The following is a 57,671-nucleotide window of genomic DNA, read 5'->3' as shown; positions in this document are numbered from 1 at the left end:
GTAAGAAGATACAAAGCAGCATTGAGCGGAGGACAAAAGCACAAGCAATATTTAATTAAATTAGGAATGCCAAATGATGCTATATTTTTAGGATATGACGTAGTAGATAACGATTTATTCTCACCCAATAAAATTAAAACACTGCCAAATCCTTGCACTAAACCCTATTTCTTAGCCATCAATCGTTTTCTACCTAAAAAGAACCTTTTTACTCTGCTCTCCTCCTATGGAGAGTATCGGCAAAAAGTAGGCGCTCGCTCATGGAATTTAGTTTTATGTGGCAATGGTGAACTTCAAGAAAAAATTGAACAATACATAACTGAATTAGATTTAAAAGATTCAGTTTACCTACCTGGGTTTCTGAAGCCAGATGAACTCCTACCCTACTTTGCCCATGCCAGTTGCTTTGTCCATGCTAGCACTCAAGAACAATGGGGATTAGTTGTCAACGAAGCAATGGCTGCTGGTTTACCTGTCATAGTATCTAATCGTTGTGGCTGCTTTGAAGATTTAATTATTGAAGGTGTCAACGGTTTTGGTTTTAATCCAGAGAATAGTCAACAACTGACAGATTTAATGCTGAGAATCAGTTTAAAAGAAGAGAATCTTCACTTAATGGGGCAAGCAGCTTGGGAACACATTCAAAAGTTTTCTCCAAACTACTTTGCCCAAAATTTAATTCAAGCAGTTGAGTATGCTTTAGCGCATCGCTGATTATCTATGAATATTCTAATAGTTATTCCTGCTTTAGGAAATGTTTATGGTGGTCCTTCTAAAAGTACAGTTGAGCTAGCTCAAACAATTGGTAGTCGAGGGGTTAGTGTTGACATTGTAGCTACAAATGCAAATGGCGATCGCACCCTAGATGTTCCTTTACATACTTGGATTCAAGAAAAATATTATCGAATTCAGTATTTTCACTATTGGAATATACTTGATTATAAGCTAACTTTTTCTTTGACTACCTGGCTATTTCAAAATGTTTCTAATTACGACTTAGTGCATACAAACGCAATCTTTTCCTATCCTGTCCTCCCAGCTTATTGGGCTTGTAAACTCCGAAAAGTTCCATACATTATAACTCCCCACGGAATGCTGGAACCTTGGGCTTTAGCTTACAAATCTTGGAAAAAGAAACTATATTTTAACTTGCTAGAAAAGCCTGCATTACAAAATGCTAGTGCGGTACAAATGCTAGCTTATACTGAAGCAGAGCGTATCCAAGGACTAAATCTTAAAACCCCTTTAGTCATTGTTTCTAATGGGATTCACTGTAGTAATTTTGAAAAATTACCGGATGTAGAGCTTTTTTACCAACATTTTCCTCAAACTCGAAACAAAAAACTAATTCTGTTTTTGGGACGAATCGATCCGAAAAAAGGACTAGATTTACTAGCAAATGCTTTTGCCAAAGTACGCGAGCAGTTTCCTCATACTCATCTAATTATTGCAGGACCAGATAACATCGGGTTTCTCTCCACAGCAAAAAGTTACTTTGTCTATTCTAATTGTTATGAAGCTGTCACTTTTACTGGAATGCTGACAGGTTCGATAAAATATGCAGCTTTGGCTGCTGCTAACATCTATGTTGCTCCTTCTTATTCTGAGGGCTTTAGTATATCTGTGCTAGAAGGTATGGCGGCGGGACTACCTTGTGTGATGACAGTTGCTTGCAATTTTCCGGAAGCAGCTTTAGCTCAAGCAGCGCGTGTAGTTAATATTGATGCTAACGAAATTGCTAATGCCTTGATTCAGTATTTGACAAATCCTCAACAAGCACTAGAGATAGGAAACCGCGCCCGTCAATTCATATTCAATCATTACACCTGGGAGCAAATTGCTACAAAAATGATTGAGGTTTATACCAAGATTATTAATCAAGAGACTGTTAATTGCGTGTAGTTAGGAGTGGAGAAAATGACATCATATTTAACAAAGTACGAGTATCAATACCAAGATAGTAATCTGGCTCATACTGATTCTTATTTGACAGTTCCATTACTATCAATGTTGTCGGAAAAAGCTAAATCTGGAGCCAGGGTTTTAGATTTAGGATGCGGTAATGGAAGTCTTAGCAATGCGATCGCTCAACAGGGTTATGAAGTAGTTGGTGTGGAAGAGTCTGCCTCAGGCATCGCAATTGCTCGTCAAAAATTTCCTGACTGTCAGTTCATTCAGGCTAGCATCTATGATTCACCCAGAGTTGAACTTTTAAATACTTTTGATGTTGTCATAACAGTAGAGGTTATTGAGCATTTATTTTATCCCAGAGAATTAGTAAAATTAGCCCAAAAATGTTTAAAACCAGGAGGGCATTTAATTATTACAACACCCTATCATGGCTATTTAAAAAATATCATTGTTGCTATATCGGGAAAAATGGATAGTCATTTTTCCGCTCTTTGGGATGGAGGACATATTAAATTCTTTTCCGTAAAAACTCTCACTCATCTTTTAGAAACAGAGGGTTACACAGACGTTAATTTTAAATTTGCTGGTAGATTACCATACCTTTGGAAATCTATGTTATGTTCTGCGTCTGTTACTGTGTTATAATTATTGCGCTAATGAGAGAAATAACACCTCTTCTGCTCACATACAACGAAGCACCCAACATTGAACGTACCCTCGATCGCCTCACTTGGGCTGATAGAATTGTTGTTGTTGACAGCTACAGTACTGATGCAACTTTAGAAATTATCAAATCCTATCCCCAAGTAGAATTATTCCAAAGGAAATTTGACTCTTTTGCCAGTCAATGTAATTTTGGGTTATCAAAAATTGAATCTACATGGGTGCTGTCCTTGGACGCAGATTATATCCTTAATGAAGAATTGATTGCTGAAATCAAAGCTTTACCAGAAGAACCTGACGTTGATAGCTACATCGTTACGTTTAAATACTGTGTATTTGGCAAACCTCTACGCGGTACATTACTACCACCGCGTAAAGTTCTATATAGAAGAGAATCGGCAGTCTATAAAGATGATGGTCACGCTCATCAAGTTATTGTAGAGGGAACTTCTCAACTGCTTTGTGCTAGCATTTACCATGACGATCGCAAATCTCTAAGTCGCTGGCTGTGGGCACAAGATCGCTACATGGTTTCAGAGGTAACAAAGCTACTGAAAACTCCAATTGCACAACTGAGTTGGGGCGATCGCCTTCGCAAGCAAAAAATCCTCGCCCCATTCATCATCCTGTTCTATTGTCTCATCCTTAAAGGTGGTATTCTGGATGGTTGGCACGGCTGGTACTATGCATTTCAGCGTTTCTTAGCAGAAATTCTGCTCTCGATTCGCTTAATTGAACATGAAAAACTACAAAAGTCAGGCGTTGATAATTTAACCGATTGCGTCTCGGCAAAGTAAGTATGTTAATTCCCAAATTTCGTCATGTATTTAAAAAACAGAAGATTTTCCTGGTGGGTTTGTTTGCTATCCTGCTAGTTAGCATCATTCCCATTCGACTATTGGTTGCATCTTACCAAGCTCCATTACCTCAAGCCATTCTCACTCTTGGTGGAAGTTCAGACAGAGAAGTATTCACAGCTCAGTTTGCGCAAAACTATCCCGCTTTGGATATTTGGGTTTCTACTGGCTCATATCCTCAAGAAGCCTACCCCATCTTCCAAGCCGCAGGTATCCAAAATTACCGCGTTCATCTCGACTACCGTGCTGTGGACACCGTTACCAACTTCACTACCCTCGTTCCAGATTTCAAAACACGTCGGATTCAGCACTTATACCTGATTACCTCCGATTTTCACATGCCTAGAGCAAAGGCGATCGCCACATTTGTCCTTGGTAGCCAGGGCATTACTTTTACTCCCATTTCTGTACCCTCCGCTAGAGACAAAGAATCCCTTGGACACATTCTGCGCGACACTTGTCGTTGTATCCTATGGATTTTTACACGTCGCACTGGAGCTAGTCTCAATCCTCGTTTTATAAAAATAGCATTTGGTTAATGATTACGGTACGGTAGTCTCCACTCCCAGATTGTACGAATTTGTTAGACTGATGTCATGCTTGATAGAGATACACACAGAATATTCGATAATAATTAACTAATTATACACCAAAACATTCGGTGTCAAAGTTTTCTGTAGAATGAAAACCGCACTTCCCCCCTGCTCAACCTAACTTTCCCCAACTACTCATGGTTACAAGCACTCTAATTTCTCAACAACTGCCCAGCCTGCAATACTCAAACACAACAGAGCGATTCGACGAAAGTTGGGAAGCTCCCTTGTCTACTCTTCTGGGATTAGGACGCGCTGCTGGGGCTGATTTTATCGAATTCTTTTTAGAGCGTGTCAACTATATTAGTTGCCTTGCAGAAGAAGATACCATCACCAGCATTACACCGCGTCTTTCCACAGGTGCAGGCGTGAGAGTGTTTCGCGGTAAAGCTGACTGCTACGTTAGCACCAATGACTTAACTTTTTCTGGTTTGAAAGCAGCTTTAGAAAAAGGACTTTCTATTTTAGGATTGCAACTTCCCGCTCCCAACGCTTTCGTTCCGGAAATTAACCTAGAACTGCTGAGAGATTACGCCACTAAAAGAGGTAAAGATAAATGGCTACCTCTTTGTAGCTCCATCCGAGAAATGGGAGAAGTCCTCCTTGATGGTACTGGGCAGCTAAAACAAAAAGCCAGCCATGTGCGATCGCGCCGTGCCACCTATTTCCGTGACTGGCAAGAAGTCCTAGTCGCCGCCAGTGATGGTACATTTGCTCGCGACATTCGCCTTACCCAATCAGTAGGATTTAACCTTCTGTGTGCTGACGGTGCCAATCGTGCCTCTATGGCTGAACGTGCAGGTAACACCAGCGATCCCAACTTCTTAAAAACATGGGATTATCAACAAGCCGCCGAGGAAATTGCCGAATCAGCAGGCAAAATGCTTTACGCCGATTATGTCGAATCAGGCACTTACCCCATCATCATGGCAAATCACTTTGGTGGAGTAATTTTCCACGAAGCCTGCGGACACTTGCTAGAAACCACCCAAATCGAACGCAACACCACTCCCTTTGCTGACAAAAAAGGTGAAAAAATTGCCCACGAAAGCTTAACAGCATGGGATGAAGGACGCACTGAAAACGCTTTCGGCACCATTGACATGGATGACGAAGGTATGCCAGCCCAAAAAACACTATTAATTGAAAAAGGCGTTTTAAAGAACTTCCTAGCAGATAGAGCGGGTTCAGTACGTACAGGGCATCCCAGAACTGGTAGTGGAAGACGCCAAGGTTTCACCTTTGCCGCTGCCAGCCGGATGCGTAATACTTACATTGATTCTGGTGAATACAGCACTAACGATTTATTTGCCTCAATTGATAAAGGTATTTACTGTAAAAAAATGGGAGGCGGTAGCGTTGGTGCTACAGGACAATTTAACTTTGGTGTAGACGAAGCTTACATGATTGAAAACGGCAAAATCACCAAGCCACTCAAGGGAGCAATTTTAATTGGTGAAGCCAAAGAAATTATGAACAAAATTTCCATGTGTTCCCAAGATTTGTCACTTGCAGCAGGTTTCTGTGGCTCTGTTAGTGGCAGTATCTACACCACCGTAGGACAACCCCACATCAAAGTTGATTCGATCACTGTCGGTGGACGATAGGGAATTTTCTACTCTGGAATGAGAAAAACCACAGATAAACACAGATAAACACAGATGTAATTTATCTGTGTACATTTGTGTACATCTGTGGTTTAAAATCCAAAATCCAAAATCTATGGCTCCAAAATCGACTATGCCTAACATCAAAGATATTGCAACTTACGCTCAAGAAAGCGCTCACAAACTTGGCATTAAAAAATTTGACATTTTTGGCTCATCTTCCGACCAAACCAGTGTACAAGTAGACCAAGGAGAGCCTAAGCAAGTTAAAGCCTCAAACCTTTCTGGTGTCACCGTGCGTGTTTGGAATGAAGATAACACAATGGGTGTCACCAGCACAACAGATGTAGATCCCAAGGGACTTGAATTAGCTTTAAAAACAGCACACGAAGCTAGTTACTTTGGTGTGAAAGAAAATGTCCCAGATTTTAGTCCAGAGGCTACTGTTCCCATACCTGAAACACCGCAGGAAAAAGTACCTCAAGCGCCTGTTTCCCAACTGATAGAAAGTCTAATAGCAGCTGAAAAAGAAGTGATTGCTGCACATCCAGCTATTCAGGGAGTACCTTATAACAGTTTGGCACAAAGAGATCTTGACAAGTTCTATCTCAATAGCGACGGTGCGATGAGAACTGAATCTCACTCCATCGCATCAATTTATCTTTACAGCAAAACTGAGGAAGATGGAAAAAAACCTCGCAGTGCTGGCGCTTTTAGAATCAGCAAAGGTGTCTCTAAACTAGACATCAATGGTTGTATCAAAGAAACGGCAGAGAAAACCATCAGTCACTTGAACTATGAAAAAATTCAGTCGGGGAAATATCGAGTTGTTTTCTCTGCAGATGCTTTCCTCAGTCTGCTAGGTGCTTTTTCCAACTTATACAATGCGCAAAGTATTTTGGATCAGCAAAGTCTATCTACCCCTGATGATATAGGCAAACAAATTGCTTCTCCCTTGCTTTGTGTTTGTGATGATGCACTCCATCCTGCTAATATTGGCGCAGAAACTTTTGATGGTGAAGGAACTCCCACTCGTCGAGTTTCGTTGATTGAAAACGGCGTTTTGACAAACTTTCTCCACAGTGCAGGTACTGCGAAAAGGTTGAATGCCAAGCCTACAGGTAATGCCAATATTGGTGCAAAAGTCACTGTCAGCCCTAACTTTTATCATGTCTATGCTGGCGCACCTGCTGAACAAGAATTAAGCTTGGAAACTGCTGAGAATGTAATTTTTATTGATGATTTACAAGCTCTTCATGCAGGTGTGAAAGCTCTACAAGGTTCCTTTTCTCTGCCATTCGATGGTTGGCTTGTTAACAAAGGTGTGAAAACAAGCATCGAATCGGCAACAGTTGCTGGAGATTTCTTGGAAGTCCTCAAATCAATTATTTTTGTTGAGAAGGAACCAGAGTTGACTCCCGGTGGGGTATGTCCCAGAATTTGGGTAGATGAATTGTCAATTACTGGAGAAAGTTAGGATTTTTTGTCCCTGAAGGGGGTTTCGTGCCCCCCTTTCTTAAGGGGGCTTGGGGGGAGCAAATTACCTATTTCTCGCGCCAGTGTTAGCAATATATGAACCGTTGAATTTGACACCAGCTAATACAGCGCCTTTTAGTTCAGTGCTATCTAAATTAGCGTTTCTTAAATCAGCATTAGTGAGATTAGCATTATTTAAACTAGCACTGTTTACAAAAGCTTCTTTCATATTGGCTTCTTTCAAGTTTGCGCCAGTTAAATCTGCGCCTTCTAAGTTGGCGTCTTGTAAGTTAGCACCCTTTAAATTAGCATTTCTTAAGTCAGCACCTATGAGGTGAGCGCCTTTCAAATTAGCACCTGTTAAATCGCAACCAGCACAGGCTCCGTTTTCTCTTAACTTTTGCACATGAGCGGGATTTGCAGCTTGCACAGATACGGGAGCGGCAAGAGATATTGTGCTTAGTAAAGCTACTGTTGTTAAAAATTTCATTTTCATATCTATTTCCCTCCCAAACTATTAGAAGCTGTAGTATTCCTGAATGATTTGTGAACAAAAATATGACTGCTGATTGCTAATAGCTAATTGTTTTAGTCATTAGCCATTAGCCATTAGCTTCTACATTTACATTCTCGCAAATTCCAGAAATTTGTCCTCTTGCTATGGGGGTAATAAAAGTTGTAGATTAATTAAGTACTTCTACCTTGTTCAGAGCGTAAGAATACCAAATCAGGTAGATAAAAAACTCTGTTTAGGCTGATGACGTTTGAATTAAAACTTAATTTATAACAGTCTAGAGATACATATTTTTATTATTTATTAAAATAAAAATACCTTTATGAGATGTTTGCCGTTTCCTTTGAGGATTTGTTGGAGGTCGAGGATTGAGCCGAGCGAGCTAGTGAAAGATTCTTCACTAGCTCGCTCGGATGCCTTCTTCAATCGACAATTTGCCCGTCAGCACCAACTAGGAGTGTAAGCTCGTCCTCATAGACACGGCGCTCTGTGTTGAGTAAGTTGTAATTCCCATCAAGAATTGGGAAGCTATGCACTGGAGTGAGGGTAATCTTTGCATAAACACCATTCTCGTTATCGAGTCGCTCTATGTTCACTTCCAGATGACCGTAGTGTTTGCCACCACTTACTAACTGTGGGACACCATCAACTTCCTGCCATAACTCACCTTCGTTTTGGTCGGCTGTCCACTGGCTAAATGGATTATAGTTGAGCAGTGGCGCATCAAAACCAGCACCTTCACGACGCTCACCCCGTAGTCCATCACCCGACACACCAACTTCATAGTAATGCACGCCAATGCCATCACCATTCTCATCAACGAAACTGCGCTCGAACATCTCACTATGTCCCACAAGCACTGCCGCTACTTTATATTTCTCAAACAGGGTGTGATATTGGCGCATTGGTGTACCGCCTTGGCCACTGCTGTCTTGATGATTCATGGGTAGCCCGTGTTCGCCATCGCTGTATGGTGTGTGATGGAACTGCACGAAGATGATTTGACCTTTAGTACGAGCATCCTGCAATTGCGCCTGCGCCCAGTTCCACTGAATGCTACCAGGGTTGAAGTCAGCAAGGTCTGTACCGCCTGCAGCTTCGTACTGTTCGCGTGTGTAGTTTTCCTGAGTGTCAGTACCCTCAAGAGTATAATCTCGCCCACTTACTTGAGGAGGCTGACCTTCACCACCGTAGTTACTGCGGCGATCGTCTGGTTCACCATTGGAACTATCAAGTGTGATAATAGTGATTGGACCGTAGTCAACGCGGTAGTAATTATCTTGGTGTTCTGGTGTACCATTATCTGGTGCGTCAACATATACGTGATACTTATCACGACCAAACTTTGGACCAAAACGACCGTCAGTGTCCGTACCATAACCACCATTGAGCGCACCGAAGTTCTCCCAGTTGCCAAGGGCGCTCAGGATTGGATACCGTGAAAGTCCACTGTCAAACTCTCCTGCGTTATGGCGGAAGAACTCATCCCAACCTGGTTGGTAGCCACCACCCTGCACAAGGTCACCAGGCATTAGCAGAAAGTCAGGGGTACGGCTATTGACAATTGTGAGGTTGCGCTTGTAACCCTCAGTTTCTGTCATGGCATAGCGCAATGTCTGTGAAATACCCGCACCGGATGTTCCAAAGACGTTTGCCCACTGACTACCGCTCAAAGTAGGGCGTACTAAAGATCCCTCTGCCAAAGCACCCGGTTGCCATTCGCGATAGGTGACACGTCCTAGAGGTTCGGTTTCACTATCCGACATCGCAATAAAGCGGATGTGACTCCAATTATCCTTACTAGGAGCAGTTTTGAAGGTTGAATGAAAAACGCTCGACCCTTGAGTGACTGTATAATAGTAGGTAGTTCCTGGTTGCAAACCACGTACATCAATTGTGTGTTTGTAGTTATTATCTCCTTTGAGCCAAGAGCCTTGGGTCAACCCCGAAATGTTCTGATTTTTCTCAGCGCTTGTATAGGTAAGCACTGGCTCAAATAAGGGTTGAGTTGTAAACGTCAGCGGATTGCTCAAACCAGGTCCTGTGATCGTGAGTTTACCTGCTACGTTTTGCTCGGTAAACCAGGTAAAATACATACCATCTGTGGATGGTTGCTGTAGATACGGATTGATCCGGAACTCTGCCATAGCAACTTTTGCAGCTGTAGTAACACCCAGTCCGACTGTGAAGATTGTGGCAATTACGGTAAATGGTGGGCGGAGTTTGTGTAGGAAATGCATGGGTATGAGTTTTGATTGCTTGTGCATCCTACAATATGAACGTGAAAACTAGGTTAACCTCGTAATATCTTGGGTTTAACCGTTTTAATTAAGTCAGAGATCTTCGCATTCGTTGTTCCAAAGCAACCACATCTACCCCAAGATTTTGCAGAACTCTAATTGCTGCTCCCCCTCCTTCACGGAGGATACCTAACAGTAGATGCTCTGTGTTAATGTAGTCATGCCCAAGCTGTCGAGACTCTTCTACTGATAGTTCTAGTACCTGCTTTGCTCTGGGTGTAAAAGGAATATCTCTAGCTGTATATCCCATACCTCTGCCAATAACTTTTTCTACCTCAATCTGAGCATTTTCCAAGTTCACCCCCACAGAGGTAAGAAACTGAGATGCCATACCACTACCTTCGCCAATCAATCCCAGCAAAATTTGTTCTGTTCCGACAAAGTTATGCCCCAAACGGCGAGATTCGCCTTGGGCAAAGGTGATGGCTATAATGGCTTTCTCCGTAAATCTCTCAAAACCCCTCAGGCTGAATTTCTCCGACATAAACCCAAAAAGTTTTTCAAAGATAGACTCAAAAAATTTTTCAAACATAAACCCTTCCTGTGTAAATGTATTGTTTGTCTGTTCAGGGATGTGTTCGTTGTTGACACGAGTCAGGCGATCGCGTCTTGTTTTCCCTGTGGATAAAAAAGCAAGCAAATCCTCCATCGTCTCAGCATTTGCTGAGTACCACAAAAATTGCTTCTCTTTTCGATAATTCACCAAACCCTCAATCCGCAGCTTCTCCAAATGGTGCGACAAAGTTGAGTTCGGAATTTTCAGCTTTTCCTGAATTTCACCCACAGTCATCCCTTCTGGATAAGCTGCAAACAGCAGCCGCATAATTTCCAGTCGTGGCTCTGAACCCAGTGCAGCAAAAATATCTGCATACCGAGCCGTTTCTTCATTAACCATATTTCTAGAATAACCGAAATAATATAAATGTCAACACTAATATTCTGCCTGCTGTGTTGTAGAGACGTTACATGTAACGTCTCTACAGGAATTTCCTAAACCTTACCGCTACCCATTAAGTACAATAGCGCCATCCGCACGGCAACACCGCTGGTAACTTGGGTTTGAATCAAACTAAATTCTGGATCGTCCATCAATTCAGAGCTAATTTCAACGCCACGGTTTACTGGTCCTGGGTGTAAAACTTTAACATTTGGCTTACACAATTGCAACTGAGAGCGTGTAATTCCAAACCTCTGATGGTATTCTCGCAATGAAGGTAATAAATGAGCAGTCATGCGTTCTTTTTGCAAGCGCAATGTCATCACAAAATCAGCATCTTGCAAAGCAGGTTCTAATTCCCAATGGAGAAACAATTTACGATTTTGGATTTTGGATTCTTTTTCTATCTTCCCATCTTCTGTACAGACGTTCCGCCGGAACGTCTCTACCCCATCATCGCTGACATAATCGGCAAATAACTTGGGTAAAAGGGTGGGTGGTGCGGCTAGATGCACTTCGGCACCAGTTGCTGTTAAACTCCAGATATTAGACCGTGCTACTCGCGAGTGTAGAATATCCCCAACAATAGCGATTTTTTTATCTTTTAACAGTTCAATGTGGGGATTGTTTGGCTCAAGTAGTGTACAAATAGTAAATAAGTCTAGTAGTGCTTGGGAAGGATGTTCATGTTGACCATCACCAGCATTGAGGACTCCGACTCTAACACCCAGACGTTCCATTTCTTGAGCGATCGCATCAGGTACTCCTGCTTCACGATGACGCACAACCATAATATCAGTTCCCATCGCCAAATAAGTTTTCGCCGTATCTAAAATAGTTTCTCCTTTTGTCATCGAAGAACTTGCTGAGGCAAAGTTCAACGTATCTGCTGACAAACGCTTTGCCGCTAGTTCAAAACTGCTCCGAGTGCGAGTGGATGGCTCAAAAAATAAGTTTGCCACCACTTGTCCTTGTAAAGTTGGTACTTTTTTTGTCCGCCGTGAGAGTACCTCCTGAAAACTGGCTGCAGTTTGTAACACAACATCGTATTCAGCAGCAGTGAAGTCAGCAAGAGAAAGAACGTGGTGACGATTCCAAGTGGCAGTAGGCATAAATAGCTATTGAGTTTTTGGCGTAGAGATGTGATGTCTACAGTTTTTTAATATACACATGCAGTGGAAATGATAACATCACATCTGGCTCAACGGAGTTAGTAAAGATTACAACAAGTTTAGGCAATCACCCTGTCAACGAAAAATTTTAAGTTATAACTGTAATACAGACGCAATACAGCCGCTCGGAGACATTATGTTAAGAGACAGTTGGTTAAAAAACTCCTTTCGTCAAGAGTTTTTTAGCGTGTTTGTGCTTTTAATAGCCTGGATTTTTGTTCATATATCTTCGATTCAATGGCTTTTACAGTCTTTCCGGCAAGCATCTAGTTTCAATTTAGTGGCGATCGCTCTTGCCATTTCGTTTTTGCTAGTGCAAACTATACGATATCGCCATCACTTGCAAATCACTCCACTCACGCTGCAACCGTATCCACTTTTACTAATGCTTGGAGTGGCTGTTAGTGCGATCGCCTCAAGATGGCTACTCGACATCAAACAAATAGAAGTAATTTTGTTTGCACTCTCAACCTATGGTTTGTGCGGGTTGTTTTTCTCACCTATATTATGGCGTAAAGGTTTACCAGTAGCAATTGCGATCGCTTGTTTTCTCCCTTTTAGCGCTCAATTCGAGACTGGACTTGGCTTCCCTGTACGCATACTAACAGCACATATTGTAGAACAATTACTAACCCCTTTTCAAGTCACTGCCATTTCCTCACAAGACATCATCGTTTTAGAAAATGGCATTGCTCATGTAGATATACCATGTAGCGGGTTAAAAAGCCTATGGACAGGGATGCTATTCTTACTTGCCGCTACTTGGCTAGAACGTCGTCAACTAGGTATACGCTGGTGGTTAGTATGTTGTGCAAATCTGTTTTCTCTAGTGAGCGCCAACATGCTGCGAGTGCTGCTATTAGTCGTAATTACCCAAATTTGGCATCAACCAACAATCGCGCAGGTACTACATGTACCTCTTGGTTTAATCGGTTGGGTTGTATCCTGTGCTTTAACATGGAAGCTCCTGCAAACTGTACCACGTTATCAGGATGGATTTACAAAGAAAGGCAGAGGGCAGAGGGCAGAGGGCAGAAGGGAAGAAATACTAATAAAAGTGGAAAGTCAACCCGCATTCCCAGGCATAAGGAAATCGGCACGAGCAACACTGCTGACAACCGTAATTGCACTAGCACTGATTGGGCAACTACACCCAAAACAAATAGAACTTACTATTGCTTCCCTAAATTTACCCAAACAAATCATCTCCGAGCAACTGCCATTAACAGCAGTTGAACAAAGTTTTTTTCAAAAAAAGCCTAATACAATCGCACAGAAGCAACGCTTCGTTTCAGGACAACTTACTGGTTCCATGTTGCTAGTAGGCAGTACCTCTTGGCAAGCCTTCCATCCGCCAGAATTGTGTTTTGTCGGCAGTGGGATGAAAGTAGACACAATGGAGAGAAAACAGCTAACACCAGATATTATGGCGCGGTGGTTATCTCTACAAAATGGCAAACTTTCCGCTACCTACTGGTTTCAATCACCGCAATCTACCACTGATGATTTCTTAGCTCGGATTTGGGAATACGTTATCCACCGCCAAAAGCCTTGGTTGATGATTTCCATCTTATTTGATCGTACCTCTAGCCCAGAAGATTCAGAAATTCAAGCTTTCGTTACCAATATTCACAAGACGATCGCTCATACCCTTAATCCCAATAAACTATGAAGTGGTTTTTACATACTCTTTTTCACGCTATCTTTTGGATTTGGAATCTTGCCTTTTTGTCGGTGGTGTATGTCGGCATCTTACCCTGGATTGCACCCGTAATCATTATCGCCACATTTGAAGGTTTGATTCCACTGGAATTTTTCGTCAGTCTTGTAGCGCTAATCACAGTACCTACTATCTGCACGATAGTGGGAGTGCGGCATTTTAGCCAACAACCTGTAAATTTAATGCGTCTATTTTATGGCGTAGAAGCACCACTGTTTGCTTTATGCCTGATGCGCTTGTTCCTATTTCGAGAAGTTCCCCCAGCCAGTGGTTGGGTTCTCGGTACTCTGTGCCTTTGTATCGGAGCATTTTTTCTCAACTTATCATCTGGCTATGCTAACAGAAATCGTATCTTAGCTTGGACTCAAGCTTTTGCCCACAGCTTAATGGTACTCATTGGTTTATATGTTGGTGCTGTGCTAATGTTTTATGCCATACCAACAGCAGTAGCTATTATCCGTGAGTTTTTCTCATTCAACTGGGTAAGCATTTTCATCCACACCATAACATATGCCCCCTATGCCATTATCTGGTGGGTATTCATCTTTTTTATCTTGGTGGGTATTACGTCTACCTTATTCGTTGCCATGCCTTCGGCACTTGCCAGCCTCTACATTTTATCTGGACGTGAGATATTACAAGCGTTTGCATCTCAATATGGTCGCAAACGCACTTGGGGAGTATCATTAGGGGTGGTTACTGCTTGGTTGCTGATTCTCTTCGCATTACAACAACAGCCTCAAGTAGCAGCATTCAATCTATTCCAGAATCCTCCTACCACAGATAGTAGTAAGCAAGCACTCTTAGCTAAATCAGATACGATTAAAGCTGGTTTGGTTAATGCTTATTTGTCTTCTTACCGCTACCTGAGTTCTAACCAAGAAAACAACCATATCCAGCACTTGTATCATGACTTCCTGGGTTTACCAAATGGAGTAGCTCAAAGATTACAAACAATTTACAATTCTCTAATGTCGCCGTTTTTGTATCAAGGATTGCCGTCGGATGCAGACAAGGCTTCTAAGCTGTATGCGGAGTTTTTTGATACACCCATTCAAAGAGCCGAAAGACAAGCAATTAACCACGCTTTGCAATCTACTTTTAACAGAGACGAAGCAAAGGCGGGATTACTCAATATTAATCAAGAAAAAGTTTGGTTGGCAAAGCAACAAGTTACAGTGAAGGAAAATGGTGATTGGGCTGATGTGGAACTTTACGAGGTGTATGAGAACCAAACGCCCGAACAACAAGAAGTATTTTACTCGTTTTCTTTGCCAGAAAGTGCTGTGATTACTGGATTGTGGTTGGGTAACAGCGATAAGTTAAGCGATCGCTTCCCTTTTGCCGTTTCGCCACGAGGTGCAGCCCAACAAGTTTATAATCAAGAAGTGCAACGACGTGTCGATCCGGCTTTGCTAGAGCAAGTCGGAACCCGTCACTACCGTCTCAGAGCATTTCCCATTCCCCCCAAAACACTATCAGGAAAACCCGAATTGTTGCATCTGTGGCTAACTTACAAAGTGATGCAACAACAAAATGGCTGGGCAATGCCTCAGCTAGGAGAGAAACGCAATATCTTTTGGACTAACCATACTAAATATATCCGCAACGGCAAAACTGTTTCTTCACCAAATGACTGGTTAGAACCTTTCATTAGCGCTGCCAAATTACAACCAGCTTCCCATGAAGTGAACTTTCCTGAAGGCTACCGCATTTCTGCCCAGCCACTTACTGCTGGTGATTACAGCACTTTAAAAGGAAAGCGGTTGGCAATTGTTGTCGATACTTCTCGTAGTATGGGCAAGCATACTCAAGAGTTATCCCAAACCTTTGCCTCGTTAAAAGCAACCAGTAACGATGCTGATGTGTATATTACAACTTCTCAAGGTGTACCTCAAAGGATTGACGATCTACAGCGCTTGACAAAACTGACTTTTTATGGTAGCATTCAATTGCAACAAATGATGCAGCAGTTTTTGCAGTTGCGTGGCAATACCAATTATGACGCTATCTTGATGGTCACAGATGAAGGTAGTTATGAATTATCTCAAGATAGTAAAAATGTTCTCAACATGCCTGCACCATTGTGGATGGTACATTTAGGCAAACTTCCTCCAGCGTATGATGATGCGACTTTGGCAGTAATTCAAGATAGCGGGGGTGGAGTTGCTACACAAGTTGCTGAGGTGTTGCAAAGAATAGGAACCCAAGCACGGTTAGGCTCATCTACAGTAAGTGTAGTGGATGGGTACGCTTGGAATAAATCCAAGGTAGAGTCGGTGGCTACGACGAAGAAAGATTTTGAGCAACTAGCGGCGCGACAGTTGGTAGTAGGGTTGTCACAAGAGAAGAAGGCAAAGCAATTGAAGGATCTTGATGCCATTCATGCGATCGCCAAAAAGTTTAAGATTGTCACACCTTATTCTTCTATGATTGTACTAGTAAACGATCGCCAAAAAGAAGCCCTCAAACGAGCCGAAGCCAAGAGCGATCGTTTCGAGCGTGAAGTAGAATCAGGTCAAGAGCAATTAACTCAGCCATCCAATCCTTTCACTGTTTCCGCTACTCCCGAACCCGAAGAATGGATGCTCATGGCTATGGTAGTGATCGCTTTAATATTTATTGCCAGACGTAGATTAATGTCAATCCGGCAATAATATGGATGTGAAAAACAATGTAGAGACGCGCCATAGCGCGTCTCAATTGCTAGTAATGGGAGGTTCATTTACTGCTGAAATAGCAGTGTCAATAATTTGCTGCTGAGACAATGCGAAAGCTGCAGATCCTAAAGCAAAAGTCAGTCCATTTTGTTTCCAGAAAACGTATCTTAGAGTATTGTAACCGCTACCTCGAGTTAAGTAATAACCACTAATCCCATTGCCCAAATCTACTGGTGTGATATTCTCCCCTTTTGGAGGCCAAAATTTTGGCTCGCGATCTTTAAAGACACCAATACCGCCAAAAGAACAACCATCAGGTTTAGCAGCAGAAGCACAGTTCGGTGACACAGCAAAATTAACTGTAATGGCTTCATTATTAGAACTAATATAGGGATAAATGTTGCCATCAACAGGAATATCAGAAAATGCTTTGAAAAGCAGCGAACGATTAAAAGTAGGAAGAGTAGAAGGCAACCGTATTTCTGTCCCTTTTGGCAACTGGTTACGAATATCACTCAGAATTGGTTGAAAAACAGATGCTGGCTGAGCTGACGTATATTGAATCTTAGTCAACAAGCCGACACTCAGAACTGTTAAACCCATACTCAAGCTTAATAGCGTTACTCTCTTCATGAATTCACTCCTCATATTTTGTTCTGCATCAAACCTATTCCCTATCTAAGCTCAACGCAATGGTAATCAAGGATTTTTTGAAAGCAATTTGAGAGCAATTTAGAAACCCAAATTTTGCACCATAAATTTCATCACCCAAAAAATCACTTTCTTGACTAAGATGAATAAAACATCAATGCCACATCAAAAATGAAACATCGCCTTGTTCCTGTGACTCCAGCTTTGCGGCGCAAGCTCAAGTCGGCGTTTGGGCAACGCTTCAAGTCAACAGAAGATTTTTTGCAAAAGTGGCGCTACTCAAGTGATACTCTCGGCACACCTCCAACAGAGATAGAAATTCAGAACATTTTGTACTGCCACACACAAAGCACCTGTGAACATTGGATAATTAACGGTGTTTGCCAGCTATTACTCAATCGCCCTTATCGAGATTACAGCCAAAAATCAGTACCAAACACTTTAAAGCAAAATCTTAAAGACAAGTTCAATGAACAATTTACAGTAGACAACCAAATCGCTTGGGGAGATTTCTCTGTCGCTTGGGTAAAACATCTCAATGATTCCGAGTCACCTCGAGCTCAAACGATCAGAAGTTTTTTCGCGTCGGAGCATCGAAACTCCTGTGAGCATTGGTTAATTAACGGATTGTGCGAATTGTTACTCAATTGTTCATTTGATGAATGGCTACAAAAATCGGAGTCTAATCAAACGCTTACTCCCTCTTGTTCCCCATTGCCAATTACTCAAGAACTGGTTTTGGAAGATCATGCAATTAGATGGGTAGGACGCACACAGCTAATTACCGAGTTAGAACATCGGTTGCAACAAGACTGCCGAGTTTTATCAATTGTTGGGATTACAGGAATTGGCAAAACATCTCTGGCAATGCGCCTAATGTTGGAACCAGCAGTTGCTATCAGCTTTCCAGAAATATACACTGTAATCCTTGAGCGAGAATCATCCAATTTTTTGGCAGTAGCACGCCAGCTTTTGGGACAAGTACCACAGTTCGAGTTGCAAAAAGACTCTGAATTGTTGGTGGCTATGGTGGCGAAGTTGCGATCGCATCCCTGTCTGCTCATACTAGATATGGTTGAGGAAGTTTTAGAACCAGATGGCGAAGGTGGGCATCAGTTTATCGAGCCAATCTTTGCCCAATTCTTTGAGCAGATGGTTAAAGCTGAAATGCCCAGTCGGATCATCTTGACTTCTCAAGACCAACCACCAATAATTGCACAAGGGCGATACCCGTCACGAGTGCATGTAGAAAGACTCAAAGGATTGGAGGAATCTGAAGCCCTAAAACTATTTGAGAGTTGGGATGTGCGGATACAGTCAGATGTAGATTTGCAAAACCTTAAACGGATTATTCATGTCTACGAAGGGCATCCTTTGGCATTAAGAGTCGTTGCTGGTGAAATTCGTATGCCACCATATAATGGAGATGTTCAAGCTTATTGGTATGATTACGGTGATGAAATCACTACCGTAGAGTCTTGGAAAAATGCTCCAGAAGAAAAATCTCGACAGGACAAACCCAGACTTGACCGCTATAGTATTGGTTTAGCTGATTTGGTAAAAAAGCGGATAGACCAAACTTTTACTCGATTGTATCAAACAGAACCCTTAGCTTGTTTAATGCTTTGCCAAGGAGCCGTGTATAGACGTGCTGTAGAACGCTCCGCTTGGTTACTGATGATTGCAGAGTATCCTGATGAAGCCCAAGTTTCTGCCTTTCAATCCTTACAACGTCGGTTTTTGTTAGAAGAGGAATATACTAAGCATAAAGTTCTTTATCGATTGCACAGTCTCATTCGCCGAGTGGCGCTGGATCATTTAGCTAAGTTGGAAGTAGAGGTTTCACCACTTTGACTGAGTATGTCATACCAGTAGAATTACATAAGCTTTCAGCATCAGAGCTTTTGCGTATCTGTTGCGATCGCACAGGGCAATTATTGCTTGTGCAACCAGAACAAATGGAAACCACGCAAACAAAGCCAGCGCTGAGAAAATTGACTACCTTAGAGTTAACTCATCTGAAAGCAGCTTTCTACTGGTTAAAAGTCTATCAGCCACAGGATACTTCCAACTTAGAACAAGTACGCGGATATCTCGAAGCATTCCATCATTTGTGCGAAATGTCAGCATGGCAGTCAGCTAGTCAGATACTTTTCACATCCATTAATGGTAAACAATTATACGAGCAACTCAGGAATTGGGGCTATTACTCCGAACAAATAGAACTTTATCATCGACTTCTGTTCAAGCTTAATTCAGAACTAGACTGTTTTTGCCTCAATGGTTTGGGACGTGCTTATTCTTATTTAGATCAAAAATCACAGGCAATGAGCTATTATAATCAACACTTAGAAATAGCTCGTAAAATTAAGAACAAACAAGCAGAAGCACAAGCGCTAGGTGGATTGGTTAGTGTTTATTTCTCACTGGGGCAGGATCACATAGCAATTAATTACCTTGAGCAGCAGCTAGCGTTAGCTCGTGAAATCAAAGCTAGTAAAGAGGAAGGACAGGCGCTTGGTGGTTTGGGAGCTACTTATATAATGAGAGGAAATTACCGCAGAGGAATGAAATACTGTCAGCAAGCGTTAGAGATCGCGCAAACAATAGGCGATCAAGAACTATCAGCGCTGGTTTTAGGATGGATGGGCGGAACACACTTGTCCAAAGGAAGATACAAGCAAGCAATCAAATATCTGCAACAGCAATTGACTATCAGCGTCCAAATCGGCAACCAATGCCAAAGATATTTAGCCTCATACTACCTGGGCAATGCCTACAATCTTTTAGGACAGTTTCAAACTGCCATTGAATATCTCAGCGCAACTCTAAATTTTGCGCGTGAAACAGTTTCGCGCTCAACAGAAGCATCGACATTAGATGCCCTTGGTTCTGTATACAGTGACTTAAAAAAATATCAAGATGCTATTGATTATTATGAGCAAGCTTTAGCAATTAGTCGTGAAATTGAAAACCGAACAACAGAAGCAGGAGTGTTGTTTCATCTTTGTTATTGCTACGGTTGCTTAAAACAGCAGAAGTTAGCTCTTGACTACTGTGAACAAGCTCTCACTCTTACCTATAAAACTAAACACAAAGAGGCAAAAGGGCGAGTATTGGCGTGTAAAGCGAATATTTATTTTCATCAACAGCAATATTTTTCTGCCTTGTGGTTAGTGATGCAGAGTTTGCTAATTTTACCTCCTTGGGTTAGTAGCAATGGACGCTCTATTTTAAAGGTAACGCTTGAAGAAATCATTCAATTGTTGTACAGACTTATAGCGCGAAAGTAAATTTTTCTTCATATCCTCCGGCGTAAGTGATCACGCACATCTGTCTATATGTAGCGTGAATTCCAAAGGCAACTCCTGTCACTTTAAACGCAGGATTAAACATATTTTTTCGATGACCGCGATTGGGTACACCATCATCGATAATTAGCTGCATAACGATATCTTGTGCTGTATGGGAACCATAGGTGATATTTTCGCCTGTCGTGATTTGCCAAGTTCCATAACGACTAATGCGAGTAGCAGAATCGCTCCCATCACTACCATAATGACCCATTATACCTTTTATTCCAGTATCTTTGACATGATCTTTTGCGCCGAGAGACATGCCTATTGATGTAGTGAGAACTCCTACAGGATCGGTTGAGTGAAGTTGTGCGATCGCCTCATCAACTGCTGTTACACCTTCAGTAGTTTGCAAGTAAACATGACTAGAAATTTTGACTCGATTGCCAATAAAGCATTTTTTATAGTTTTCTAATACAACAGCATAAGCAGCGGGATTTGTTCTCGCTTTATTCATTTCCACAATCACTTGTTGTTCTAACCGTGAGAGGGTATATTGATCACACTTCACTGCCTGTTTTCCTATTATTTTATTCTTATTATGTCATACGATTGAGATCCCCGACTTCTTAAAGAAGTCGGGGATCTGTTACTTAAATCAGTTTTTCCTTATACCCACCTGCATAAGTGATAACACAGATAGTTTTATATCTGGCATGAGTTCCATAAGCAACTCCCATGACTTTAAAAGCCGGGTTAAACATATTTTTTCGATGACCACGATTGGGTACACCATCATCAATAATTAATTGCATGACGATATCTTGTGCAGTGTAAGGACCATAGCTAATGTTTTCACCTGTAGTGGTTTGCCAAACTCCATAGCGGCTAATACGAGTGGCAGAATCGCTACCATCACTACCATAATGACCGATCGCACCTTTTGCTCCCGTGTCTTTGACATGATCTTTTGCACCTAGTGACATACCTTTAGATGAAGTTAGAGAGCCTACAGGGCGCGTTGATTGGAGAAATGCGATCGCCTCATCAACTGCTGTCACACCTTCAGTAGTTTGCAAATAAACATTGTTAGAGAATTTAACTAATTTACCTTGGAAACGCTTTCTATAGTTCTTGAGGATAGAGATATACGCTTTAGGATTTGTCCGTATTTTATTCACTTCCGCAATTACCTCTTGTTCTAGGAGTGAAAGGTAACTAGTTTGTGTCAACGTAGTTTTGGCTATAGGTTCTGCTACAGACAGACTAGATTGAAAAAATAAATAATACCAGCTAACTAACAGAGCTATGGGAAAGAACACCAGATGACGATGGTGAAGCATTAATTACCTCAATATTTTGATTTTAAGAGTTTATGCGGTTTAGTAAAATGCACCTTAATTTGACCAAGGTAGTTTTTAACGCTCTTTAACTAAATAGCGTTGTAAAAATATTTATATTTTGTTGTAACATAAAAAACTTAAAATCGTAAATACCTTACTTACTACCAATAGACCATCTTGAAGTAAGTGATACGCAGATTACATTGCTTAAGTACCTACCGAGTAACTACTGACTGATTCCAGCAGACAGGGGCATAATTACTTAGTTTCTCCTGCGTACTCTAGTTACTTTAAAGTACCTACTTTTACTTTTTTAACTGGTAACTTATAGTAAGTAATAGAAACTTACAGGTCTTCGTATTACCACACTATAGGCTAAATAAATAAAAACTTCACAGTCTTTGATCGGAAGTGGTGCGTAGAGGTTTGCCCTTGCCGATGGTATCGCACGTCGATATGCACTGCTATACGTTTGCGTCTATTAAATTCACACACACAGGAGTTCAACCCATGAAATTAGTGAAAAATTTGTCAATTGCCATTCTTGGTGCTGGATTCATGGTATTAACAACAGCCGCTCAAGCTTTCTCTCTAGAGCTAACTTACGATCGCTCTTATGGTAGCCCTGGCTTCGGTCCTGGAGAGCTATTTGTTCCCCAAGGCATAGCGATAGATAGCCAAGGGAATATTATCGTAGCTAATGGTCGCGGTGTTAACCCGGACGGCACTCCTAATTACAACATTGGTAACAAACTCGAAGTATTCAGTCCTACTGGTAACTATTTGGGAGCAATTGGCTCCGGCGGTACAGGATCTGGACAGTTTGACGCGCCAACAGTTCCAGAATTTTCTCCGCTCACTGGGGATCTGTATGTAGGTGATGTTTACAACAACCGCATCAGTCAGTTTGATTCTCAGGGTAACTTTATTAGATCCTTTGGAACATTTACCGGTCTTGTACCAGGTAGGTCTTTCTCTGGACCATCTGGTGTGACATTCGACAAAGATGGCAATCTGTACGTGGGTGACTATAGCGGCGACAAGATTAATAAATACACTGCTGACGGTCAACTGCTTAGTAGCATTGGCACGAATGGCACTAATCTTGGGCAATTCCAAGGACCAGCAGGGATAAGAATTTCCCCAGTTACTGGAAATCTCTATGTGGCTGACCAGTTTAACAACCGTGTTCAGGTACTCGATCCAAATGGTATACCTTTGTTGACATTTGGCACACAAGGCAGCGAACCCGGACAGTTTGAACAGCCAATTGGTCTTGAACTTGACGACGAAGAGAATATCTATGTAGCTGATGCAATCAACAACCGCGTTCAGGTATTCGATAAAAACGGTAACTTCCTCACTGCATACGGTCAACCTGCCCTCGATGCATCAGGCAACCCTGTAGCGCCTCCAGGATTAACCGATCCTCCAATCGCCAACCCCCTTGACCTCACTCCAGGCAGATTTAACTGGACAGGTGGTACAGCCCTTAGAGATAATAAGCTTTATGTGGTCGATTTCTTCCAAGGTCGCGTCCAAGCCTTAAACATCAATAGAGGTGACAGCACATCAGTACCTGAACCTAGCTCATTATTAGGTCTAGCAGTACTGGGAGTTGGCGCAACTGTTACACTGCGTAAGAAGCTGCAAAAATCACCGATGATCGAAAAGACCTCTGTTTAACCTCTTGTAAGGTGGAAAGGATTGCCCGAACTAAATCTGGTGAGGGCGATCGCTCGATATAGCGTATACCTTAGGAATACAGAAGGTGGCGATTGTTTCCAAATAACCTCTCTCGCCTGGTGTGGAAATCTTACCTATACAGCAACAGGCGAGTTTCCCTCATCAAATTTAGCCACCTCTACAAAACGTGCAATAGCTAAGTTTTTCCGGTTGCGCTTAATTCTTTCAATTTCATGCAAAGTTTCTGCTGTGAGGTAACTTTCACCACAATGAGAACAGCTAATGACAGGAATATTCTCAATAACCAGCAAGTCTTCACCTTTCCCATAGGTCCGAGTAACCCTGCGGATATTTACTCCTTCACTTCCACAAACATCACACTTTTGCATTGCCTTTCCCCATCTTAGACCCGATATACGGTAATGATAACTAACTTTCTTGTCAAATTCAGTTTAGCAATGACTTCTACTTCTATGCCGTCTTCGCTTACTCCTCGAATACGATATTTTAATTCAGCAGTTACTTTATCTTTTTGACGTTCCAGTATTTCACCTGTGAGGATGCTTTGTTCGATATCGTAGATTGTCAAATTATCATCGTTCATTTCTTCTTCTGCGTGGAGAGTCATTACATATTGAAGTGATGCAACCTTCTCCCGCATTAGTTGTAGAATTTCGTCGAACATGATATCTTGATGTAAGAAAAGTTTTTTCAATAGCCTCTCAAATATAATTTAACACAGGAGAAAAACGTCAATCCCCGTAATTAATTTGATTTGGGAAAGATTCTGCACTGCCCAGACCTAGTAATTTTCTAAACTTTAACACTGTCTGCGGTCTATTAAATGCCTCCAACTTCATCCCTTTGAGAAGTTATGAATATTTACAAACGCAATACGATTTACGTCAAGCTCAAGAAGTAAATGCAGAAGTTTACAATCAAATACTTACACTTTCGCGCCACAATAATATGGAAGTAGAAAGATGTTCATACCACGAGATCACCAATGACAATCGATAATTTCACCGTTCGACCAATGTTGAGGTCGGAATTAGATTTGATAATTGATTGGGCAGCAGTTGAAGGCTGGAATCCTGGAACTTATGATGCTGAATGTTTTTACCAAGCGGATCAATGCGGTTTTTTCGTGGGCGAGTTGAACAATGAACTTGTGGCAAGTATTTCTGCTATTGCTTACTCTGTGCACTTTGCCGTTATTGGCTTTTATATTGTCAAGCCGCAGTTTCGTGGGCAGGGTTTTGGCATGAAAATGTGGAGGGCAGCAATGGCATATGTTGGTACTGAGTGTAACATTAGTTTAGATGGAGTGCTTGCCCAACAGGAGAACTACCAAAAATCAGGTTTTCAAATCGCCTACCGTCATATTCGTTATGAGGCAAAGGGCGGCGGCGTTGTGCCGGAGGGTATTGTAGAACTCAAAACTGTGCCTTTTGAGAAGTTAGTTGCTTATGATCGACAGCTTTTTCCGGCTGAGCGCAAGCAGTTCCTACGACTTTGGATCAACCAGCCAAACAGTACTGCCTTAGGGGTTGTTAGAGATGGGCATATTGTTGGTTATGGAGTCATCCGCCCTAGTTATACAGGTTTGCGGATTGGACCATTGAATGCTGACGATGAACAGATTGCCGAGCAACTCTTACTCGCCTTGCTTGCCTTTGGAACTGATGCGAGGGTGTTTCTTGATGTGCCAGATGCTAATCCAGAAGCGATTAAGCTGGCTCAACGTTACGGGATGACGCCAGTAGGTGAAGTCGCTCGCATGTACAATAAAGAAATTCCTAACTTACCTATAAATCGTGTATTTGCTGTGACAAGCTTAGAAGTTGGTTAGCAAAATACCTGAATCTGTTCTAGAGCAAGTGCGTAAACGACATCTTGCACGACTGCATACACACGTCAAAATGATTACAGATTGTTTTTCTACGTTCTTGTCTGCTAAAACAGATTCAACAAAGCCTGTTTAAATTCATTCGCACTCTGAAAATAAATTTCAAGGACACTCTCGACTCAGCACCAAATCACCATTTGCTAGTCGATAAATACCTTGGGCTTCAACAATCGGCTGTAAATTTTTCTGAGTACGGCTTAAGCTAGTTAAAGTGGTAATGCTTGCTATATTACCTTCAGTTGGTATAGAGCGTATAGTTCCAGTAGGATAAGGAGAAAGAGGGGCATCGCCAGGACGCTCTGGTAAGCCAGCAGAACCGGTAATGAAGAAAGTACTACTAGATTGATGATTACGTCTAGATATGCAACTATTGGCAATCAGCGCGTTAGCATCAATGATATTGGTTGGTAATTGGGTAAGACTGTTTTGCAGAGTAATTGGGTCAGGTAGATAAATATTAACCACACCCGCGACGCCCAAGGTAGAACTAGCAGTGATGTCACTGTTGTCAGTAGATTGTGAACGCGACTGGATGCCGAAGATACCTTGAGTATTAATTTGTACTCGACCACCAGTGCCTGAGTAGGCATTTGCTGTGATGTCGCTGTTTTCTTTGGGAACTGCTATAATTAAATCTGCATTAATCGTGATGTTGCCTCCTTGGGCGTAGTTATTAGCGCTGGCATTGATTTGGCTGCCGTTCCGTAAGAGTAAAAAATTAAGATCGCGTAAAGTGATTTCCGCTCCTTGTTCTCCAGTTTCCGCCGTAAGTTTGCCTTGATTGAGTTTGACGACATTGGCGGTAATATCAAGTTGACCTGCTCTACCTTGGGGACTGCTGACGCTGACGCGAGAACCTTCGGTAACGTTCAGATATCTAGTGTTCATTACCAAATTCCCTGCTCTACCTTCCTGTGTTGCTTCGACTGATAGCCCACTTTGCCCTTGGAGGTTAACTGTTTGAGCGTCGATTTGTAAGTTTCCTGCTTGTCCGTTTTTGGTAGAGCGAGCTGTAATTAAGCTGTTTTTGTCCAGTTGTAGTTTTTGTAAATTATTCAGTGTGATGTTGCCACCTCTAGCTTGAGAATCAGTTGAAGCGGTAATTTGAGCACTGTTTGATACGCGCAGTTGCGGTGTATTGATAGTTAAATTTCCCGCGTTGTTCTTTCCACTAGTGCTAGAAGATAAGCGGCTGCTACTACCATCCAAAAAGGAAGTACCATTCACTTCCACAGATTCTGATGCATTGACAGTTAAAGTTCCACCTCGCCCCGAACTGCGAGAATCTGCTAAAGTGGAAACAACTGCGCCATCACGAATCGAAAGGCGAGGGGTGTTGATAGTAAGATTACCCGCATCTCCAAAACTATCAGTTTGTGCTGTCAGAAGGCTGACAACAAATCGGTTATAGGGCGATATCCCCACTACCTCGATAGCTTCTGATGCATTGATTGTCAAATTGCCTCCTCGACCTTTACTATTGGCAAAAGCTCTAGTAGAAACCAATCCACCATCTTGGAGACTCAAGCGACGGGTATTAATAGTCAAGTTTCCGGCATCTCCATTGGTAAATGTTTCTGAGCGCAGAATACTGAGGTATAGCTGAGAGACATTAGGGAAAAACACTGTACCGTTAACCTCGACTGTATCTGCATTCACCGTTACATCGCCGGCACGCCCCGTACCTCCTAACGCCGAACTGGCAACTATTCCTCCTTGACGAATCGAAAGGCGAGGCGTATTTATGATCAGATCGCCTGCACGCCCAGGCCCGTTGGTTGGTGTCCCTAAACCCGTTTGTCCACCTGGTCGAGCGCCAAATACTTCCACTGCATCGGTTGTTGTGATCATCATGTTACCACCTCGACCTGTGCCGTAGGAACCGGTTCGTACCCCTACGCCGTCTCGTACCAAAAGCGATCGCGCTTGTATATGGACATCTCCTCCATCAAGTTTACCTGCGTTTTGTGAATCGATGGCATAAAGACGAGGCTCTGAGTTAGTTAAAGCACTGTTTTCAATATCGATTAAATTTTGCGCTTGCAGATTCATCTGTGCATCAAGCCCATCTTTTGTGGAGATAAACAGCTGACTGTTGTTAGCTATTTTGATGTTTCCGGCGTTAATGTTGAGTTTTCCACCATTGTTACTTGCTACCCGTCCCCTATTTAAGATCACATCTGCCAGAGGTACATTTGCCGGAAAGCCCAATTCAAATGTTTCCGGGTTGAGACTAACAGTCCCAATTCCCGCCAAGCCGCCTAACTCAATGCGTCCACTCCAGACAGATATTTTGCCACCATCCATAATTACATTGCCGCCAACAAGAAGCAATGATTTTCCTTCCGGCACCGTCAGCCCTCCATCTAAAGCTGAAAAGGCTTTGATCGAAGCCTGATTGGTAATATTTGCGTTGCTAATTTGAGTATATAGCAATGCCGAAGGTTTGATCGTTAATAACGGTGGTGCTTCTGGATTTGTAGCGCTAAAGATGCCCTGCTCCCCAAAGCGAATCGCGTTCGCTGTCGTCCCGACAAACGAGTTACGTACATCTAAACGAGCATTGGGACCAAACAAAATGCCATTGGGATTGATGAGAAATAGATTTGCCGTGCCTTCCACACCCAAAGTGCCGAAAATATTCGATGCTTGCCCACCTGTCACCCTTGTGAGAATATTTTGCACTCCAGATGGGTTGACAAAATACACTTTTTGCCCATTACTTATATTAAATTGAGAGAAACTATGAAAAAGATTGTTACCCCGTCTAGCACCACCAGCAATAGAATCTGGGCAAGCACAGTTAGTGACATTAGGAGTGAAGCGCGAACTTTCTGCTCCTAACGTTTGATCGGGGACGATTTGCGCAGACGCCGATGTACTCATAAATAGTACCGTACTACATGCTAATAAGTGTAGCCAGTTGTGACGCCTTTGTGCCTGGGTAGGACTAAAATAGGTGTTTTTTTGTGGACGCATGAATTTTTATTAGCAAATATTAAGAAGGCACAGACGTACTTTCGGCGCGTCTGTACATAAATTTCCCTAGAAGGAAAAGTGAAATTAGTTGTGAACTATGTATTGTGAATGAAAACTTCACCGGCAGGCTTTATCTTTTGTTCAAAATCGAAAAGCCCATACCGTGTTTCACTTTCATCATTAGCAGATTTATCTACTAGTTCATACCAACATGCTACCGGAACGTAACTCCAGTTTTTAATCAGTGCGATCGCCTCCAGCAAGTATTCTGCTTGATTATTTAGCCCAACACCGTTCCATGTTGTGGTGCTACTGAAACCAAACTCACTGAACCAGATCGGCTTATCATCGCCCTGTGCTAGCATAGCTTGTCGCATACCCTCAACACCATCCTTAAAACACCAAATTCTAGCTGCTTCTATATTTGTAGGACACTCATTTGGTCCAAATCTCTTGCCATAGGAAGGGCTGCTATAATTTACTTTGTAAGTCTCTGTATAAGGGTGCATCGACAGCGCATCAAAGTAACCTTTGACACCAGCCTTGTACATTTCGTTGAGATAAGCAATATCTCCACCGGCTATTGATCCTGCCAATACTATAGCTTGCGGATCGGCATTCTTAATTTTAGAGTACGATGCTTTTACCAGGTTTGCGTATTGCGATGCACCTTCAAGAGCGATAAAGGTGTTAGAGGAATCATTACTAGCTTTTGGACGGGGACCGAGAAGTTTCCAGAACTTAACACCATTAGGTTCATTCCATAATTCCCAAGCATAAACTCGACCACGATAGCGTTCCACGAGTCGAGCAATAGCGTCTGCGTAATCATTATAGTTAGTAGGCGGATAGTTCAAATATTTATTATAAGTCGGATCGGTGCAACGTTTATTTGGGGCAGACGAAGCCCAACAGGGAGTCTGTCCAAATTCAATAATCAGCTTCACTCCTGCTTTTTCAGCAGCAGCTACATCCGCCTCTAGTTCATCCCAAAACCATTGTCGAGTTATGCCTTTGCCTGCTGCTTCCATTAAATGCCAGGATAGTGGTAGGCGAACTATCTTCGCCCCGATTTGCTGCAACAAATTCACACGTTCCGGTTTCGGTGGGTTACGTGTTGGTTGTGCCCCGATATTAAACGCAACTACTCCAAATAATTTATTACTGCTTTGTTGCTGTGCAGTACCAGGCTGTGGCAATGCTAGTTGTGAGAAAAACAAGCCTAGCTGTACAAACAGAACCACAAAGAATAGTGTTATGAATTTTCGCATGAAAAATTACCCTCACATCCAATATTCGCAGTGCTAAAAATTTTACTGTTTCATTCCAAAAAGAACAGTTATTGTACTTAACATCTCGTCTGAAGCGGGATGACTTGGTAAAAGCTTATTTCTAACACTCTTTAACTTATGCATTATGATGTATTTTTTATATCCAAAGTTAATTAAAGTTTAGAAAAAATACTAGAGTATTGTTCATGGTTATGTAGTGATAACTGAACTAAACGTTCATCATTAAATTTGAAAAGATGAGAAACATCTACCTTTTCAACTTTGATGCTACCAAGTAAGGATGAAGGTCTGGCAATTACAGTCGTCATACTCTAGTGACGGGAAAGATGTTTTTCTATCGGTGACACCAAAGCCACCACCATTGAGGCAATTACCAACTGTACGTGTAGCATTTTTTCAACTCCATCGCTGAGTTCAAGTCAACTTTCCACGTTTGACCTTCACTTCATGACGCTGCGCGAACGCATTCTTCATGTCTAATACCGTTTCACAAAAACCTTGATATAAATCCAGATCTGTAGAGACGCGAAATTTCGCGTCTCTACAAAATTTATCTGTATCGCCATTAACGTGAAATGGTATAACCTGCGGGAAGACATTCAGTGTACGCAGTTAGTGAAATCTTTTTGACCTACGGAGCAACATACTCTATTCTATACACATATGGTAGTAAAATTCCTCAATGATTGAACACGACCGCCTATTTAAACAACTCCTCAGTAACTTCTTCCCTGAGTTTATCGAATTGTTCTTTCCTGAAATTAGTGCGGACTGGCAACCAAACTCGCTCCGCTTCTTACCACAAGAAGTTGTTACTGATGTGACTGAGGGAGAAAAGAAAATTATTGATTTAATCGTTCAAGCATCATTTAAAAGTCAGGATGCTTTGTTTATCATCCATATTGAACATCAATCTTACTCTCAAACTAATTTCAATGAGCGGATGTTCACCTACTTTGCTCGCTTGCGCGAAAAATATGCTCTTCCCATTTATCCTATTGTCATTTATTCTTACGATACACCTACCAAGATAGAACCAAATTCCTATCGTATAGAGTTGTTTGGCAAGACTGTATTGGAGTTCAATTACTCAGTCATCCAGCTAAATCAATTACATTGGCAGGAATTTGTCAACAAGAGAAATCCCGTAGCCAGTGCCTTAATGGCAAAGATGCAGATGGATAAAGCTGAACGTCATCGAGTTAAGCTATTATCACTACAATTACTTGCTAGTTTGGGATTAAACCCTGCACAAGTACAGTTAATTTCTGGGTTTATTGACACCTACCTCAAACTAAATGCTCAAGAAACAGCACTGTTTGTTGAGCAACTTGCTAGCATTGAACAAAGACAACAGGAGGGAGTGATGCAGATTGTTACCAGTTGGATGGAACAAGGAATCGAACAAGGAAAGAAACAGGAAGCTGTGGCACTGATTTTACGCCTACTTAGCCGTCGTGTTGGGATGCTACCTCCTCAACAGCAAGAGCGTATTCAAAATTTGTCAACTACTGAATTAGAGAATTTAGGTGAGGCATTACTAGATTTTACTTCGGCAAGAGATTTAGAAGTTTGGTTTGACAGTAACTAATATACTTGAGGCAAGCGCGATCGCCAAGGAAAAACGACCCATCTGTTTTCCTTGGTGTCAACATTTGTTACTGCTACCGCCTTTAATTGTCAGTTGGCGTAATTTTGTAGAACTACTTATTAACTGCCATTGCTGGGGTCAGCATAGTGTGGCTTTGGACTTAGAACTTCTAGCCTAGCTAAAAGCCAATCGTCGTAAGACTACGATTGCTGACAATCTGATATAATCATGAAATAAATGACAGTTTTTTATTAGATACTTATTTCTCGATCTGGTTAAAATAAAAGTTATGACTATCGAGCTAGCTTTATGGAAAGTCGTTATTAGTCTGCCTGAGTCTCTCAAGAGAGAACTATTACATTATGCAGAATATTTACAAGAAAAATATCCAAATAATCAACAATCTCAGGAAAAGATGGAAACAGAGCGGGGTTATGGTAGTTGGGCAGGTCAAATCATTATCTCAGATGATTTTGATGAACCATTAGAAGATTTGGCTGAATATATGTAGTATGAAAGCTGCTTACTCTTCCATCAAATCATCGCGCTCCCTTTGATAGAATGTTGATTGTTCAAGCCATCAATCACTCCCTTGTTTTGATTAGTAGAGATGACAAGTTTGATGCTTATCCTATTCAAAGGTTATGGGATTGAGAGGATTTAATAAGGCACTTACAAGTAATAAAATGTTTTAAACAGGCGATCGCTTCTTGCTCATACCTTAGCTTACCGGGTGTTATTCGCGTTCCACAGTATCCCAACCCTTCAGTTACAATCAAACTATTCACCGATTGATTCACACTTATCTGGCATGACCATTCCTCTACCACCGAAACTCAAAAATCTTCCATCAAGCCTACCGAAAGAGGGTGCAGTTCGGATTGAATTGTCAGAAGGCATACCCATCTTTCGGGCATCTAGCGCTGTTCAAAATCGTATTGAAGAATTATTGGAAAAACAGCAAAATGCCCCACTGAGCGCACAAGAAGAACAAGAACTAGATTGCTACGAAGAAATTGATGACTACCTAAGCTTTGTTAATCGCACTATTCGTAATCTGTCTCTCACCCAAATTCAGCAAGCATCGTAGTTGTGTCTTCTCGTGGCAAAATTCCAGCAATCCGTTCAAGAGCAAGTGCGTCAACGCGCTAATTACCTGTGTGAGTACTGTCATGCATCTGAACTATGGCAATATGTGTGCTTTACAGTAGATCACGTTATACCATTGTCGCTTGGTGGAACAAATAATTTGGAGAATTTAGCGTTGGCTTGTTTTCACTGCAATCGCAGGAAGACAAATCGACTCAAGGCAACCGATCCACAATCAAACGAAGAAGTCCCGCTGTTTAATCCTCGACAACATCTTTGGCGTGAGCATTTCATCTGGTCTGCGGATAGACTGTTGATTATGGGTTTGACACCGATTGGACGAGCAACTGTTAGTGCATTAGCCTTGAATCGAGAACGGGTTATCAATATTCGTGCAGCTGACAAGGAAATTGGTCGGCATCCTCCAGTGGAAGATTCAATTCAAGAAGAATAAAGCTTAATCGTTTCTCATTCAGCAACGCCGATTTATTACAGCTTAATTATTCAAACTCTGTCTCAAAAAACTTTCCCACTTCATCCTGCAATTGCCGATGCCTCTGTATAGGAATAGGAATTTCAACTTCCTCACTGCTGGAATCTTCTTGATTATTATTCTTATCAGGTTTCTTGGGAGTGAGTGGAATGATTGATGGCATCACTATAACAAGCGATCGCGTTGTTTTAGCGAGAGCATGTAATGGTTCTATCTCCAGAACTTTATCAAAACAGGTAAGAGCGTCATGATAGCGCTTCATTATACAGTATGTTGCCCCTTTGTTGTACCAAAGGTCAGCCACGTTAGGATTGATTTGAATTGCCAGAGTATAGCAATCTATAGCTTCATCGTACCGCTGCAATTGCTCTAAGGATATACCTTTGTAAACCCAACTAGGAATAAAGTGAGGTTGAATATCAATAGCCTTTTGGAAGCAGTCGAGGGCTTGTGCGTATTTTTTCTCCTCTAGGAGTGATACGCCTTTGTCAAACCAAATTTTGTGTTCGTCAACTTTAGTCACAGTTGGTTAAATCCCCCAAAATGTTTTTCTTGGTGGCTGAATCTGGAAAATTTGTAGCGTTGTTGACAAATGAGGAATGCTAAACCTTTGCCAACGCTATAATCAGCTTAACGCAAGTAACAATGCCTCACTGCAACTCAGGGAAACTACTACAATCAGTGCAGTCTTGTTATTCCAAGCTGTTATAGTTACATAGTTCATATGCCTTTTGAAAGCGATCCAAAGAAAAATGATGCAGAAATCAAAAGACTCATTGCACTGCTGGGTAGCGCACAAGATTGGCAAACCCATTGGCAAGCGGCGCGAAGTTTGGCGAAAATCGGCAGTGGCAATCCAGAAGCCATCAAGGGACTGATACAACTGCTCGATAGCACACAAAATGAAGGCATCCGTTGGCAAGCGGTTGAGAGTTTGGCAGAAATCGGTAGTGGTAAAGCAGAAGCAATCGCGGCATTGATACAACTGCTCGGTAGCACACAAGACAAATACACCCGTTGGCAAGCGGCTAAGAGTTTGGCAAAAATCGACCCTGGTAATCCAGAAGCAATTGCGGCACTGATACAACTGCTCGATAACACACAAGATGAATACACCCGCAGGCAAGCGGTTGAGAGTTTGGCGAAAATCGACCCTGGCAATCCAGAAGCAATCGCGGCGCTGATACAACTGCTCGGTAGCACACAAGATGAAGACATCCGCAGGCAAGCGGTTGAGAGTTTGGCAGAAATCGGCAGTGGCAATGTAGAAACAATTGCGGCGCTGATACAACTGCTCGGTAGCACACAAGATGAAGACACCCGCAGGCAAGCGGCTGAGAGTTTGGCGAAAATCGACCCTGGCAATCCAGAAGCCATTGCGGCGCTGATACAACTACTTGGAAGCACACAAGATGAAGACACCCGCAGGCAAGCAGTTGGAAGTTTGGTGAAAATCGACCCTGGCAATCCAGAAGCGATCGCGGCACTGATACAACTGCTTAGTAGCACACAAAATGAGGAAACCCGCAGGCAAGCAGTTGGAAGTTTGGCGAAAATCGGCAGTGGCAATGTAGAAACAATTGCGGCGCTGATACAACTGCTCGGTAGCACACAAGATGAAGTCACGCGCCTGCAAGCGGCGCGAAGTTTGGCAGAAATCGGCAGTGGCAATGTAGAAACAATTGCGGCGCTGATACAACTACTCGGTAGCACACAAGATAAGGACACCCGTAGGCAAGCGGCTGAGAGTTTGGCGAAAATCGACCCTGGTAATCCAGAAGCCATTGCGGCGCTGAAACAACTACTTGGAAGCACACAAGATAAGGACACCCGTAGGCAAGCGGCTGAGAGTTTGGCGAAAATCGACCCTGGCAATCCAGAAGCAATCACGGCACTGATACAACTGCTTGGTAGCACACAAAATAAGGAAACCCGCAGGCAAGCGGCGCGAAGTTTGGCGAAAATCGGCAGTGGCAATCCAGAAGCAATCGCAGCACTGATACAACTGCTCGGTAGCACACAAAATGAGTACATCCGCAGGCAAGCGGCGCGAAGTTTGGAGAACATCGCCAGTGGCAATGCACAAGCAATCGCGGCACTGATACAACTGCTGAACACTAGTAATTCTTATTCTGTCCGCAGACAGAGTGCCGAGATTTTGAAGAAAATTGGCATTGGCAACCTGAAGGCTATCGAGGAACTAAGAACACTTCATCACACTAGTCAATCAGCATATACTCACCACTTAGTAACTGAGATTTTGGCAGAAATTGATTCTGTTACTGATGGACAAACTCAAAGAGAAGATGATCTACTGTTATTTCTTCAAGTGGCGCGAGTTAAAGAAACAGTAGATGAATATTTTGCCGTTAATAATTATAAAAAAACTAAGTTTTGTTATCAGCGCATAATTGCTTGTTTGGACAAACTGCAAGAAGGTCGTGACATTCTCACGCGACGCTCTTTAATGAACTCCTATTTGGAGATATATAAACGTATTGTTGCTTTTGCTATTAATACAGAAGACTTTAAAAGTGCGTTGTTTTATGCAGAAATCTTTAGAAACCGCTATCTGGTAGAGCGAATATCGCAGCAAGATATGCCCTTACCAAAAACAGTGACATCAGAACTGGCTGAAAAAATTAACCAGGCAAAGCAAACAGAACGGAGGCGATTACAGGAATACACCAACGCCATTAGCAGAAATTTAGACGAGCAACAGCTAGAGGAACTGGAGAGAAAGTGGAGTGAAGCTAAAGAAGCCTTAGAAAATTTGTATGTTCAAGTTGCTGTTGTCGAACCAGAGTTTATTGCAAAAACAAAGGTTTCTCCTATAACCTACAAAGAAGTTCAAGCTTTACTGCCTTCAGACACAGCTATCATAGAGTTCTTCTTCACTGACCAAAAATTGGTAACAATACTGATTCTACCAGGGACAGAATCACCAATTATACCCAAATCCCTCAGTTTACTACTCAAACAAGCTTCTTTAGAAAGTTTTGCACAAGCTTGGGTAACTGGTATCGCTGCAAAAAGCAAAAAAAATCAGGAAAAAGTTGATATAAAAATCAGAGAAATATCCCACTTAATTGACCTAATTTCTGACCAGCTTAAATTCAGAGATTTGCTAAACTATATTCCTTCAGAAATTAAGCATCTCATTATTATTCCTCACCAATACTTACACTTCTTTCCTATTCATGCCTTATGGATAAATGACCATCAGCGCTTGATTGACCGCTTTTCAGTCAGCTACGTTCCCAATCTTCAAGTTTGGAAAATTTGTCAGAATCGCCAACGTTCTCGAAAAACATTAATTGGCGTAGAAAATCCAACACAAGATAAAGATTTAATTTTTGTTAAAGCAGAAGTATCAAGCATCCGCCAGCGCAGACAATTTATTCAACATCAAATTCTTACAGGACAACAAGCATCAAAAGCACAGGTTTTACAGTTTGCAGAAAGTCACCATTGTTTCCATTTCTCCGGTCATGCTGAGTACAATTTCGAGAATCCTCTAGACTCCTATCTCATGCTTTCACAAAACAACGATGAGAACTTAACCTTAAGTAGCATCTTTAGTGATTTGCAGATGCCTCACGCAGATTTAGTCACTCTCTCCGCTTGCTGTACAGGGCTTGTAGATGCGTTTCAACCCAGCGATGAACATTTGGGATTAGCAACAAGCTTTTTGCTAGCTGGTGCAAAAGCAGTCATTGGCAGTCAGTGGAAAGTGAACTCCATTGCTACCGCCTTCCTCTTCGATGAGTTCTACAGGCAATTAGAAACAATAGATAATAAAGCCGTTGCCTTGCAAAATGCCCAAAACTGGCTACGTCGCTGCACCGCAGAGGAACTCAGAGAACGAGCAAAGACCTGGGATTTGAGTATACTAGAACCAAAAGAAAAGTTTCGTTTGGAGAGGGCGCTGAAGCGTTTGCACGACATTCCTTTCGAGAATCCTTATTACTGGGCAGCATTTATATTAACTGGTTGTTAGAAAATGAATTACAGTGATATCCAAGACACAGATTTTTTCATGTGTGAAGCTTTTAAGCAAATCCTGGCTTCACCCGACACCGAACTAGAGAAGAAATTAGGTAGTGAAGCGCGTTTTGCGATCGCTAACTATTTAACCACACTCCCAAAAGAAGATTTCCAAAATCCGGCGGTGATGGCAAATCACATTGCCAAATTTTGTCAACTACCAGAAAATGAAAATTTACAAGAATGGTGGGGTGACATATACGACAAACTTGATGAAGATGGCATTGATATATTTGTCAAAAAATCCCGCGATCCTAGTGAGGAAGCAGATGATGAAGCTGAAACGAAAAGAATTCTCACAAACGAAGGGCGTGATATCGGGAAATATTTGGAACTTTGGGCGAAGGAAGTTATAAGTCAAAATAATCAAAGAAATCAAAATGCCTCTAACTCAAAATAGCCTCACAGTCAAAATTGTATCTCCCACGCTGCATCTATATTATTATATGCTGCGGAATGGTATTAATGAGTCCCCAGAGGCTGTGCAAGAAAGGCGAAAATTATTCAATGATAATTTAAATAAAATAGCTTCTCACTTGATCAGCAGCACGGGAAGAAGTGGCTCAGATATTGTGCAATTAATTTCTATTGAAAAAGAATATTATGGAACTGTTCTGGACTTTTCCAACGTTCCGCCAGAATGCCGCAAGAACAATGACCGACTGTACTTTGAAAGTGGTATTATTCACAGTCGCCTTGCTGCTCGTCGGTTCAATGATACCTACTTTCTACGTCTAACCAGATATGTTCCTTCAGTACAGGGAGAGCAACCCCTTGAATTATTTGCAAATTTGGGTGAACACCTGAACACCCTTGATGTTGAACTTGGACAAACAGTTATTTTAGCTGGCATTCTTACGGCGCAATCTCACTCTCAATCGACAGACTCCATCGCAGCAGAATGTTTAAGTCATTACTACAGCAAAACCATCTCAACCAACGAACTCATTGTTAATAAATTTATAGATTGTCCTTTTTATATTTATCCCCAAACAGTCACCCTCAATCAGTTTGGTGAATATTCAATTGAATCTAAAAAATTAGCCTGTGTTTTTCTTTATAAAGACGAGCAAGTAGAGAACCAAGCTAATACAGGTTATAATATATTGCAAAATTTACTACTGAGCTATCATAAAATTAATTTTTTCTACTCCCAAAGCTTGATTTTAAAAAAGATACTTGCCAAGCAATACGAAGCCATTGAAAGACTGACTGAAGATTACGCTAAACGAAAATGGGATAGACTCTCTCTCCTCCAGCTTCCTCAAGAATCTCTTAATTACTACAAACGCCTTTCCTTTCTTGAAGACCAAGCTAGATTGGTTGAAGTTCATCAGAGTAATTATCGAGAATGTATCGAACAAATTGAACAAAAAATAGGACAAAAAGTTCCTATGTTTTTTGCGGAGTTCGAGCAAGACATTGCTTTTTATCTAGAGCAAATGAAAGCAAATATTGGCTTTCTCAATCCTGGTATTCAACTTTATGAAAAGCTAATGCTTAGTGTCCAAACCCAAGTTAGTATGAGTGAAGATGCCATTCGAGATCGGCAAGCGAAACTGGGACAACTTCTCACAGGTGTAGGTGCAGCCATTGCTGTTGGTCAAATAGTTTCCCAACCTGTAACGAATACATTATCTCTATACCTTGATCAAGGAAAAAATCAAACCTCAGTCGCTAGCTTATGGTTGGGTGCATTACTGACTGTTAGTTTAAGTCTTTTGATTGGCTATGCTATTAGTGTTAAGGTTTATCAATGGTTCACAAAAGATAAATTTTAAGAATGTATGGTGAACAGTTACCAAGTTATCTTTGTGGACGTGCCAATTTCATGAATCAGATGGTAGGTTATATTTGCGACGCTGTTCCTCAGCAAATTCATCAAAAGAACGAAACCGATCTGCTTCAAAATCATCTAACCCCTGCTGAATACCTTTTATCGCCTCAATTGAGTCTTGTACTTCCCACTCTAAAGCATTGGTTAGCAATTGGGATGCAACAATATCAACATCTTGACCAAGCCTTGCAGCTTTGTCGCGCAGTAATGCTTCTAATTCTGGACTAAGCGTAACAAAAATAGCCATATATACTTCATGAATGCATCAAGCTTTATACGATATCTTACAACAGGTTTCACTCATTTAGACCACATCTTTTAGCGTTCTTCTTTGCGACTTTGCGACTTTGCGTGAGACAAAAAAGGTCTTTTCACCCACCATGAGATAATTTTACTGTTTCTCATCACTTTACCTCAACATAAATCTCTATACCCCCCTGTCTAAATTCATCATCAAGATGATATAACGAATTACGGATTGCTTGGCGTAGTCTCCGAGCGGGTTCTAAACAATCACGCTGGTAGTCCATTAATGTTAACTCTAAATGGGGATAGAGAATTTTCAGAAATCCTGATGCTGACTTGAGGATAGCATTCTGGTCACGAATAGTTGCATTTTGCTCAAATTGAGTATGTTCTTGTGCGTATAATATAAAGCGATTATCATGGCGCAGAGAAAGTAGTGCTTCCCCAAAGAAATCCATTTTTAAACCAACTTGAGATGCAACCATTTCTCTTTGAAACTTGGGAATTTCCCAACCAGGAATGATGCCAGCAATCCGATCTAGTAATGCAGTTTCCGCAAAAAACTTGGGTAAGTTAGCAATTAAATTCTCTTCATTACGAGGTCGTAATTCCTCATTTAATTCGATATTTGCTAGCATCACTAATCCACAGTCGCTGGAAATATCCGCAAAGCCAGAACGATTGTAACGACCACTGGCAAGATAATTTTTTAATGGACCAATGACCTCCAACGGATTATCAAAAGTTAAACTTTGAACTTCATCTAGCACAACAACATCGTGACGACCTAATAACCCTACCTCTTTAGTTTTACCGTTAATAAATAGCTGAGCGGGAGTAACTTTACCACCACTAATCAAGGTCACTTTACTACTAATATTTTCAAAAACAAAGCTTTTACCAGTTCCTTTAGGAGCTAGTTCCATGATGTGATAATTAGATTCCACTAATGGCAGTAATCTTGCTAGTATCCATGTTTTTGCTTCCTGATTATAACTCGGATGCTGGGGGTTAAAGCCCATTGAACAAAAAAGTAAATCTCGCCACTCTTGTGTATTAAACTTTGCTCGACAATCAGCATAAGATTGCAGGTTAACTTGAGAACATTGGAAGGGTTCAAAGTCTATGACTTCTACCTTACCGTTACTCAGCATAGCAAGGCTAATTTTTCCCCATACTCCATGACGTAGGAGCATTTTGTAGCGTTCTACAATTTCTGTAGAAATACTGCATTCGGTTAAATTGAGGACTGGTATTTGTGCTAATGGTTCGGGAATAACTCGTCCATTTTGTTCTAATTTGATTCTTACCTGCAACAAGGCAATAAGTTTTCGCACTTCTCCTTGAGTCAAATCAAAAATGATTTCGTTGCGATCGTCTTTGCGGGGAAATGCTTTTTTAACAAAGTTATTGACTGTTTCTAATTCTTGTGCTGTCAGCGCTCCTGAACCAGGCACTATTTTATCTAATAGCCATTCAGCTACAAAACTAGGCACACCAATTCCACTAAGTCCACTGGATGGCAGTCTGGTTTTATCAATACTGAGATTGCCAAAAACATCACTAACTAATTGATTATTATAGGTTATTGCTTCACAAGAATTCATCTATATCAATTCCTTTATTAATAAACATTTGGTTGATGATGATTTTAGACTCTGGTGCGAGGTGAGTGCTGATAACCGACGATGCCAATCTAAAGGTTAATTCGCCAGATAATGTTAATTCCTGAGATAAGGCATTACGATCGCTCACATATTTAGAAGGCACTTCAGGAATTGTGACGTTGAAGGTTTCTTTTTGATTGGCTGGAATTATTTGTTCTAAAGTCCTAGCAAAAGAGGGCAATTCATTAATGTACAGGTAAAGCTCTGTAAGCGGTACTGAGTTAGGATTATCGATAGTAATCTCCAGTTCGGCTGATTTTCCGGGTTTGCTTTCACCACGACAAACGATGATGACACGAAGATGTTGGACGAATTTTCGCAGCACAGATACACCCACGACAACTTCCTCAGGAAAAAGTCCACCGTGAGAACCAATGATTTTTTTGTTAGTCGTGTAGCTCAAAGACGACATACTAGCGGAACCTCTGACAATACTAATATCATGGGGAAGACCGTAACGCTCTCGCTCCAACACCACAAACCGAGGATCGTCTGTTTTACCAATTGCTATTCTTCCTTGCGGTTCCAATTCTTGGGGAAAGTAAGTGATTTTTTCGCAAACACCCATAATTTGACCATGATCGCTGGCGATCGCAACTCTAATTAGCTCCGGCTTAGGGTATGCTTCTACGAAAGACTGAATTTCCCTAGCAATACCTTCTAAGCTAGAGAGACGTTTAACATTGTAAAGATGTTGCCAATCTCTTTCTGTATGATGCAGTTTGTCAAACTGTTCTGTATCCCAGCAGTAAAGCTTGCATTTACCCGAACCTAAGTCTTGGCGCAGTTGTGCTATATGATTATCAGTATAACGCTTACCCATGCCCATTTTTGAGAAAGCTTTGCCAGCATCAGCAACCCAAGAAGAATCACTAGGCAAAAGTTGAGCGTACAAGCTCCACTTAGCATACTCAGTCTTAGTTGGCAAGATACTAAAACGAGGTTCGATGCATTCCACCCCAAATTGGTAATTTTCTGTCAGCAACGACAAGAGTTCTTGGTGATCTAACCATCCTAATCCATCAACCACAACCCAAAGTACAGGACTAGATTGGCAAAGATTTTGTACTAAAGATGCAACGCTATAGTTGAGATGAGAATTTTCTACCGAGTCTACCTTCATCTGGGGGTAATGCAAGAGCATCCACTCGACAAAACTATCCGCCAAGCGATCGCTAATTCTTTGCTCAACGGGGGGTTGATGAACAACTATTTCCCAGCGTCGGAAGGGGAGATAACTTTCACTAACCCAAGCAAGAGCAAGTTTTGGAGTAGCATCTAGCGCCAGGGGTTGAGGTTCAAGAGGAGATTGGCGAGATGCCAGTTCTTGCCTCTGTCTGGTGTTGAGAAAAGGAGCAACTTTTATTTCCCTCGCTCTATCAATCCAGTTAGGTCGATTTTGGAAAACTTTGTGGGCAATTGTTGCAATCCGCTCCATACCAGCTTGGTGGGAAGGTGTAAGATTATCTAATACTCTGCCTTCCGTGCGCAAAAGCTGTTCTTCCCAGTATCTATCAAAATCATCTGCAATCAAATCGGGAATTGGCAGGGGATACTTGCCTAATTCTGTAATCACTTCTTCAGCTATACCAAGCCAGCGACGCAGAAGTAATAATTTATCTTCAGTTTGGTAGTAGATTGCTAACTCGTGTTGAAACTGTTGTTGCCATTGCTCTAAAGGTTTACATTCTTCTGGTACTTGGATTGCTAGCCATGCGGCAAGATTTTCAATTGAAGGTTCGCCGAGCCAGATATCGCTACCAGTGATGTCGCACAGCAGGTAAGCGATTGGTTTGTCTTGGGGATAGGAGTCGAGTCTAGTAACAAGATTCAGTAGCTGTTTTTTGTCAGTCCACTCTTGTGGTAAAGGTAGGGGATGAAACAAAGCTGCTAATTTCACTGATGGATCTTGTTTAATTTCAATGTTCGCATCCATTTTGTGCCATGCTCGCAACCATGCTTCTGCCCATTTGCATAGTCGTTCACCTTTAACCCAACAAGGTGAGGAACTCACGCCAAAAGACTCGATCCACTCCACATCTGTTGTAATGGGGATATAGCTGGAGGGTATTTCGTATAACTCTGTAGGATCGAGTACAATAAATTTATCATCGTTTACCAGTTTACTGCTTGTTTGTGGTGGAGGGTCGAACAGACCAAAGCTTTGTTTAGCCATTTTCATCCTCCGTTTTATCTGAGAGATACTGTGCTAACCTCTCGTACAAACTCTGTCGTAGTCGCAGAGTCAGCGAACGGAATAACACCACAATTTGATTTACTGTGTCTTTCTCCTGTTCCTCAATGCATTGACGTTGAATGTTTTCTAACAATTCTAGTTGTTGAGGAGTTAAGAAGTTAATATACTGCGATTTTTCTGTTTCTATTTGTTCTAAAATATCGCTGGCTGCTTCAAGTTTTGCAGTATCATCAAGTAATTGGTTGATGTTGGCTGTTTCGGTTTCTAATTCTTGTAGCCACTTTTGGGCTGCGGCTTGTTGTCGCTGTATGATTTCTGCTTGTTTTTGTTCTAATTCGGTATAGAGGGAATTAAGGCGATCGCCTAATCTAGTAGTCACTTGAGTATCATTTTCCCACTGCCGCAATCTATCTAACTGAGCTTGACAAGATTCTAAAGTATTTACATTCACTAACTCAAATATTTGCAATAGCTCAATCAGCAATTTTAGTTCTGAACTAATGGTATTGTACTTTTCTTCAGCCTCAGAGTTTAAGTAACGCGCTGATTTTTTCAGTAATTCTTCTTGGCGTTTTTGCGCTTCTTTTGCTGTATTGATGTTTTCTAAGTTTTCTACTTCTTCTAGTTCTGTAATATATTCTTGGATTTTTTGCCGTAGATTATCTTCCAAATCAGAGAGTTTCGTACTGAAGCGAGGCTGCAAAATTCCCCTTTCACTGCCAATCATTGCCAATGCCGCATGACAACTGGCAATATTATCACATTGCTGACAGCGCATTTCTAGGTTTTGCAATCTTTCTAAGTCATCTACCAAAAGTTGGATTTCTTCTTTTAGTTCTTGATATGTCTGGTAATCAGCAGAATTTTTAAAGACTAAATCTAATTCAGCACATTCCGTGCTAATTCGATTGATATCTTTGAGACTATCTACTCTATAAATGCGAGTCGGTAAACTTGTTAACCTCTGATGAAAAGTTACTATTTTAGCTCTAAGTGAATTAAGAATTTCGTCAATTTCTGATGTATAATTAGTTGGGTAATGTAAACGGTTTCTAGTCGTTTCCACATCATTGATTGCTTGTTCGCACAAGTAAATAGTGCTGGTTTTAGATGCAGACGTGTATTGCCGAATCGCCTGCATGACTTGCGTATCTTCGTTGAGTTTTTGTTGTTCTTGGGCTTGAACGCTGACTTCTCTTTGCTTGCGATCGGCAGTACGAAAGGCGGTTTGTAAAGTTTCCAAGAAATGAGGCGGAAGGTCGGGAAACTGAGTAATTTGGTCAATAAATCGCTGAATATCTAGTTTATAATTATTACAAGCGTCTGCCGTTAGGAGTTTCTGAGCAAGCTGACTTTTCTCTTCAACCAGTAAGGCAATTTTCTCTTTTACAGTTTGCAGTGCGCGTAATGAGCGATCGCTTTGTTGTCTTGTCGGTTGCACTGAAATGACATTTGCGCGAATATCAATCGCTGGCGGGGAGAGGCGTAACTTGGGGTAAAGTTGTAGCAGTGTTTCCATTGTGCCATCAGAAAGTTTTTCTGCTTTTTCAACTGGTTGAAACCAAGTGTTAATTTTCTCAACCCCAGCACTAACCTGCTTTTTTTTCTTGATAAGTTCATCCGCTTCAGGTTCGGCTTCATTTGATTCCAGAAATGCCTCAACCGCCGCTAAATACTGCTGCGCTAAATCGTAGTTCATTGGAGAGGGCGGCAAAGTGGGTATTTCTGCCTTTTGACGACGAATCAGTTGAGATTTGCCTTTAACAATCCAGTCTTGAACAAAGTTAGTGGGGTTTTGTAAAATATCTGTGTTTCCCCAGTCTTTGAGAGATTGAGTTTTCACCTGCACGCTTCCTTTCTTGGATGAAAGTGCCACTGTTCCTCGAAGAGAAACTTCTTTGCGGTGGTAAGCTAGCCATCCTGCAAGCAAAATAGTGAAATTATACTCACTGTAACCGTAGGGTGGTTCGTTGAGAGCTTTCCAAATTTTTTCCAGATTAATAACTAATTCTGGCTTTCCTTGTAAGTCTGCTAGTTGGGAGATTTTATCCCAACCAGCGCGGATTTTTTCATGGATAGGTTCTTGAACAATGTATGTATCAGACGTTTTCTTGAATAAACGCCATAACCGACAAAAAATCTGATCGATGACGGTAGTGAAAGAATTGTCAGGAAAAGTTTGTTTACTTAAAGTATCTGCGAGTAAAATTTGTTTAGCAGTCCATGCAACAATTTTCTTACCTGTAGGATGATCTTGTCGCATCTTCTCAACTTCATCCACAGGAGGGACAAAGGGATAAATTTCTTGTAACAGGGCGCTGATGACTCGTTGCGGTTTGGTTTGTTCAGCAAGGGGAATTTTTTCCAGTACTATACAGTGATAGGTACAGGATTTAAATAATCTTTCTAGCTGGGTGTTCACTTGATCTTCCCAACGTTGGAGAAGTTGTTCGTAAGCAACTCCAAACAAACGTTTTTGAGCAGATTCTTGTTCTTTGAGAGTTTTAATTTTCAGCAGCACACGGCTTAAATTTCCAGTTTCCTCCGCTGGAATGGCAATGGCAATGTAATTTTTTATAGGAGATTTGGACAAGCGATCGCCTATTGTGAGGCGAAACTCTTGTAAATCTTCTTGAGTTTCTGCCAACACATATGCCAAAATTCCCTTTTCTTTGATGTCTCTCAGTATTTGGTTGCTATCCAGTGCCTTAATCAATTTATCAATACTATATATTTTATACTCAAATTGCCAGTCTTCTCCAACCAATTTGTTGTCCTTGACAAACTTGGTAGCAGTAATAGTTAAATCACCCAGGTATTCTTTAATCTTAGACTGACAGTGAACAACAACATCGTTGACAGAAGTTTGCTTATCTTTGATTATTTCTTCAATTTCTGCTTCAATGCCTGTAGGATTAATTCCTTCAAAGAAGCGATAAAGCTTAGTTTCTGGACGATAGTAAATAATGTCTCGCGTCTTTTCTAGTTTATCTAATGCTGCTTGAACTTTGGATTTTGGCAATCCAGTTAGACTTGCCAGAATTTCTTGATGTTCTTCTCTATCTGACTTGGTAAGTTTCTCGCCACTAGCATAAAATAAGAAAAGAGCTTTGAGTACAGCTAATTCATCATCAGGATCATCAGCACCAGCAACGAGAGTCAAAGCTTTTTTGTAATGAGTGTAAACCGATTCTTTGGAGAAGTTTTCAATAAAAGTATCGACAAGAGCAATAGGATAGATGTAGTTAAGTTTTCCTACTTTTTCTACTGGTTCATCTTGAATAAAGTTTTTGACATAACCCTTGATAAATTGAATAGCAGTCCGATCTTGGGTAAAGTCAAGATTGCACAAAAGGTATGCCGTTAGTGGATGGAGGGGGAAACAACCTTGAGAAAGGTGGCGATAAAAATCTTCTAAACTCCAGCCTTTTTCTCTATAAATTTTAATTCGTTGCTCGAAAGCAGTCCGAGCTTCTGCAAGTAGAGTGTTGTTCCAACGCTGAGTAAATGCTTGCCAAGAGGGTTGTTTTTCTTGTTGAATTATTAAGTTATCCAACACTAACTCTAAGCTAGAAACTGGGTTATCGTAAGTTTTGCCATCTTTAGGAGCAAGGCGACTAGCAATCTTCTCGTAGCTGGGTATTGCATTAGCTGAAATACCTAACGCCTTACTGGGATGAAATTGGGCAAAACTCAACAAGGCAATTTTTCCTTTGTAGTTTTCGCAGATGTTAGTGATATTTTGTAGTGCTGTTCCGCCTGCGCCGATTTGATCGGATGCCCAAGATTGCAAGTAGTAGTTGAGTTCATCAAATAAAATTAAAATACCCTGGAATCGAGCTTTTTCTCCTGTACAGTAATTATGCAGCAGGTCTTGGAGGATTGCTTCGATATCTACATCAGCGGAAAAATCAGGAGTAAATCCTGTAATTTCACGGGCAAGTTTTTTGACAGTGGGGATAACAGTAGGGTTATTTTCTCTCAGTTTGCGAATCAGGGAATTGAGATCGCCATCAGAGTAGTTTATACTTTGCAGATATTTGTGTGCTTTTGCTTTATCCTGTTCATTCAAACTTTCTAAGTAGTGCAGAGGTTCACTGCATGTACTTTGTACTAAGCTGTTATGAATACCTTCTTCTTCCAAGCTTTTAACAAGTACTTGCAGAAATTGCTTTTTAATGTTATCTGTAGTATCTCCACTCAAACAAATTACCAAGTGCTTGTGGCGTTGGTTTTGTTTGTAGAGTTCTAATGATTGTGCGATCGCTTCACCCTTACCAGATGTTGCCATCTTCACTTGACGCAAAATTCCCTGCACATGGGGACTTTCAAAAGACTGTTTAAAAAAATTAGCAATTACCACCGCAAAGTGAGACTTACCCTTACCGTAATCTTGTATGATGAGATGGATACTCGCCTCATTGCGGCTGTGATAGCTGCGTCGTATTGCATCCAAAATACCAACTGTCGATAACTCAGGCTTTTTCGGGTCATAGTTAAAAATGAAACCTTCGCACAGATTCAAATTCATCTGTGGGTCATCAATCATGCCAAAATTGACAGAATTGGCGACAATTCCTTTCTCATTAATTTCAACCAGTTGGTTAAGGAGCATAAAACTTAACTTTGACAATTTTGTAGCAGGTTGACAAAGTAGGGGTAGCGCACCTTCATTTTATGCCCCTACCAAACGCGAATTATCCTGATGGAATCCGCATAATACGCTGTTCAGACCAAGTTTTGGGTGCAAGTTGGTGCGGAAGTAATATCCACAACAGTCGCTCCAGTTTGCGCATCTGTTCCAAGTTCTTCCAGAAAAGAGTAATGTGACTCCCCGAATGGACTTGGAGATAAGTAATTAAACAATCCAAACCCTCCAGTAAAACCAGTGGTTTGTTTACTCGCAAACACATAGACTTAATAGCAGCCAATTCCCGATCCAAATCGTGATGAAGAGCAAGAAACTTTTCATCCTGATTTATTCTTTGTAGCAAATTTTCCCTGTAGTTGACCAGATGGGCATTATTGTGTAGCGCAACAAGCCTAATTTGAGCGTCATTATACTTATCCCAAAGTAGCAAATGAACTCGGTCATCCGGTCTAGCATCGCGCAAAGAAACTTTACTAATTTCTGTCATACGCCTTCTCCAAAAGTGCCAGTGGTTCATCCCAACGCGAGATTACCTGAAAAGGAGGCACTTTCCGTCGTTGTTCAACAATCCCGTAAGCTTCCAGGGTATTAAGTTGTTCTTGTAGCGCTTCTGCCTTGATCCCCAACACACTCCTCAGCCCCATTTTTTGGTTTAAGATCGACTCAGTGAGAACTGACCCATCGTCTTTAAAATCACGTTCCCATAGCTTTGCCAAGAAATATCCTACTAGGTATGGATTGGGCAAGCGGGCAGAACCAGCAAAATACTGGTCTTTTTCCTGAGTAATAAATTTACAGGATGCTAATGCTTGGGATTCAGTGTATGCTCCCAAGATATATCTGATTCTACCAGAGATGACTTTATTTTCTTCTTCAAAAACTAAACTATAGTGATGTAGTAGTTCATCACGGGTAAATTTGCTGTGCTGAGGTAAGAACGTGTAAATAAAGTAAGTCCATCCACCCCAATCAGCAGGGTTATCTGGTGGTTGATTTAGCCCGCGATCGCCAAAACTCAGATAAAAGTGCATCAACCAGTCTGTAGCATTTGATTCTAACTCAGGATCTAGTCGCCAGACAATTTCCCCTTCTGGGCTGAGACGATTATTTTTCAATAAACCTGCACGAGATGCCCAACTCTTGATCCTTCCTACCTTTGCATTACCCAGACTCGTTTTATCCATTAAGTTTTGCAAAGTATCATTTAAACCTTTGTTTCCAGTAGCAGCACGTAAGATTCTACTAATTTCATCTTTCTTAAGAGTGAAATTAGCATTAAAATGTAATTGCAATTTAGCCATAAAAATCGTTATGTCTCAAACCGAGATCGCGCAAAGCTAATACTGTAATACCAAATATGCTAGCGATCCAAGCTGCGATCGCAGGCGACAGGTGTGCGTCTACCCAGATCGTCATGCCACCAACACCGGATGATTAAGCTTATGCGAGGCGTATAAAAGTGCCGCGTTAAGATCATCCGCTTCAAGATCGGGCATTTCTGCCAGGATTTGTTCAGCACTAAGTCCAGCCGCAAACAAGTCCAGTACATCTGATACTCGAATTCTCATGCCCCTCAGGCAAGGGCGACCACCACACTGTTTAGGATTAACTGTAATTCTTCTAAGTAAGTCTGACATACGGTTTCACTCCATGATGAATCCTTGTCCCAGTATAAGTAAGTTAAACACTGCTTGCTCTACTCAAAACTTGGAATCTGCTAAATTGCCATCACATTTCAACCATTTGTCAACTGGCGCAAGTTTGTTGAAAGAACGCTTGAAATTTTCGGATTCTTCAATCGAGAAGGGAGTTGAGCCAGTCACGGACTTCTCCTTTGCTAATGCGAGTTGAAGATTGATTCGTAGAAGTATCTTTCAAAACTTCAGACATCACCGACTCATAGGCAGGGTTGTCACGCTCTATCACATCAAGCTTTTGATAACCTAATGCTTTCATGTCCTCAAGAAGAATCGGCTTAGTTGAACTTGCTTGAGGAAGTAATCCCTTACGAGCTTTCAGCCAAGGAAATTCCAAGTGAGTCATCCCACTAAGTCCATAAGCATGGTAGCCGCCAAAGTATTCCCAAACTTCCTCTAAGAGTTCCTTCTTCTCATTAGGAATCTGTAACAAGAATTCTTTGCTAGGAATTGGTAATTGATTAGCTTCAAATTCGCTGTAAAATCTGTAAGCCGGAGGACACACAGGACCATATCGCCTGGGTTGGATTTCTTCATTAAACAATGGCTCATCGTACAATGCCAAATGCAGGCATTGTGTATAATACAGAAGCTTTTGAACCTTCATGTTGGTCATTTCAGCTTCTATACCGTCCTCATAAGTCTTCACAATGAAGTAACGAGCCACAATGAGACAATCGATCATAGCAACAGACGCGCAGATCAAAGTTAACTTTTTAGCTAGCGCAAATTTTTAGCTAAGCATACACATCTTATTATAATATAAGCTGTGAAATAATACAAATATACTACTTTAACCGTGTCTTCATAAAGATTCTACAAAAGGAGAAAAGATCTTGAAGTTGGGATATATTATTGCTTACGTCCAAAATGTGTCCGCTACTGTGAAATTTTATCAGCAAGCGTTTGGGTTAATGCACCGATTTATACATGAAAGCGGGCAATATGCCGAAATAGAGACAGGTACAACAACCCTTGCTTTTGCCGCGAATGAACTTGCAACATCAAATCTTTCAAAAGGATACCAAGAAAATAGATTAGCGAATCTACCAACAGGAATTGAAATTGGTTTTGTTACAAAAGATGTCTCAGCCGCGTTTGCACGTGCAGTAGAAGCAGGTGCTGATACTGTTGTAGAACCCAAAGTGAAACCTTGGGGACAAACCGTCGCCTATGTTCGCGATTTAGACGGAATTTTGGTTTCAATCAATAGCCCAATATGAATGGAACGAGAATTACCTCACTCGATAATTTAAATTGTAGCCAAAACGAGCGGGCGATCGTCCCAACAAGAAGTTGCCATTGCCCTACGCTCTCCAAAAAATTAAGGATTTGGCTATGCTATTGCTTATGAGTAGGCAAGTCTATTAGTATAACTGGTATTGGGAAATCAAAAAATGCTTTAAAACAATGACTTATACAAAGAATGATGGAAATTCATCTGCTTACTCTAATGAATTTTTTAATAACGAATGGAGAATTTATCAAAAAGTACTAAACAACAATTACCTGAGACATGGGGAAATATACAGTATACTACACAAATTACTGGTTAACTACTTTCAAAAATCCTTTAGTATGCTTGACCTTGGATGTGGTGATTGTACTTTTATAACTCAAGCTTTATTAAATACCACTATTACTGAATATCAGGGTGTAGACCTCTCTGAATCAGCCTTGAAAATTGCTCGCTCTAACATGGCGTCTCTTGATTGCGAAAAAAACTTCATTCAAGGCAATTTCTTGGAAGTGGTTCCCGAATTAGTGAATCAGCGTCATGATAGGTTTGATATCATTGTAGCTTCTTATGCACTCCACCACTTGAGTTTTGAGCAGAAGGACTTGATGATTGGACAGTTAGCTTCTCTGCTTCAAGCTGGTGGCGCTTTTATTCTCATAGATGTTGTTCGCCGAAAAGAAGAAGTTCGAGAAGTCTTCATGAAACGTTATCTAGAGGGAGTACGCAAACACTGGTCTTTACTCACCCCGCAAGAGTATTTGATGACTGAAAACCACATTTCTTCACAAGATTTTCCTGAAACTCAAGAAGCTTTGTACGAAATTTCCCGAAAACACAACTTTACTCGTGCTGAGTGCCTCTACTGCGACCCGTTAGATGTCATACAATTATTATGCTTTTACCGATAACTTAACTTATATTTTGCACCTGTAAAGGTAAACCATAATTTGACTAAATTCTGAATAAGGTAAAACTATTTAATTATGAAGCAATTTACTGGTAAAGTTGTTTTGATTACAGGAGGTAATTCTGGTATCGGCAAAGCTACAGCATTGGCTTTTGCTGAGTCAGGGGCAAAAGTAGTGATTGCTGGCAGGAGAATCAAAGAAGGTGAAGAGACTGTTAATTTAATACAAAAGGCAGGTAGTTCAAGTATTTTTATCCCTACAGATATTACTCAAGAAACAGAAGTTAAAAATTTAATCAGCCAAACAGTTAAAACTTTTGGTCGTTTAGATTATGCATTTAATAATGCTGGAACTCCGGGAATTTTAAAAGTCAATATGGATGAATCGGAAGAAAATTGGAATCAAATTATTAATACTAATTTGAAAGGAGTTTGGCTATGTATGAAATATCAAATTCCGGAAATGTGTAAAAATGGTGGTGGTGCTATTGTGAATAATGCTTCTATTAGAGGATTAGTTGCTGCTAATATAACTAATCAGCAAGAAAATCAACCACAACATAATATTCATTTTTATTGTACTAGCAAACATGCAGTTTTAGGACTTACTAAATCTTTAGCCGTACAATATGCTAAGGATGGTATTAGAATTAATGCTGTTTGCCCAGGAACTATTATAACTCCTATGGTAAAGTCAGCTTTAAGTGAGGAAACAATCAATAATTACAGTAATCAATATCCCATAAAACGACTGGGTACACCTGAAGAAATTGCTCAGGCAGTATTATGGTTATGTTCAGATTCAGCTAATTTTGTGATTGGACATTCATTAGTTTTAGATGGTGGTTTAACTATTCAACATTAGTTTTAGATGATGATACAGAAATCCCATGTTTTCAAGCACAGATACCCTTGCTTGCGTGCCTTCTGAACTCGTGATTGAAGTGAGGCTAAAAAAACTGCCAAAAAATCTATTTTTCCTCTACAGCCTCACAGTAAAGTCAAAGCAGCCCATTTTGGGGTCAAATTAAGACGAAAACTAGTGCTGGAGAGCTTTCTTCTCGTTATCATGCTCTGCATGATTAAGATTCGTATCAGTTGAGCAACCAAAATGTCGTGAACATAAAAGGCTCAATTCCAACAAGTAAAACCATTTCAGCGCTCAACACCAATAAAATATCCTCTAAATCTCCACTTTGTGTAGTTGGGCAAGTTCTGCGAAAATCAAAAACGATTTAAAATTCAAGCACTAATCGTCCTTTTATCTTTGGACATTTGTTTTCATTAAAGGGAGAACTTGTAATGAAATTAGCTTACTGGATGTATGCTGGTCCTGCGCACATAGGCACATTGCGCGTTGCCAGTTCCTTTAAAAATGTTCATGCGATTATGCACGCGCCTCTGGGGGATGACTACTTCAATGTCATGCGCTCTATGCTTGAGCGGGAGAGAAACTTTACTCCAGTGACAGCTAGTATTGTCGATCGCAACGTATTAGCACGCGGTTCCCAGGAAAAAGTAGTAGACAACATCACCCGTAAAGACCAAGAGGAACGTCCAGATCTGATTGTGTTAACTCCCACCTGTACTTCTAGTATTTTACAAGAAGACCTGCAAAACTTTGTCGAGCGGGCGCAGTTGGAAGCAAAGTCAGACGTATTGCTGGCAGATGTGAACCACTACCGCGTTAATGAGTTGCAAGCTGCCGATCGCACTCTACATCAAATCGTCCAATACTACATTGAGAAAGCTCGCAAAAAAGGCGAACTCCCACAAGCCAAAACCGAAAAACCCTCTGTCAACATCATTGGTATTTCCACCCTTGGTTTCCACAACCAGCACGACTGCACTGAATTAAAGCGGTTGATGGCTGACTTGGGCATTGAAGTTAATGCGGTGATTCCCGAAGGTGCTTCTGTTCACGAGTTAAAGAACTTACCCCGCGCTTGGTTTAACCTTGTGCCTTACCGTGAACTAGGTGTATTGGCTGCTCAGTACCTAGAAAAAGAATTTGGCATACCCTACGTAGATATTACCCCAATGGGTGTAGTAGAAACTGCTAGATGTATCCGTAAAATTCAGCAGGTAATCAACGCTCAAGGCGCTGATGTTGACTACGAAGAGTTTATCAACGAGCAAACGTTGTATGTATCACAAGCTGCATGGTTTTCTCGTTCCATTGACTGTCAGAACCTAACAGGCAAAAAAGCTGTGGTATTTGGTGACAGTACCCACGCTGCGGCTATGACCAAGATTCTAGCACGGGAAATGGGCATTCACGTTGTTTGGGCGGGAACTTACTGCAAGTACGATGCTGACTGGTTCCGCAGCCAAGTGAGTGAGTACTGCGATGAAGTGTTAATTACTGAAGATCATGGCATGATTGGGGATGCGATCGCTCGCGTTGAACCTTCTGCTATTTTCGGTACGCAAATGGAGCGTCACGTTGGTAAGCGTTTAGATATTCCCTGCGGTGTAATTGCCGCGCCCATCCACATCCAAAACTTCCCCATTGGTTACAAACCATTCATGGGTTACGAAGGTACTAACCAAATTGCCGATTTAGTGTACAATTCCTTTACCTTGGGAATGGAAGATCATCTGTTAGAAATCTTTGGTGGACATGATACTAAAGAAGTTATTACCAAAGGTATTTCTGCTGATTCCGATCTTAGCTGGAACAAAGAAGCGCAAGCAGAATTGAACAAAATTCCAGGATTTGTACGTGGTAAAGTCAAGCGCAATACCGAGAAATTTGCACGCGATCGTAATATCAACGTCATCACAGTAGAAGTGATGTACGCTGCTAAAGAATCTGTCGGGGCATAATTGGCGGTTAACTAATAAAATACAGGGGTGAAGAGTCTGGTTTACTCTTCACTCTAAATGATGGGTTAAGCAATGACAATAGCATCATTATTTCAATGGGTGGAACTTAATCAAGATGTTCCCAATGGCTCAGTTCAACTCGGCGGTCGCGCAGTTGTATTAGATCATCTACAACTTACCAAAAATCAGCCTGAGCCTGGATATACCCTGGAAGTTTTCCAATAAGGGGAAACTTTAGACGTAATTTCTGTACCTATTTCTTGGGTGACACCTCTACCTAAAATGTGGGGAAATACTAAATACACGTCAACTGACACCAATGTGATTTTGGATTCCAGAAAGTAACACGCTACTATTTAGTGCATCAAATCTTTAACTATGTAAAAATTTCGCGTTTTCCATTGTTGGAAGTAGGAATTCGGTACATAACTGGTGTAGTCGTCATCCTGTTACAATACAAACACTTGACTAACTATAGACAGCTTACTACATATAATTACTTTAAGCGAAGTGGAGTCCAATCTCCTGATGGTACAAAGCTAGCCCAATAATAAGGATGCGTATATCTAGGGTCAGATAGTAACTCAAGTTGTGCTTCTCTAAGCGCCTGGTGTCTACCCTTACCTGCTTTTAATCCTTGATAATACTTCACCATCAGGTCTTTTGTGCCTGTATCATCTACTACCCACAAGCTGAGGATCTGACTTTGAGAACCTGCCATCACCAGCGCGCGGCGCAATCCATACAATCCTTCACCCACTTTCACATCGCCTAATCCAGTTTTACAAGCAGATAGTACTACCAACTGTGTTCCGTGTAAATCTAATCCTGCCACTTCTAATGCGGTGAGTACTCCATCATCAGTGAATGCTTGTGCAGTATGGCGATTGTTGATTCCAGCCAGCGCTAACCCAGCACGCAAAAGGGGATTTTCTTGTTGAAATCTCTGCGGTGGCTGTTGTAAGTTCTTTACCAATTCTGTAGGTAGGTCAAGTTTAATATCTTGAAAAAAGAAACCGTGAGTAGCTAAGTGTAGGATACTTGGAGTTGAAAGTTTTTTAATCGCGGTTTCTGTCGCTTGCTTGCCTAATAGGACCTTGGTATTAGGAAAAATCGCTTTGATTTTTTGTGCTTCTTCAGTGGTGGCAGCAAGCGCTCCAAATTTTAAGCTGGCTAAGTCAGTAGAGCGGAGATTGTGGTTGTTAGGGCGATCGGTAGTTGCAGCAGTAATTTCCATTTGGTCATAGTCAACGCCCGCAAATACAACAGGAGTAGAATTACTAGCTGATGAATCTAATTGTAATAAATCTCTTCCAGAAGTTAAATAGGAAAATGCATAGCGTTCAATTAGATACTTGCCTTCCTTATCCCTCAGCGCCTCAAAGGGAATGAGCGTTAGTTGTCCATCAGGCGATAGTAGTAAATGATGTGCATCGCCTAAGTACGGTCGAATAGGTGTCATGATTTGCTCATCTAACTTTCGGGCAACTTCATGCGCTGATGCGATGAGTGATGGATTCGGCAAGGTTTTACGCAGATTAGCAACAGACTTGTCTATAGCTGAAGCTTCCCCCAAGTCTACCCACTTTGGTTCCCCAGAAGAGCGTATCACCACTGCCGCATAACGTGGATTGCCCCATGTTTCACTGTGCTTTTGAGCTTTGGCGTTGAATGGTTGATATTGTACAATTTCAATTATGGCTGCATCCTTAGGTATTTTGGCTTGAATAGCTGATAACTCTACTGGTTGGATTGTTTTACGAAATTCAGCGCTTCGCTTGCTTATTTTCTCTTCCAACTTTTGTCTTTGGGCTTCGAGTTGCGAGAATGTGTCTTTGTTCTGCTGGAGTATTGTTTTTTCTTTATACTCCAGTGCGGATTGCTGCTGTAGAACACTTAACCACTCATCAAATAACCATAGGAGTTCTGGCTTGTTTGCTAGTTGAGAACGCAGAATTTGAACACTGTCAGCCATCGCATCCAACACCCGCCCTTTGTGGCGTAGTACTGTGGTGACTGCGAGTTGGGCTGCTGTTGAGTTGTTGCGTGCTTCTTGCAAAGCGAGAGAAATGATAGGATTGGTAGTTGTATATTTAACGTCGTTCATGTAAATTTGTTTACTTTGTTCTGAGTTTCGAGCAAAGTTGTCCACTAATTCCTTTTCTTCAATTTCTAGCAAATTTTGTAACAAATCAATGGCACGAGCAACATTCCCTTGTGCAAGGTACAAAAGAGTAAAATTGTTAAGGAGACGTATGACAAAAATATTAAATAAAGAAAGATGAGAGTTCTGAGATAGTATTTTCTCAAAAATTTCCAGAGAGCGTTTAAACAAAGGTTCCGCTAGTTGATAGTTCCTCTGTTTGTAGTACACTATAGCCAAACGGCTAAGAAAAACGGCGACATCCACATCAAAAGGTTCCTGAGGCGGTGCTTCAATAATTTCCAGACAGCGTTTTAACAACGGTTCGGCAAGTTGATAGTTTCCCTGGTCTTCGTACAATCGAGCCAAATTGCTAACAGAAGTGAGGACACCCGGATGTGACTGACCCAGTGCTTTTTCTTTAATTGCTAGATCGCGTTTTAACCACTGTTCCGCAAGTTGATAGTTCCCCTGGTCTTTGTACAGTTGAGCCAGTTTCTCAACAGACCAGGTGACCGAATAATGTGACTGACCTAGTGCTTTTTCTCTAATTGCTAGAGCGCGTTTATACAAAGGTTCCGCGAGTTGATAGTTCCTCTGGTAGTATTGGTACAGTTGAGCCAATTTGTCAACAGAAGTAGCGACATCCGGATGTGATTGACCGAGTGCTTTCTCTCTAATTTCTAGAGCGCGTTTTAACCACTGTTCCGCAAATTGGTATTTCCCCTGGTCCTGGTACAGTTGAGCCAAATTGTCAACAGAAGTGGCAACATCCAGATGTTCTTGACCAAGTGCTTTCTCTCTAATTTCTAGATCGCGTTTTAACCACTGTTCCGCAAGTTGATAGTTCCCCTGGTCTTTGTACTGTTGAACAAACTTCTTAATAGAACTGGTGACATCCGAATGTGACTGACCAAGTGCTTTCTCTCTAATTTCTAGAGCGCGTTTATACAACGGTTCGGCAAGTTGATAGTTCCTCTGGTTTTGGTACAGTCGAGCCAAATTTTCAATAGAAGTGGCGACATCCGGATGTTCTTGACTTAGTGCTTTCTCTCTAATTACCAGAGAGCGTTTATACAAAGGTTCCGCTAGTTGATAGTTCCTCTGTTCGTGATACAGTAGAGCCAATTTGTCAACAGAAGTGGCGACATCCAGATGTTCCGGTCTCAGTACTTTCTCTCTAATTACCAGAGAGCGTTTATACAAAGGTTCCGCTAGTTGATATTTCCTCTGTTCGTGGTACAGTTGTGCCAATTTGTTAACAGAAGTGGCGACCGAAGGATGTTCGTGACCTAGTGCTTTCTCTCTAATTATTAGATCGCGTTTTAACCACTGTTCGGCAAGTTGATAATTCTTCTGGTCTTTGTACAGTCGAATCAAATCGTCAAGAGACTTGGCGACCGAAGGATGTTCGTGACCTAGTGCTTTCTCTCTAATTATTAGATCGCGTTTTAACCACTGTTCGGCAAGT

General features: G+C 41.4%; 48 protein-coding genes and 2 pseudogenes (1 of these 50 running past the window's edge). 27 read left to right on the top strand and 23 right to left on the bottom strand.

Going from position 1 to position 57,671, the window contains the following annotated elements; all coding sequences use genetic code 11:
* The 7 genes from ICL16_RS09905 to ICL16_RS09875 form a co-directional block, all read left to right on the top strand.
* On the top strand, positions 1-714 hold the 3' portion of the coding sequence (locus tag ICL16_RS09905) for a glycosyltransferase family 4 protein (RefSeq protein ID WP_190826857.1). The gene continues 432 nt to the left of window position 1, outside the view; 714 of the gene's 1,146 nt are visible here — the last part of the coding sequence; its start codon lies off the left edge, out of view; its stop codon occupies positions 712-714.
* A gap of 6 nt (positions 715-720) precedes the next feature.
* Positions 721-1,902, top strand: coding sequence for a glycosyltransferase (locus tag ICL16_RS09900; protein WP_190826855.1), 1,182 nt, complete (start codon positions 721-723; stop codon positions 1,900-1,902).
* Positions 1,903-1,917: 15 nt separating this feature from the next.
* Complete coding sequence (locus ICL16_RS09895) at positions 1,918-2,556, top strand: class I SAM-dependent methyltransferase (protein WP_190826853.1); 639 nt, start codon at positions 1,918-1,920, stop codon at positions 2,554-2,556.
* Between the two features lie 11 nt (positions 2,557-2,567).
* Positions 2,568-3,371 carry a glycosyltransferase family 2 protein gene (locus ICL16_RS09890; RefSeq protein WP_202895478.1) on the top strand — a complete coding sequence of 268 codons (804 nt, stop codon included), beginning with the start codon at positions 2,568-2,570 and terminating at the stop codon, positions 3,369-3,371.
* Positions 3,372-3,373: 2 nt separating this feature from the next.
* Entirely contained in the window at positions 3,374-3,970 is a 597-nt protein-coding gene (locus tag ICL16_RS09885) for a YdcF family protein (RefSeq protein ID WP_190826847.1), read from the top strand.
* Positions 3,971-4,161: 191 nt separating this feature from the next.
* The gene (locus ICL16_RS09880) at positions 4,162-5,631 is read left to right on the top strand and encodes a TldD/PmbA family protein (RefSeq protein WP_190826845.1); all 1,470 of its coding nucleotides are present in this window, start codon (positions 4,162-4,164) and stop codon (positions 5,629-5,631) included.
* 133 nt (positions 5,632-5,764) lie between these two features.
* The gene (locus ICL16_RS09875; RefSeq protein ID WP_190827117.1) at positions 5,765-7,108 is read left to right on the top strand and encodes a TldD/PmbA family protein; all 1,344 of its coding nucleotides are present in this window, start codon (positions 5,765-5,767) and stop codon (positions 7,106-7,108) included.
* A 63-nt stretch (positions 7,109-7,171) separates the two neighbouring features.
* Here ICL16_RS09875 and ICL16_RS09870 read toward each other — a convergent pair whose 3' ends face one another.
* The 5 genes and pseudogenes from ICL16_RS09870 to ICL16_RS09855 form a co-directional block, all read right to left on the bottom strand.
* Entirely contained in the window at positions 7,172-7,603 is a 432-nt protein-coding gene (locus tag ICL16_RS09870; RefSeq protein WP_190826843.1) for a pentapeptide repeat-containing protein, read from the bottom strand.
* Positions 7,604-8,043: 440 nt separating this feature from the next.
* The gene (locus tag ICL16_RS09865; RefSeq protein ID WP_238360695.1) at positions 8,044-9,861 is read right to left on the bottom strand and encodes a metallophosphoesterase family protein; all 1,818 of its coding nucleotides are present in this window, start codon (positions 9,859-9,861) and stop codon (positions 8,044-8,046) included.
* A gap of 94 nt (positions 9,862-9,955) precedes the next feature.
* Positions 9,956-10,405, bottom strand: a pseudogene (locus tag ICL16_RS45515) (Clp protease N-terminal domain-containing protein); the annotation flags it as partial.
* A 162-nt stretch (positions 10,406-10,567) separates the two neighbouring features.
* Positions 10,568-10,816 (bottom strand): annotated as a pseudogene (locus ICL16_RS46735) (ArsR/SmtB family transcription factor); the annotation flags it as partial.
* 95 nt (positions 10,817-10,911) lie between these two features.
* Positions 10,912-11,970, bottom strand: coding sequence for an aspartate carbamoyltransferase catalytic subunit (locus ICL16_RS09855; protein WP_190826839.1), 1,059 nt, complete (start codon positions 11,968-11,970; stop codon positions 10,912-10,914).
* 196 nt (positions 11,971-12,166) lie between these two features.
* Between ICL16_RS09855 and xrtO the strand changes: the two genes are divergently transcribed.
* Together xrtO and ICL16_RS09845 are read left to right on the top strand one after the other, a co-directional pair.
* Complete coding sequence (gene xrtO, locus ICL16_RS09850) at positions 12,167-13,702, top strand: exosortase O (RefSeq protein ID WP_190826837.1); 1,536 nt, start codon at positions 12,167-12,169, stop codon at positions 13,700-13,702.
* On the top strand, positions 13,699-16,407 hold the full coding sequence (locus tag ICL16_RS09845) for a TIGR02921 family PEP-CTERM protein (protein WP_190826835.1): 2,709 nt from the start codon (positions 13,699-13,701) through the stop codon (positions 16,405-16,407). Before xrtO ends, ICL16_RS09845 begins: the two co-directional genes overlap by 4 nt.
* A 42-nt stretch (positions 16,408-16,449) precedes the next feature.
* Here the strand turns inward: ICL16_RS09845 and ICL16_RS09840 are convergent, their stop codons facing one another.
* Positions 16,450-17,043, bottom strand: coding sequence for a hypothetical protein (locus ICL16_RS09840; protein WP_190826833.1), 594 nt, complete (start codon positions 17,041-17,043; stop codon positions 16,450-16,452).
* A gap of 189 nt (positions 17,044-17,232) precedes the next feature.
* Between ICL16_RS09840 and ICL16_RS09835 the strand changes: the two genes are divergently transcribed.
* Both ICL16_RS09835 and ICL16_RS09830 read left to right on the top strand, forming a co-directional pair.
* Positions 17,233-18,915, top strand: a complete 1,683-nt coding sequence (locus ICL16_RS09835; protein WP_190826831.1) for an ATP-binding protein — start codon at positions 17,233-17,235, stop codon at positions 18,913-18,915.
* Positions 18,912-20,354 (top strand): tetratricopeptide repeat protein, encoded by a 1,443-nt coding sequence (locus ICL16_RS09830; protein ID WP_190826829.1) that lies wholly within the window; start codon positions 18,912-18,914, stop codon positions 20,352-20,354. Before ICL16_RS09835 ends, ICL16_RS09830 begins: the two co-directional genes overlap by 4 nt.
* Here the strand turns inward: ICL16_RS09830 and ICL16_RS09825 are convergent.
* Together ICL16_RS09825 and ICL16_RS09820 are read right to left on the bottom strand one after the other, a co-directional pair.
* Positions 20,338-20,874, bottom strand: a complete 537-nt coding sequence (locus tag ICL16_RS09825) for a CAP domain-containing protein (RefSeq protein WP_190827112.1) — start codon at positions 20,872-20,874, stop codon at positions 20,338-20,340. The genes ICL16_RS09830 and ICL16_RS09825 overlap by 17 nt on opposite strands.
* Positions 20,875-21,010: 136 nt before the next feature.
* Positions 21,011-21,700, bottom strand: coding sequence for a CAP domain-containing protein (locus ICL16_RS09820; protein ID WP_190826827.1), 690 nt, complete (start codon positions 21,698-21,700; stop codon positions 21,011-21,013).
* A 510-nt stretch (positions 21,701-22,210) separates the two neighbouring features.
* Between ICL16_RS09820 and scyF the strand changes: the two genes are divergently transcribed.
* The gene (scyF, locus tag ICL16_RS09815; RefSeq protein WP_190826825.1) at positions 22,211-23,386 is read left to right on the top strand and encodes a scytonemin biosynthesis PEP-CTERM protein ScyF; all 1,176 of its coding nucleotides are present in this window, start codon (positions 22,211-22,213) and stop codon (positions 23,384-23,386) included.
* A gap of 134 nt (positions 23,387-23,520) precedes the next feature.
* Here the strand turns inward: scyF and ICL16_RS09810 are convergent, their stop codons facing one another.
* A complete protein-coding gene (locus tag ICL16_RS09810; RefSeq protein ID WP_190826823.1) occupies positions 23,521-23,775 on the bottom strand; it encodes a type II toxin-antitoxin system MqsA family antitoxin in 255 nt (84 codons plus the stop codon).
* Positions 23,776-23,789: 14 nt separating this feature from the next.
* Positions 23,790-24,071: a DUF4258 domain-containing protein gene (locus ICL16_RS09805; RefSeq protein WP_190826821.1), complete on the bottom strand. Its 282-nt coding sequence runs from the start codon at positions 24,069-24,071 to the stop codon at positions 23,790-23,792.
* 321 nt (positions 24,072-24,392) lie between these two features.
* Here ICL16_RS09805 and ICL16_RS09800 point away from each other — a divergent pair, with 321 nt between their 5' ends.
* A complete protein-coding gene (locus tag ICL16_RS09800) occupies positions 24,393-25,238 on the top strand; it encodes a GNAT family N-acetyltransferase (protein ID WP_190826819.1) in 846 nt (281 codons plus the stop codon).
* A 159-nt stretch (positions 25,239-25,397) separates the two neighbouring features.
* On the opposite strand, the gene ICL16_RS09795 is transcribed toward ICL16_RS09800, so the two are convergent.
* Both ICL16_RS09795 and ICL16_RS09790 read right to left on the bottom strand, forming a co-directional pair.
* Positions 25,398-28,274 carry a beta strand repeat-containing protein gene (locus ICL16_RS09795; RefSeq protein ID WP_190826816.1) on the bottom strand — a complete coding sequence of 959 codons (2,877 nt, stop codon included), beginning with the start codon at positions 28,272-28,274 and terminating at the stop codon, positions 25,398-25,400.
* 95 nt (positions 28,275-28,369) lie between these two features.
* Positions 28,370-29,545 carry a cellulase family glycosylhydrolase gene (locus tag ICL16_RS09790; protein ID WP_190826814.1) on the bottom strand — a complete coding sequence of 392 codons (1,176 nt, stop codon included), beginning with the start codon at positions 29,543-29,545 and terminating at the stop codon, positions 28,370-28,372.
* Between the two features lie 301 nt (positions 29,546-29,846).
* Here ICL16_RS09790 and ICL16_RS46730 point away from each other — a divergent pair, with 301 nt between their 5' ends.
* The 6 genes from ICL16_RS46730 to ICL16_RS09765 all read left to right on the top strand — a co-directional run bounded on the left by ICL16_RS46730 (position 29,847) and on the right by ICL16_RS09765 (position 32,700).
* On the top strand, positions 29,847-29,978 hold the full coding sequence (locus ICL16_RS46730; protein ID WP_273038629.1) for a hypothetical protein: 132 nt from the start codon (positions 29,847-29,849) through the stop codon (positions 29,976-29,978).
* Positions 29,979-30,248: 270 nt separating this feature from the next.
* On the top strand, positions 30,249-31,157 hold the full coding sequence (locus ICL16_RS09785; protein WP_190826812.1) for a DUF4351 domain-containing protein: 909 nt from the start codon (positions 30,249-30,251) through the stop codon (positions 31,155-31,157).
* On the top strand, positions 31,144-31,335 hold the full coding sequence (locus ICL16_RS09780; protein WP_190826810.1) for a hypothetical protein: 192 nt from the start codon (positions 31,144-31,146) through the stop codon (positions 31,333-31,335). Before ICL16_RS09785 ends, ICL16_RS09780 begins: the two co-directional genes overlap by 14 nt.
* A 111-nt stretch (positions 31,336-31,446) precedes the next feature.
* On the top strand, positions 31,447-31,668 hold the full coding sequence (gene vapB, locus ICL16_RS09775; protein WP_190826808.1) for a type II toxin-antitoxin system VapB family antitoxin: 222 nt from the start codon (positions 31,447-31,449) through the stop codon (positions 31,666-31,668).
* A gap of 300 nt (positions 31,669-31,968) precedes the next feature.
* A complete protein-coding gene (locus tag ICL16_RS09770; protein ID WP_190826806.1) occupies positions 31,969-32,247 on the top strand; it encodes a hypothetical protein in 279 nt (92 codons plus the stop codon).
* Positions 32,248-32,259: 12 nt separating this feature from the next.
* Positions 32,260-32,700: an HNH endonuclease gene (locus tag ICL16_RS09765; protein WP_190826804.1), complete on the top strand. Its 441-nt coding sequence runs from the start codon at positions 32,260-32,262 to the stop codon at positions 32,698-32,700.
* Positions 32,701-32,746: 46 nt separating this feature from the next.
* Here the strand turns inward: ICL16_RS09765 and ICL16_RS46725 are convergent, their stop codons facing one another.
* Positions 32,747-33,262, bottom strand: a complete 516-nt coding sequence (locus ICL16_RS46725; RefSeq protein ID WP_190826802.1) for a tetratricopeptide repeat protein — start codon at positions 33,260-33,262, stop codon at positions 32,747-32,749.
* Between the two features lie 201 nt (positions 33,263-33,463).
* Between ICL16_RS46725 and ICL16_RS09755 the strand changes: the two genes are divergently transcribed.
* The 3 genes from ICL16_RS09755 to ICL16_RS09745 are packed head-to-tail and all read left to right on the top strand — an operon-like array spanning position 33,464 to position 38,567.
* On the top strand, positions 33,464-36,739 hold the full coding sequence (locus ICL16_RS09755) for a HEAT repeat domain-containing protein (RefSeq protein WP_190826800.1): 3,276 nt from the start codon (positions 33,464-33,466) through the stop codon (positions 36,737-36,739).
* A gap of 3 nt (positions 36,740-36,742) precedes the next feature.
* On the top strand, positions 36,743-37,186 hold the full coding sequence (locus ICL16_RS09750; RefSeq protein ID WP_190826798.1) for a hypothetical protein: 444 nt from the start codon (positions 36,743-36,745) through the stop codon (positions 37,184-37,186).
* A complete protein-coding gene (locus tag ICL16_RS09745; RefSeq protein ID WP_190826796.1) occupies positions 37,167-38,567 on the top strand; it encodes a hypothetical protein in 1,401 nt (466 codons plus the stop codon). Before ICL16_RS09750 ends, ICL16_RS09745 begins: the two co-directional genes overlap by 20 nt.
* 48 nt (positions 38,568-38,615) lie before the next feature.
* Here ICL16_RS09745 and ICL16_RS09740 read toward each other — a convergent pair whose 3' ends face one another.
* The 9 genes from ICL16_RS09740 to ICL16_RS09705 form a co-directional block, all read right to left on the bottom strand.
* Entirely contained in the window at positions 38,616-38,870 is a 255-nt protein-coding gene (locus ICL16_RS09740) for a hypothetical protein (protein ID WP_190826794.1), read from the bottom strand.
* A gap of 157 nt (positions 38,871-39,027) precedes the next feature.
* The gene (gene brxL / locus ICL16_RS09735) at positions 39,028-40,476 is read right to left on the bottom strand and encodes a BREX system Lon protease-like protein BrxL (protein ID WP_190826792.1); all 1,449 of its coding nucleotides are present in this window, start codon (positions 40,474-40,476) and stop codon (positions 39,028-39,030) included.
* Positions 40,463-42,712 (bottom strand): hypothetical protein, encoded by a 2,250-nt coding sequence (locus ICL16_RS09730; RefSeq protein ID WP_238360694.1) that lies wholly within the window; start codon positions 42,710-42,712, stop codon positions 40,463-40,465. Before ICL16_RS09730 ends, brxL begins: the two co-directional genes overlap by 14 nt.
* Positions 42,705-47,348 (bottom strand): coiled-coil domain-containing protein, encoded by a 4,644-nt coding sequence (locus ICL16_RS09725; RefSeq protein WP_190826790.1) that lies wholly within the window; start codon positions 47,346-47,348, stop codon positions 42,705-42,707. Before ICL16_RS09725 ends, ICL16_RS09730 begins: the two co-directional genes overlap by 8 nt.
* Before the next feature lie 82 nt (positions 47,349-47,430).
* Positions 47,431-47,871: a hypothetical protein gene (locus ICL16_RS09720; RefSeq protein ID WP_190826788.1), complete on the bottom strand. Its 441-nt coding sequence runs from the start codon at positions 47,869-47,871 to the stop codon at positions 47,431-47,433.
* The gene (locus tag ICL16_RS09715; RefSeq protein ID WP_190826786.1) at positions 47,858-48,685 is read right to left on the bottom strand and encodes a DUF4007 family protein; all 828 of its coding nucleotides are present in this window, start codon (positions 48,683-48,685) and stop codon (positions 47,858-47,860) included. The genes ICL16_RS09720 and ICL16_RS09715 overlap by 14 nt, the downstream gene beginning before the upstream one ends.
* On the bottom strand, positions 48,678-48,800 hold the full coding sequence (locus tag ICL16_RS46720) for a hypothetical protein (RefSeq protein WP_273038628.1): 123 nt from the start codon (positions 48,798-48,800) through the stop codon (positions 48,678-48,680). The genes ICL16_RS09715 and ICL16_RS46720 overlap by 8 nt, the downstream gene beginning before the upstream one ends.
* On the bottom strand, positions 48,797-49,021 hold the full coding sequence (locus ICL16_RS09710; RefSeq protein ID WP_190826784.1) for a DUF433 domain-containing protein: 225 nt from the start codon (positions 49,019-49,021) through the stop codon (positions 48,797-48,799). The genes ICL16_RS46720 and ICL16_RS09710 overlap by 4 nt, the downstream gene beginning before the upstream one ends.
* A 157-nt stretch (positions 49,022-49,178) precedes the next feature.
* The gene (locus ICL16_RS09705) at positions 49,179-49,766 is read right to left on the bottom strand and encodes a Panacea domain-containing protein (RefSeq protein WP_190826782.1); all 588 of its coding nucleotides are present in this window, start codon (positions 49,764-49,766) and stop codon (positions 49,179-49,181) included.
* A gap of 151 nt (positions 49,767-49,917) precedes the next feature.
* Between ICL16_RS09705 and ICL16_RS09700 the strand changes: the two genes are divergently transcribed.
* The 5 genes from ICL16_RS09700 (at position 49,918) to ICL16_RS44790 (ending at position 54,282) form a co-directional block, all read left to right on the top strand.
* Positions 49,918-50,304, top strand: coding sequence for a VOC family protein (locus tag ICL16_RS09700; RefSeq protein ID WP_190826780.1), 387 nt, complete (start codon positions 49,918-49,920; stop codon positions 50,302-50,304).
* Between the two features lie 187 nt (positions 50,305-50,491).
* Positions 50,492-51,229, top strand: coding sequence for a class I SAM-dependent methyltransferase (locus tag ICL16_RS09695; protein WP_190826778.1), 738 nt, complete (start codon positions 50,492-50,494; stop codon positions 51,227-51,229).
* A gap of 75 nt (positions 51,230-51,304) precedes the next feature.
* Positions 51,305-52,093, top strand: a complete 789-nt coding sequence (locus ICL16_RS09690; protein WP_190826776.1) for an SDR family oxidoreductase — start codon at positions 51,305-51,307, stop codon at positions 52,091-52,093.
* A 437-nt stretch (positions 52,094-52,530) separates the two neighbouring features.
* Positions 52,531-54,057, top strand: a complete 1,527-nt coding sequence (bchB, locus tag ICL16_RS09685; protein WP_190826774.1) for a ferredoxin:protochlorophyllide reductase (ATP-dependent) subunit B — start codon at positions 52,531-52,533, stop codon at positions 54,055-54,057.
* 72 nt (positions 54,058-54,129) lie between these two features.
* A complete protein-coding gene (locus tag ICL16_RS44790; RefSeq protein ID WP_202895476.1) occupies positions 54,130-54,282 on the top strand; it encodes a hypothetical protein in 153 nt (50 codons plus the stop codon).
* Between the two features lie 271 nt (positions 54,283-54,553).
* On the opposite strand, the gene ICL16_RS09675 is transcribed toward ICL16_RS44790, so the two are convergent.
* The coding region (locus tag ICL16_RS09675) for a CHAT domain-containing tetratricopeptide repeat protein (RefSeq protein ID WP_190826772.1) at positions 54,554-57,671 on the bottom strand (3,118 nt) is incomplete at its 5' end.

The organism is Iningainema tapete BLCC-T55, assembly GCF_014698965.1.
GTDB lineage: Bacteria > Cyanobacteriota > Cyanobacteriia > Cyanobacteriales > Nostocaceae > Iningainema > Iningainema tapete.
Note: the sequence above shows the minus strand (reverse complement) of the source record. Positions and strands in the feature narration are given on the sequence as shown.

Coding starts and splice junctions, on each gene's coding strand:
- ICL16_RS09900 (WP_190826855.1), top strand. CDS start 721: ATGAATATTCTAATAGTTATTCCTGCTTTAGGAAATGTTTATGGTGGT.
- ICL16_RS09895 (WP_190826853.1), top strand. CDS start 1,918: ATGACATCATATTTAACAAAGTACGAGTATCAATACCAAGATAGTAAT.
- ICL16_RS09890 (WP_202895478.1), top strand. CDS start 2,568: ATGAGAGAAATAACACCTCTTCTGCTCACATACAACGAAGCACCCAAC.
- ICL16_RS09885 (WP_190826847.1), top strand. CDS start 3,374: ATGTTAATTCCCAAATTTCGTCATGTATTTAAAAAACAGAAGATTTTC.
- ICL16_RS09880 (WP_190826845.1), top strand. CDS start 4,162: ATGGTTACAAGCACTCTAATTTCTCAACAACTGCCCAGCCTGCAATAC.
- ICL16_RS09875 (WP_190827117.1), top strand. CDS start 5,765: ATGCCTAACATCAAAGATATTGCAACTTACGCTCAAGAAAGCGCTCAC.
- ICL16_RS09870 (WP_190826843.1), bottom strand. CDS start 7,603: ATGAAAATGAAATTTTTAACAACAGTAGCTTTACTAAGCACAATATCT.
- ICL16_RS09865 (WP_238360695.1), bottom strand. CDS start 9,861: ATGCATTTCCTACACAAACTCCGCCCACCATTTACCGTAATTGCCACA.
- ICL16_RS09855 (WP_190826839.1), bottom strand. CDS start 11,970: ATGCCTACTGCCACTTGGAATCGTCACCACGTTCTTTCTCTTGCTGAC.
- xrtO (WP_190826837.1), top strand. CDS start 12,167: ATGTTAAGAGACAGTTGGTTAAAAAACTCCTTTCGTCAAGAGTTTTTT.
- ICL16_RS09845 (WP_190826835.1), top strand. CDS start 13,699: ATGAAGTGGTTTTTACATACTCTTTTTCACGCTATCTTTTGGATTTGG.
- ICL16_RS09840 (WP_190826833.1), bottom strand. CDS start 17,043: ATGAAGAGAGTAACGCTATTAAGCTTGAGTATGGGTTTAACAGTTCTG.
- ICL16_RS09835 (WP_190826831.1), top strand. CDS start 17,233: ATGAAACATCGCCTTGTTCCTGTGACTCCAGCTTTGCGGCGCAAGCTC.
- ICL16_RS09825 (WP_190827112.1), bottom strand. CDS start 20,874: ATGAATAAAGCGAGAACAAATCCCGCTGCTTATGCTGTTGTATTAGAA.
- ICL16_RS09820 (WP_190826827.1), bottom strand. CDS start 21,700: ATGCTTCACCATCGTCATCTGGTGTTCTTTCCCATAGCTCTGTTAGTT.
- scyF (WP_190826825.1), top strand. CDS start 22,211: ATGAAATTAGTGAAAAATTTGTCAATTGCCATTCTTGGTGCTGGATTC.
- ICL16_RS09810 (WP_190826823.1), bottom strand. CDS start 23,775: ATGCAAAAGTGTGATGTTTGTGGAAGTGAAGGAGTAAATATCCGCAGG.
- ICL16_RS09805 (WP_190826821.1), bottom strand. CDS start 24,071: ATGTTCGACGAAATTCTACAACTAATGCGGGAGAAGGTTGCATCACTT.
- ICL16_RS09800 (WP_190826819.1), top strand. CDS start 24,393: ATGACAATCGATAATTTCACCGTTCGACCAATGTTGAGGTCGGAATTA.
- ICL16_RS09795 (WP_190826816.1), bottom strand. CDS start 28,274: ATGCGTCCACAAAAAAACACCTATTTTAGTCCTACCCAGGCACAAAGG.
- ICL16_RS09790 (WP_190826814.1), bottom strand. CDS start 29,545: ATGCGAAAATTCATAACACTATTCTTTGTGGTTCTGTTTGTACAGCTA.
- ICL16_RS46730 (WP_273038629.1), top strand. CDS start 29,847: ATGAAGGTCTGGCAATTACAGTCGTCATACTCTAGTGACGGGAAAGAT.
- ICL16_RS09785 (WP_190826812.1), top strand. CDS start 30,249: ATGATTGAACACGACCGCCTATTTAAACAACTCCTCAGTAACTTCTTC.
- vapB (WP_190826808.1), top strand. CDS start 31,447: ATGACTATCGAGCTAGCTTTATGGAAAGTCGTTATTAGTCTGCCTGAG.
- ICL16_RS09770 (WP_190826806.1), top strand. CDS start 31,969: ATGACCATTCCTCTACCACCGAAACTCAAAAATCTTCCATCAAGCCTA.
- ICL16_RS09755 (WP_190826800.1), top strand. CDS start 33,464: ATGCCTTTTGAAAGCGATCCAAAGAAAAATGATGCAGAAATCAAAAGA.
- ICL16_RS09750 (WP_190826798.1), top strand. CDS start 36,743: ATGAATTACAGTGATATCCAAGACACAGATTTTTTCATGTGTGAAGCT.
- ICL16_RS09745 (WP_190826796.1), top strand. CDS start 37,167: ATGCCTCTAACTCAAAATAGCCTCACAGTCAAAATTGTATCTCCCACG.
- ICL16_RS09740 (WP_190826794.1), bottom strand. CDS start 38,870: ATGGCTATTTTTGTTACGCTTAGTCCAGAATTAGAAGCATTACTGCGC.
- brxL (WP_190826792.1), bottom strand. CDS start 40,476: ATGAATTCTTGTGAAGCAATAACCTATAATAATCAATTAGTTAGTGAT.
- ICL16_RS09730 (WP_238360694.1), bottom strand. CDS start 42,712: ATGGCTAAACAAAGCTTTGGTCTGTTCGACCCTCCACCACAAACAAGC.
- ICL16_RS09725 (WP_190826790.1), bottom strand. CDS start 47,348: ATGCTCCTTAACCAACTGGTTGAAATTAATGAGAAAGGAATTGTCGCC.
- ICL16_RS09720 (WP_190826788.1), bottom strand. CDS start 47,871: ATGACAGAAATTAGTAAAGTTTCTTTGCGCGATGCTAGACCGGATGAC.
- ICL16_RS09715 (WP_190826786.1), bottom strand. CDS start 48,685: ATGGCTAAATTGCAATTACATTTTAATGCTAATTTCACTCTTAAGAAA.
- ICL16_RS46720 (WP_273038628.1), bottom strand. CDS start 48,800: ATGACGATCTGGGTAGACGCACACCTGTCGCCTGCGATCGCAGCTTGG.
- ICL16_RS09710 (WP_190826784.1), bottom strand. CDS start 49,021: ATGTCAGACTTACTTAGAAGAATTACAGTTAATCCTAAACAGTGTGGT.
- ICL16_RS09705 (WP_190826782.1), bottom strand. CDS start 49,766: ATGATCGATTGTCTCATTGTGGCTCGTTACTTCATTGTGAAGACTTAT.
- ICL16_RS09695 (WP_190826778.1), top strand. CDS start 50,492: ATGACTTATACAAAGAATGATGGAAATTCATCTGCTTACTCTAATGAA.
- ICL16_RS09690 (WP_190826776.1), top strand. CDS start 51,305: ATGAAGCAATTTACTGGTAAAGTTGTTTTGATTACAGGAGGTAATTCT.
- bchB (WP_190826774.1), top strand. CDS start 52,531: ATGAAATTAGCTTACTGGATGTATGCTGGTCCTGCGCACATAGGCACA.
- ICL16_RS44790 (WP_202895476.1), top strand. CDS start 54,130: ATGACAATAGCATCATTATTTCAATGGGTGGAACTTAATCAAGATGTT.